This window comes from Desulfolutivibrio sp., assembly GCF_036584575.1.
Lineage (GTDB): Bacteria > Desulfobacterota > Desulfovibrionia > Desulfovibrionales > Desulfovibrionaceae > Desulfolutivibrio.
The window spans coordinates 1-52948 of the sequence record NZ_JAZHDB010000162.1 but is presented as its reverse complement, the minus strand read 5'-3'; the positions used below and the strand labels follow the sequence as shown (position 1 = coordinate 52948).

Below are 52948 nucleotides of genomic sequence, written 5' to 3'. Positions count from 1 at the left end.
GCAGCGCGATGCGGCCCGGGGAAACGCGTTTTCGGGGATGGCGACCCACGTCCCGGGGCAGGACGAGGGACTGGCGGAAACGCCGGGCGGCAGCGCGAAGCGTTGCTGGCGTCCGGCGGTCTCCGGCGGCCCCGAGGCCGGTACAACGCCCAGGCCTCTTGCCTCTTTTGCTCCCCGACGCTGGCCCGAAACCGACAGACCGGACGAGGGACTGGCCAAAAAACCGGACGACAGCACGAAGCAGTGCTGTCGTCCGGTTTTTTCGGGGGTGAGATATCCGAAATACGAGGCTTTTTCCCCTTCGCCCGCTTCGCCGGGATCAAAAAAATGTCCTGAGCCGGGCGAGGATTGTCCACAAAAAGCTGGAATGACCGGTGGTTTCTGGGTTGAGGCAAAGCAGAGGACTTGACAGGATAGTTAGGTATGCTTACAAACACCCCATGGATGCGCAACAAAATCAGTTTGAATACATGCTGGAAGCACTAATGCAATTTGTTGACGCTGTAAACGAAAGACACGCTGGTGGAGTGTTTTTCGGATCGAAACAGCGTCTCTATCCTGCTGAGATTCATACAATTGTGGCCATTGGAAACAATCCAGGGATAGGTTTGACCAAACTTGCTGAAAAATTAAGTATAGCTAAACCAACTCTATCTGATCGTATACGAAAGCTTGTTGATAAAGGATTTGTGGTAAAGGATAAAAATTCTACAGACCAAAAAGCAATGATGCTACGGCTTACGGAAGAAGGCAAAAAAGCTGAAAAGCATCATGAAATGCACCATCTTAAGATGTACGAGGTATTTAGGAAATATTTTGGTGATGATACGGCTGTAAAAATCAACCTGTTTACAAACACATTCAAGGAACTCGCAAAATTTGAAGAGGAAACGGCTAAAAAGGAATAATTTTTTAGTTTTTTGTTAGCATCACTAACAACCATGGAGAATCACATGCACATCGCGATAGTGTTTTTCTCGGCAACAAACAACACGAGGACAATGGCCGAAATAATAAAAGATCGATTTATAGATTTAAACGCGAAGATTGATCTATATGATGTGACCACAGAGGAGGCTAGGACAACTAATCTGGATATATCCACATACGATGCCGCTGTTTTCGGTTTTCCAGTTCATTCTCTTCGCGCCCCAAAATTGATTCGTCAATGGCTTGGGACATTGAATGGAAATGGCATGAAATGTAGTATGTTTTTCACTTACGGTGGGTTTATGGTCCACCCCTCCCATTTCTCCACAGCGGAAATACTTAAAAAGAGGAATTTTACCGTCGTATCTTCAGCGGAATTTCCAGGTAAGCATACCTACAATCTGGCAGGTTGGAACGCCTTCCCGGATCGCCCAGACAAGCGCGAATTTGAACTTGCGAAAATATACGTCGAAGCTACTTATCGTCGTTTTACTGGAGAAGATACAAATATTCTATCAAGACTTGATCAAAATATTTTTAGTGAGGAGCAGCTCGATAATTTCGAAAAATTACGTTACAAAATAATAACCACACTCCCGACAAGATCAGGACAAGATTGTTGCATGTGCGGGATGTGCGAAAAATTATGCCCAACACAAGCAATGGATTATATTCTTGGAGTAGCAAATCCCGAGCTCTGCATCGCATGTCTTCGCTGTGTTGCTATTTGCCCTGAAGAGGCTCTAAAAACAAACGATACTCGCCCATCATGGAATAGGAAACTCTCAATGAGTAATACTTCTGAAATAAAATTGAACAGTCAGAATGGCAAAATATACCTTTGAGAATACATATGAACCAAGCATTTCTAAATTTTCATATTGGAGATTTTCAATGTTGTCTTATTTCTGATGGTATGCATTCTGTACAGTGAGAGTATTCACCTGACATTGCCGCCCCCGGCGGTCCCAAGTCCGGTACGCGGCCTCCCTCCTCCCTTCGCAGGAAACCGACAAAACCACTCCCGCCATTGCCTTTCCCGCGCTTTTCCCCATATACTGCCCAACCATCACAACGCCCTTCCCCAGTCGTTTCGGGCAAACCGACCCAACGAGAATCCCATGGACGACCGAAACGACGACACCCTCCACCTGGCCCAGGCCAAGGCCCGCATCCACGAACTTGAGGCCGAAAACGCAACCCTGCGCGAAAGCTCTGATCGCTACGCCACGCTGCTCAACGAGGCCCCCCTGCCCATCATGGTGCATGCCGACTACCGCATCGTGTTCATCAATCCGGCGGCCGTGCGGGCCTTCGGCGGCGACTCTCCGGAGCAGTTCCTTAACCGCTACGTCCTGGACATCCTTCCGAAAGAACGCCGCGAGCTGGCCCGGCAGCGCATCGAAAATCTCTACGCCAAAAAAGGCCATTTCCCCATGATCTCCGTCCAGTATTACCGTCTGGACGGCAGTCCCTTCGAAGCGGAGATCATGGCCACCATGGCCGACTGGAAGGGCCGCCCGGCGGGACAGGCGATCTTTCGGGACGTGACCGAGGAGCGTCGCACCCGTGACGAACTACGGCACAGCGAGGAGAAGTACCGCCTGCTGGCGGAAAATGCCGCGGATGTCATCTGGACGGTGAACGCCGAAGGACAGTTCACCTACATCAGCCCATCGATTCAAAAACTGCGCGGCCTGACCTCCGAGGAGGCCATGGCCGAGACGATCCCCCAGACCATGACCCCGGCCTCCTACGCCGAGGTGCTCCGCCAGTCCGAGGCCCACGCCCGCAAAGGCGGCCGGGACGACCTGCACCTGGAGGTCGAGCAATACCACAAAGACGGCTCCACGGTCTGGGTGGAGATGGTCATCCGGCCCCTATTCGACGTTGGCGGAGGCAAGGCCGGATTCGTCGGCGTCTCCCGCGACGTCACCCGCCGCCGGGCCGCCCAGGAGGCCCTACGCCAAAGCGAGGAACGCTTCCGGGCCTTTTTCGACAACGTGGAGGACATGATCTATTATCAAGGACTTGACGGCAGCCTGGCCATGCTCAACCGGGCCAGTTCCTTCATCACCGGCTATCCCGCCGCAGACTTCGAGAAAGACCCCCAATTATGGCGGCGCATCATCCACCCCGACGACGTACGCGACGCCGACGATTTTTTTTGCCGCTATCCCGACGGCGTGCCGTATTACGAAGTCACCTACCGGCTGCGCGCCAAGGACGGCCAGACCAAGTGGATCGAATCGCGCATGTACGGAGCCAAAGACACGTCGGGGAAATACGTCGGCTATCACTGCATCGACCGGGACGTCACCGAGCGCACGGCCTTGGAGCGTTCCCTCGTCGAGGCCCGGGACCGGGCCGAGGAGGCCAGCCGGGCCAAAAACGCCTTCCTGGCCACCATGAGCCATGAGATCAGAACGCCCCTAAACGGCATCATGGGCATGCTCCAACTTGCCGAGTTCACGGAACTTTCCGCCGAGCAGGAAGACTACCTCGCCGGCGCCCTCACCTCCTGCCGCAACCTCATGCACGTCTTAAACGACATCCTGGACATCGCGCGCATCGAGGCCGGGGCCCTGGGGCTTGTAACGGAGGACTTCCCCCTGGCGGCGGTGGTTGATCCGGTCATGGAACTGGCGGCGGGCGAGGCCCGGCGCAAGGGACTGGCCCTGACGGCGACGGTCGCCCCGGATGTCCCGGACACCCTGCGCGGCGATCCCGGGCGGCTTCGCCAGGTGCTCTTCAACCTGGTGGGCAACGCCTTGAAATACACCGAGGCGGGCGCCGTGCATATGGAGATCTCCCATTTGCCGTCTTGTCCGCTCCCCGGCGGGGTGTGCCTGTATGTGGCCATCGCCGACACCGGCATCGGCATCCCCGAAGACATGTTGGCGCACATTTTCGAGCCCTTTACCCAGTTGGAGACGGTGTTTTGCCGCAAGCACGGCGGATCGGGGCTTGGCCTGTCCATCGTGCGTCGTCTGCTTTCCCTCATGGGGGCCGCCTGCGCGGTGGAATCCCGGGAAGGACAGGGGACCGTCTTTTATCTGTCCATACCGCTCATGCGAAGCCCGGCGGGCCTTTCCCAGGGCGCCCCGGCGCTGTGCCCGGAGACGTTTCATGCCCGAATCCTGGTGGCCGAGGATGACCCCGTGAACCTGTTCACCACCCTCCGTTTTCTGGAAAAGCTCGGGCATGCGCCGCGCGGGGCCGCAGACGGCCAGGAGGCCCTGGCTCTGTTGCGCTCGGAACCCTTCGACTGCGTGCTCATGGACATCCAGATGCCGGGACGCAACGGCCTGGAGACCACCCGGGACATCCGGTCCTCCACGTCCGGGGAGTTCGATCCGGCTATCCCCATCGTGGCCCTGACCGCCCACGCCATGTCCGGCGACCGGGAGACGTTTTTGGCGGCCGGGATGGACGCCTACCTGTCCAAACCCGTGGACGTGGAGGCCTTGCGGCACACTCTGGACGCCGTCCTTTGCCGCCGCGTAAAGGGCTTCGTGAAAGCGTCGCCGACCCTTGCCGACGACAAGCCGTCCGAGGGTTGATGGTTTCCCCCGAATGGATCACTATGGTCCTCGCCATGGCCAGAAATCCCCTGCATTCCCACGTCGTTTTCCGACGCGACCCGGATCTGCCCGGGTTCGAGGTCCGCTATTCCCGATACGGCGGCTACGCCTTCCGCAAGCACACCCATGCCGCCTATTGCGTGGGGGTGGTGGAGTCCGGGGAAAGCGCCTTCTACCTGGACGGGCGCGTCCTGCGCACCAAGCCCGGGGACGTGGTGTGCATCAATCCCGGCGAGGTCCACGCCTGCAACCCCGATCCCGGATCGGCCATGATCTACCGCATGGCCTACATCTCCCCCCTGTGGATCACCCGGGTGGGGGCCGAACTCTTCGGCCCCGAGGCCGGGGCGTTCCGATTCGCCTGCCCCGTGCTTGAGGACCGCGACATGGCCGGGGCCTTCGAGGCCCTGTTCGCCGCCGCGGCCCGGCGGGAGCCGACGGCCGCCGACGTTCTGGAGAAGGAAAGCCTCCTGGTGTCGGCCCTGGGGGCGCTCATGAGCCGGTTTTCGGAGGTCTCGCCGCCCGGCGACACCGGGGAGAACCAGGCGGCCAAGGCCGTGCGGGATCTGCTCGACGCCGACCCGGCGGGCGGACACAGCCTGGAGGATCTGGCCCGGGCCTCCGGGCGCGGCCGGTTCCACACCCTGCGGCTGTTCCGCGAGGCCTATGGCCTGCCGCCCCACGCCTACCGCACCCAACTCCGGGTGGAGCTGGCCAAGACCCTGCTCGCCCGGGGCGCATCCATCGCCGACACGGCCCAGGAGACGGGCTTTGTCGATCAAAGCCACTTCACCCGGGTCTTTCGGGAACACACCGGGGCCACGCCCAACCAATACCAGACCGGCTGAGGCCGCGCCCCCCATACGCAAAAAACGCCTCCGCCACCGCAATATCCTGCCATACGCCTCCCCCGTCCCGGGCTACACCCCGGGCACGACGTGTTTCGGCCGACACCCCGGCGTCACCCGCCCGCACCCTGCGGCCACGGGTTCCGGGGCATGATCCAAATCGCGCCTACTGCCTGAAAAGGAGGATTGCGTGACAAATCGCACGGCATCCGCATTGCCGACGGTGTGCCTGGCCGGGGCCGTCATCCTCTGGGGATCGAGCTTCGTGGCCGCCAAACAGGCCCTGACCGCCTTTTCGCCCCTGGCCCTGGTCTTTGTGCGCATGGCCCTGGCGGCGGCCGTTTTCGCCTGCGCCGGGCCGTTTATGAGGCCCAGCCGCCCGGCCCGCGGTGACTGGAAATGGCTGGCCCTTTTGTGCCTGTTCCAGCCCTGCCTGTATTTCATCTTCGAGAGCCACGCCCTGACCCTGACCACGGCCTCCCAGGCCGGGGTCATCTCGTCGCTGGTGCCGCTTCTGGTCACGGTGGGGGCCAGGGTGTTTTTCGCCGAGCCGCTCTCGCCGCGCATGGTGGCGGGGCTCGTCCTTTGCCTGGCCGGGGTGGCCGGGTTGTCCCTGGGGGCTGGCCATGAGGCCGAGGCCCCCGACCCGGTAGCGGGCAATGTCCTGGAACTTACGGCCATGGCCTGCGCCGCCGGATACATGCTGGTGGTCAAGCATTTATGCGCCCGCCACGACACCTGGCGGCTCACGGCCCTGCAATGCTACGCCGGAGCGATCTTTTTTCTTCCGGCGGCCCTGGCCGCTCCCGCCGACATGTGGCGCGCGGCCGACGCCTCGGCCTGGGCCTCGGCGGCCTATCTGGGCCTTGGGGTGACCGTCGGGGCCTTTGGGCTCTACAACATGGCCATGGCCCGCATTCCGGCCGGACGGGCCTCCATGGCCATCAACCTGGTGCCTCCGGCCGCCCTGGCCGCCGGGGTGTTGTGCCGGGGCGACATCCTCACCCCGGGACAAATGCTGGCCTGCGCGGTTATCGCCGCCGGGGTGCTCCTGGGACGGGCGGGAGGCGCCTCCAAAGCCCGTTTCCGCAAAAAAGCCCGCCCGGCGCAGGGCGCTTCCGGCGCAGAGCATGTCCCTTGAAAAACACACCCCCGGTTCTTCACTGACATCATTTTATCTCGAATCATCCGGCTTCCGGCTTGTATTCTCCATACCTGCACCGCCGCATTTCAACCAGATATGACAAGCTCGCCTTCACATACCTTTCGTTCCTTCATGTGGCGGCGATTTCAATCTGGTTAAGATAAATGTCGACACGGCCCAGTCATGCCCCATCAATTTTATTTCACGAACGCAACACGAGGTGGTCGATTCGCCTCCGCCTGTGAAACAGAAAAGGCAAAAAAAAATATCAGCCACCAATATCATTTGACAAAAAATACTTCGCATGAAATAATAAAAAAATTGTTTAGCTACACTTGCAAATTAATATGTCATATTTGAGGCACTCTATGATAAGTGAATATGACGCTTTCAATGCTACTGGCAAGGCGATTGTAATTGGCAAGTCTGTTACGAAAGCTGTTCACGAATTCATGTGGCCATGTGATGAAAATTTTACAGCTCGTCTTAAATCAATTTTAGCTGAGGTTGAATCAGAGACTCCTTTACCAAGGCACATCACCGCAGAGTGCTTAGGGCTTTTGGTGCGCGACCTAATTACATTCCATAAAGAACAACCTAGGCAGCAATATCAATCTTTAATTAAGGATATAGTTTCATTGTTCGAAAAGTTTACAGATAATTCACTTTCATTGTTCAATAGCGGCATCCCAGTCTACCTAAATAACATTAAAGAAATATGGATATGCTGTGAACCATGCCTTGAACTTTTAAAATCAAATCATTTATTTTACAATCAGCTCATAAGAATTATCTCTACCGATATTGAAAAAATCACTTTTCATTTAAAATCAAAAATATACTATGAAGCGTTGGTAAAATCTCTTGAAAACGAACCCATTATAGCAAGCCCCGCAGACACAATCAACTTTAACTTAATTGAAGAGTTAACAACGAGACCAGTTTATATTTATTTCCAAAAAAACGGGGGCATCTTTGGCGTTGCAGGAAAGTCGCATCCAAATGGAACTTTTAGCGACGGAAAGATAGTACTTGACGTTGACATCCCAAAAGATTGGTTTAGCTTTTTGAATAGAGAATCTCTACACTCTTATATACACGAAATTAAATCAAAATCAAAAGGATAAGACATGAATGATTCTCTTTTATATCTAGTTGCAGTATCCTTGATCGCGTTTGCTCTCCCTGTCTTTGCCGACAAGCTTGGACGGGAATATCTAATTGGGCTGTTACCGATTTATTTACTAACAGGCAATGTACTCGCAGAAAGTTTTATTACATTCGGGCCAATAATAACAAGCTACGCAATCCCCATTTATGCTTCAACATTCCTAATCACAGACATCCTTTCAGAACGTTACGGACGAGAGGAATCAAAGCGCGCAGTTTGGCTTGGTTTTATCGGACAAATATTTTTTGTAATTATGCTGTCGCTCATTCTTTACGCGCCGATAATGCCGGAAAAAAAGCAAGCATTGGAGGCTGCGCTTGGCTTCATGCAACGTTTAATATTGGGGTCTTCTGCTGCTTATATAATTAGTCAGTTTGTCGATGTATGGATTTTTCACGAGATTAAAAACAGAACTGGCAATAAATCGAAATGGCTTAGAAATAACGTTAGTACGGCATTATCACAACTCATAGACACTGCAATCTTTTTAGGCATAGCTTTTTATGGACATCCTCCTTTTGAAACTTTTTCATCATGGTTCCTTTTTGTTATTACAACGTGGATAGTAAAAGTGATTGTTGCTATTATCGATACCCCCTTCTTCTACCTCGCCACTCGAAATGAAAGGAACAAATAGTGAAGGAGAAAGGATTATTCCTTGTAAGCTGTCTTTCAGATAAAAAACACATCGAGAATGGCTTACCGAATGAAATTTTATCTTCGCTTACAATTTTATTTGGCTCTATATATAATATAACAAAACCAAGTTTCAGCACTCTAATGCCCGAAGCATATCGAAATGAGTCTGGTAGTGATCTTGGTTCAACAATTGCCATCTTTAAAATGAAGAAGGACATATCGTATCTTTGTCAAGCAAAATCACTTCTTGTAGAAACTGAAAGAAGATTTTCTTTTGACAATTTTCGTAGATATAACTTAAATCCTGGTATATTTCATAAAGGTTTTTTATTTATGGCTTCTCACAAAAATGGTCCAAGACGAGCACAGCTTTGTAAAGACGTATGGATTGAACCACAACTTAGAATAACAAACAATACAGTCTACCCACTGCCATGGAGCTTTGAAGAGTTTCTTTGTGTACATGTAATCAAAGATATAGATCGCGCTATAAACGATAACTCAGCACACTGGGAATAATCTCCCTTTCTAAAACACACCCCGGTTCTTCACTGACATCATTTTATCTCGAATCATCCGGCTTCCGGCTTGTATTCTCCATACCTGCAGCGCGCACAAGCATTGTCTCAAATTTGAAATATTCAAAAATACAAACCCATGAAAAAATGCTTTCGTAACCTCACCGCTCTTTCGGAATTCCTGAAATTACGCAACATGAGCACGAACGCGTTCCCAGACGAGGCAATTCCCTCTTTACATGTAATGGCATCCCTACTACATGGTGAAGAGTGAGCCGTGCATTCCCGATTCCCGGCCTGCTGCCTGCCGCAACCACACGTTCCCGAGGAGGATGGGCCATGATCGCAGACGAATGGTCGTGCCAGATCCAACGATACTGGAAAAAGGGCAGCCTCCGCCCGCATTCGGGACAGCACGTTGACGGCACGCCGCCCAAAGGCCGATGGCCCCGGCGCATGTTCCTGGCCCTTTTCCTGATCCTTGCGGCCGGGTCGGCCCAGGCCGCCGGTCTGGTCGTGGACCACACGTCCGTCGGCATATTCCCAAGCATTCCCCAAAGCGCCTTCACCGCCGCCCGGCAACAAACCGTGGCCTGGTACACCCACACCTCCCACGGCAGCCAGCTCTACCAGGGGCTGACCATGCTTTCGGAGGACGGATACGCCATCCCGCCGGGTTTTACCGACAACTACGACACCGACCTGGGCAACGCCGAGTGGGACACCCTGACCCGCACCTGGCTGACCGCCCACCCCACGACCACCCTGGTCATGTGGTCCTGGTGCGGGCAGCTCTCCTGGATGTCCAGCACCGAGGTGGACGCCTACCTGGCCAAGATGCAGGCCCTGGAGACCGAATATCCCGGGGTGGTCTTCGTGTACATGACCGGGCATCTGGACGGTTCCGGGCCGTCGGGAACCCTGTATCAGAACAATGACCGCATCCGGAATTTTTGCCGCACCGGCGCCAAGGTGCTGTACGATTTCGCGGACATCGAGAGCTACAACCCGGATGGCGCGTATTTCCCGGACGGGACGGACGCCTGCGAATGGTGCGAAACGTGGTGCGCAGGCCACACCTGCCCCGCCAACTGCACCACAAGCTACGGCGACTGCGCCCACTCCCACTGCTTCAACTGCTACCGCAAGGGACAGGCCACTTGGTATCTGCTGGCCCGGCTGGCCGGATGGAACCCGGCCGGGAGCGTTCCGGTGAACGCCATGCTGCTTTTGTCGGAATGATGGCATGACGGTCGCGAGCGGTGACGCCATCCCGGGCCGTGTGGCTGACGCCACCGAAATAACGGAGGGAAACCGCCATGAGACCCACGTCCATGCACGTCCGGACCAAGCTCCTCATTTTGCTCGTCTTCCTGCTTGTCGCCTGCTTCCCGACTGCGACGCGGTGCGACGACGGCATCATGTTTCCCATCGTCGTCCATAAGCAAAGCACACCAAAAACAACCTACCTCAGCATCCCGTATACGGCCTTCATCGGCCCCCTGAACGCCACCGGCGCCCTTCTCATGACCGGGGCCTGCTGGAGCGACAACAGTTCCATCCTCATCTACCTCGGGGCTCCGGTCATGCTCCCCCATGGGGCCGTCATCAAGGAGCTTCGGGTCGACTATTATCAATACTATCCCACCGACGAGGGAACCTTCAACCTGTTCCGGGTGGACAGCGCCTCCCAGCACACCACTATGGCCTCGCTCAAATGCGGCAGCGCAGGCGGCGGCCGGGTGGCCACCACGGCCATCACCGCCCCTGTGGTGGACAACGCCGACTATTCCTACGTGATCCAGGCCTGGGGATTCCGTTGCGACCGCACGATGGCCATCCGCTCCGTACGCATCACCTATGAAACCCTATAAGGCCGTGCCCGAGGCATAGCCCATGATCCAGGAGCCTGCTCCGCCGAAAAGGCTGCCGGACACCAACATCGCGGGGTGCGTTCCCCTGCACGCGGCATAGGCGGCAGCGCCGCGTCTGTCCCCGGCATGCCCACAATCGTCTCGCACACCTCCCCCCGGCAGCTTTGAGGCTTCCCCTTCACGCCCTCTCGCGGTAAGCTGCCCTCTCTTGCGGCCTCACCAGGTGTGACGCCCGCACCCATGTCCCCGGGGGATCGCGCCACGTCGCGTTTCGCCGCACGGAAAAACCGTCCATGCGCAACAAATTTCTCGGCACCGGGGTGCCCGGCTACAACCCCCTGCGAAAACTCGCGGTCATCCTCTCGGGCCTGCGTTTCGCCATCGTTTACGACCTGTCCGTGGCCTACAAGGTCGTCCTGTCGCTTGGGGTGCTTGTCGCTGCGTTTCTTTTGCGGGCCTGGATGGATTTTTTGCTCATCTTCGTGGCCACGGGGCTGATGCTCATCGCCGAGATCTTCAACAGCACCATCGAGGCCGTCTGCGACTATCTGCAGACCGCCGAGGACCGCAAGATCGGGGCCATCAAGGACATGGCCGCCGCTGCGGCCGGAATCGCCATTTTTCTGTGGATCGTGGTCCTGGGGTACGAAGTCGTGGAGATGATCCTCCATCTGCGCCACAAGCCCCTGTGGATCGTCATCCCCTAACCGGGCCGGGCGACGCCCCGCCCCAAAAACCTGCCAAGAGGACGCCCATGAGTCTCGCCACGACTTCCCGCCTGACCAGCCTGTTTGTGTTGCTCATGATTTTTGCGCTCGCCGGATGCCAGTCCTCCTCCATGCGCGCCGCACCGGCCGCCGGAACGGGATTCGTCCCCATGTCCGAACTTGCGCCCAACCCCGATCTGCCGTTCAACAAGGCCTGGTTCAAGGCCGGAGTGGATTTTTCCTCCTACCACAGCGTCTACGTCCCCGGGGTCAACACCCACTACATGCTGCAGGGCTCCTCCTGGTGGCAATCCAAAATCCACGGCGACCAGATGCAGCAGGACGCCCAGACCGTGGCCGCCTACATGCGCCAGCACCTGATCGACGCCATCAAAAACGATCCGAAAAAACGCTTCCAGGTGGCGGACGCCGCCGGTCCCGGCGTTCTGGTCCTGGACGTGGCCCTGACGGAACTTGTGCCCAGCGACCCGGTCGTCGCGGCCCTGACCATGGCCGCGCCCTACGGATCGGGGATTGCGGTGGAGGCGGCGGCGCGCAAGGCCGGCGACGTGGCCACCGTGGCCTTCGAGGCCCGTCTGATCGACGGCGGCACGGGCGACACCATCGCCATGTTCGCCGACCGGGAAACGGCCAAGGCCGCCTACATCGATTTCAACGCCCTGACCTGGTACAGCGAGGCCCACGTGATCATCGGCGAATGGTCCACCCAGTTCGTGGCGGTCCTGGAGCGCCAGCCCGGGGAAGTGGTCAAGCCCGCCCCGTCCTTCTCCATCCTGGCCTGGTAGGCGCAGCGCCCCGGCCTCGGCCGCCCTGCCCCGGCCCCTGTGTCCCGGCCACGGGATCTGCGTGTCCGGGGTGTGCGGCGATCGCGGCGCCACGCGTCTGCTCCGTCACGCCTCGTGGCGCATTTGGCCAGGGAGCAACGCAACGCCCCCGCCCGGCAGCGGCGACCGGACGGGGGCGTTCGTATTCCTGGCGGCGTCGGCGCCGCCCGGGGTCAGTCCCCGGGCCGGAAGGTGACGAGCAGATCCTCGCCCAGGCGTTCCGTGGCGATGGTGCGCAGGCGCAAGGCCTGCTCCATGGTCTCGGCCCGGCGACCGGAAAAAAGCGGCACGGCCAATTCATCCCCCAAGATCTTGGGGGCGAAAAACAGCAGAAATTCATCGGCCAGGCCCGCCGCCAGCAGGGACAGCCCCAGCCTGCCGCCGCCCTCGCACAGCACGGTATGGCATCCGGCCTCGGCGCGAAGAATCGCCAGGGCCGCCGGAAGCGACAGTCTGCCGGGTTCGCCCACGGCCATGACCCGCACGCCCGTCTCGCGCAGGCCTACGGCGATGTCGGAGGCAGCGACGGCGGAGTCCGTGAGAAAAATCGTCTGTTCCGGACGCTGGCGCAAAAGCGTCACCTCCGCCCCGGGCTCGGGAAGCCGACTGGTCAACACCACGGCCAGGGGATTTTTGGCCCAGTCCGGGGCCGGGGAGAGGCGAGGGTCCAGGCCCGGGTCGTCGGCCCGGAAGGTCTCGCCGCCCACCAGCACGGCGTCGCAGCGGGCCCGCAGTTCATGCACCCGGCGTCTGGCGGCCTGGCCGGTGATCCACTGGGAATGCCCGGTGCGGCAGGCGATGCGGCCGTCCAGGGTGGCGGCCAGTTTGAGCTGCACAAAGGGCCGGGTGGTCGTCTTCCAGACCAAAAAATCCGCTATCATGTCCCGGCATTCGCGCTCCAGCACCCCCACGGCCACGGCCACGCCGCGCTCGCGCAAAAACGCCGCCCCATTCCCGGCCACGTCGGGGTTGGGGTCGGGGCAGCCCACGTAGAGGCGTTTGATTCCGGCCTCCAAAAGGGCCCTGGTGCAGGGCGGGGTCTTGCCATGGTGGTTGCAGGGTTCAAGCGTCACGTACATGGCGCAGGCCGCCGGATCGACGCCCTTTTGCCGGGCGTCGTCCAGGCAGGCCACCTCGGCATGCGGGCCGCCGCACCGCTCATGCCGCCCGGCGGCCACCACCTGGTCATCCTTCACCAGGACCGCGCCCACGGCCGGGTTGGGGGCCGTCAGTCCCCGCGACTTCGCGGCCTGGGCCAGGGCCTCGCGCATGAAGCGCGCGTCACGATCCGAAAGTACCGGTGAGCAGTTCAAAGCCGATCCCCGCTTCCGCCACCATGGCCTCGGAGAGTTCGTCCGGATAGGCCTGGGAGAAGAAGATGTGTTTGACCTTGCAGTTGATCAACATTTTGGCGCAGATGAGGCAGGGCTGGGTGGTGCAGTAGATGTCCGCGCCCTCGATGCTGATGCCGTGGACGGCGGCCTGGATGATGACGTTTTGTTCGGCGTGCAGGCCGCGGCACAGTTCATGGCGCTGCCCGGAGGGGATGCCGAGCTTTTCCCGCAGGCAGCCCACGTCCAGGCAGTGGGCAATGCCCGAGGGCACGCCGTTGTAGCCCGTGGCCAGGATGCGTTTGTCGCGCACGGCCACGGCCCCGACCTTGCGGCGCAGGCAGGTGCTGCGCTCGGCCACCAGGTGGGCGATGCGCATGAAGTAGTCGGGCCAGGGGAGTCGGTTGTCCATTCGTATGGCCTTTGGCGGCAGGCGTCATGCCGGTTTCGTGGCAGGCGTCATGCCGGTTACGTGGTGGTTGCGCAGGGTCAGCCCTTTGACCTGCCGCGAGGCGTTTTCGCCGTCCGGGACGCATGGTGCGACCGAACGGGCGACGGCTCGCCCGGGTTGGCGGCGGCGCCAGACTTGGCGGATTTTCGGGCCATGTCAAGCCCCACTCCGACGAGTCCGTGTCCGGGGCCCCCGGCAACGCGCCTGTACGGCTTGGCGTCACCCCTTCCGCTCTCTTCTGCGAAACGCACGCCATGTGCATTTTGGCATGGGAAAAGGATATCCCCGGCACTTCATGCCCAACCGTTTCGTCAGACCTGACGGCACGGCCCCGGATGCGGACGGACGACGCATTGGGCAAAGTATATTGCATGATCCCGTGGCATGCTGTAGAGAAACAGTGATAAAGCAGGCTTACGGGGCGGCGCTGCGGACTGTCTTGGCGCGTGCGGCAAAACCACTCCATATCCCGGGCGGCGTACCATGGATTTTTAGAACAGATCACCTGCCTGATAGAAGCCGCAAAAAAATCCCGTCCGGGAATCCCCACATGGAGGGAACCGTTTTTTCCGGCTTCGCCTGAGGCGCGACCGGGTGAAGACGCAGACATTATGGACACGATCGTTCGCAAAAAAATACGCTTTTTCTACTACACCGCCGCCCTCGTGACCATGGCCGTGGTGGCCCTGGCCGTCTCCGTCCCGTATTTCATCGACTCCCGGAAAAACTACGACCTGCTCATTTCCGAGATAGAAAACTCCATCATCTTCTGGCACCAAGCAACGCTGAAACAAAGCGTCACCCGTACGATAAGCGAAATCGAGACGATACGTTCGCTCACCCGGGCCGAGTTTCAGGCCCTGTGCGACGCCCAGGCCCGGGCCTTCTCCCGTCTGGACGCACAGGACGTCAAAGCCCTGGCCGCGCCCCGACATGAAGGCTCGCCCCACCCGCCAGGCACGCCCTTGACCCTGGCCGACGCCGGAGTGGTGATCAGCGAACTGGCCACAGGGCGGGTGGTCTGGACCAACGGTCGCCAGGACGCCGATGCCTTCGCGCAGGACGGACCCGGCGAGGGGACCGCCTATCCCGTGACGGCCACGGCCCCCCTGCCCCAGGGGATGGCCGTTACCCTGTTTTTTCGGGCCGCGTCCCTGGACGCCCTGGCCAAGGCACGGGCCAAGGCCCTTATCCGCGCCGTGCGCTTCGACCAGGGCAGGTACATCTGGGTCAACGAGATCAAAAACTACGCCGGCGGCGACAATTACGCCGTCCGCGCCGTGAATCCGAACCTTCCGGAGACGGAGGGCAACCCTCTTTCCACCAATACGCCGGACATCCATGGCAATCTTCCGTACAAGGAGGAACTGGAGGGAATAAACAGGGACGGCGAGCTGTATTTCAAATACTACTTCAAAAAAGTGGACAGCATGGAAATCGCCCAGAAGATGTCGTACGCCAAGCTGTACAAGCCTTTCGACTGGATCGTGGCCACCGGCGTGTACATGGACGACATCGAGACCGTCATCCTGAAAAGAAAACAGGCCCTGACAGACGCCTATGCGGCGCAGGTCAGAAGCTTCATCATCCTCATGGCGGCCGTCTTCGTGGTGTGCGCGACGCTGTTTTACGCGTTCGAGCGCCGGGTACATGCCATGGTCATCTCCTTCGTCTCCAGACTGCATGAAAACGAGCAGGAGCTGGTCAAAAAAAACGACCGGCTCACCGCAGCCTATACCCAGCTCGAACATGTGGCCTATCACGATTTCCTGACCGGGCTCCTCAACCGGCACGCCATGTCCGACAGGATCGGGGAGGAATTCTCCAGAAGCGCCCGCAGCGGGGCGCCCTTCTGCCTGATCCTGGCCGACATCGACGAGTTCAAGCGCATAAACGACACCCTGGGCCACGACGTTGGCGACCAGGTGCTGGCCAAGGCCGCAAACCGCCTACGCAAAAATCTCCGGCATGAGGACGTGGCGGCCAGATGGGGCGGTGAGGAGTTTTTGATCCTGGCCACCGCCTGCACCCTGGAAAAGGGCGTCATCCTGGCCGAAAAACTGCGAGAGGTCGTCGAGGGAAGGCCCATCCGCGTCGGCGAGGCCGCCCTGCACGTCACCATGACCTTTGGCGTGGCGGCCTACGCGCCGGGCAAGACCTTCGATGAACTGCTCAAGGACGTGGACCTGCGCCTGTACGACGGCAAACGCGGCGGCAGGAACCGGGTGGTTTCGGACGCCTGAGCCTAGCCCCCCGGACCTCCCCCCATCGGCCAAAACAAAGGGGCCATGACCCGCCCGGCTCTATTGCCAGGTACGGATCATGGCCCCGAAAGAGCCGGAAAGCGCCCTCGCTAGCAGGCGAACAGCGGAAACTGACGGGCGAAGGCCTCGATCTCGATGCGAATCTCGTCCAGGCGCGTCTCATTGGCCCGGGCCTTGATGGCCGCGTCGATCCAGGCCACGATGCGCTCCATATCGGCCTCGCCCATGCCCCGGGTGGTCAGGGCCGGGGAGCCCAGGCGGATGCCCGAGGTCACGAACGGCGAGCGGGTCTCAAAGGGCACCGTGTTCTTGTTCACCGTGATCCCGGCCTTGTCCAGGGCGATCTCCGCTTCCTTGCCGGTCACGTCGGTGTTGGTCAGGTCGATGAGCATGAGGTGGTTGTCCGTGCCGCCGGACACCAGCTCGTAGCCCAGGCTCATGAGCCCCGTGGCCAAGACCTGGGCGTTTTTCACCACCTGCCCCTGGTATTTTTTGAACTCCGGACGCAGCGCCTCGCCGAAGGCCACGGCCTTGGCCGCGATGACGTGCATCAGCGGGCCGCCCTGGATGCCCGGGAAGATCTGGGAGTTGAGCGTCTTGCCGAACTCCTCCGAGGACAGGATGAGCCCGCCCCGGGGGCCGCGCAAGGTCTTGTGGGTGGTGGAGGTGGTGAAATGGGCATGCCCGATGGGCGAGGGATGGTGCCCCGTGGCCACCAGCCCCGCGATGTGGGCCATGTCCACCATGAGCTTGGCCCCAATTTCGTCGGCGATGGCCCGGAAACGCGGGAAATCGATGATCCGGGGATAGGCCGAGGCCCCGGCGATGATCATTTTCGGGCGATGCTCCCGGGCCAGCCGGGCCACTTCCTCGTAGTCGATGGTCCCGGTCTCTTTTTTCACATGGTAAAACACGACCTTGTACAGGCGTCCCGAGAAATTGACCGGGGAGCCGTGGGTCAGGTGTCCGCCGTGGGACAGGTCCATGCCCATGATGACGTCGCCCGGGGTCAGCGCCCCGAAGCACACGGCCATGTTGGCCTGGGAGCCGGAATGGGGCTGCACGTTGGCGTACTGCGCCCCGAAAAGGGCCTTGACCCGGTCCCGGGCCAGATCCTCGGCCACGTCCACATATTCGCAGCCGCCGTAATAGCGTTTGCCCGGATAGCCCTCGGCATACTTGTGGGTCATGACGCTGCCCTGGGCCTGGCGTACGGCCGCGGACACGAAGTTCTCCGAGGCGATCATTTCCAGCTTGCCGGTCTGGCGCTCAATCTCCAGGGCAACCGCCCTGCCGATTTCCGGATCTGAGATATACAGTTCGTCCATGTTCCTGTGATCCTTGCTTGAAGGTCGCGTCCCTTTCATCCGGTCGGCCGAATCGTCAGGACAATCTCGTGGCGCAAAAGCCCTGCGCGAAAACCCGTGTCTCTTTTTGCGGGCTGTGTCGCTAGTCCGTGAATTTCTTAAACACGATGCAGGCGTTGGCCCCGCCAAACCCGAAGGAATTGCACAACACCGAGGAGACCTCGGCCTTGCGGGCCACACCCGGGCAATAATCCAGGTCGCAGGCGGGATCGGGGTTTTCCAGGTTGATGGTGGGCGGGATGATGCCCTCCATGATGGTCTTGACGCTCATGACCGCCTCGATGCCACCGGCCGCGCCCAACGTATGCCCGACCATGGACTTGTTGGAGGTGATGGGCACCTTGTAGGCCGCAGAGCCGAAGACGGTCTTGATGGCCGTGGTCTCGCACAGGTCGTTGAGATAGGTGGACGTGCCGTGGGCGTTGATGTGGCCCACCTCTTCCGGGGCCAGACCCGCCTCGCGCAGGGCGGCGCTCATGGCCTGGGCCATGCCCTCGCCGGATTCCGGGGGCGCGGTCATGTGGAAGGCGTCCAGGGAGGCCCCGAAGCCGCCCACCTCGGCCAGGATGGTGGCCCCGCGGGCCTTGGCATGCTCCAGGGATTCCAGGACCAAAAGGCCGCAGCCCTCGCCGTTGACGAAACCGTCGCGCTCCTTGTCGAAGGGGCGCGAGGCCCTGGTGGGGTCGTCGTTGCGGGTGGACAGGGCCTTTAGGGCGTTGAACCCAGCGATGCCCAGGGGGGTGATGGTGGATTCGGCCCCGCCGCAGATCATGACGTCGGCCCGGCCCAAAAGGATGTCGGTATAGGCGTAGCCGATGCCGTGCACACCGGAGGCGCAGGCCGAGGTGGTGCACAGGCCAGGCCCCTTGGCCCCGGTGAAGATGGAGATCTGCCCGGCGGCCATGTTGGCGATGATCATAGGGATAAAAAAGGGCGACACCCGGCCCGGCCCCTGCTCCAGGAGCTTGGAATGGAACATCTCCAGGTCTTCCAGGCCGCCCAGGCCACAGCCCACGATGACCCCCACCCGGGAGGCCTCGGCGTCGGGAACCTTGTAGGCGGCGTTCTCCAGGGCCATGAGCCCGCAGGCCACGGCGAACTTGGTGAAGTAGGCCATGCGTCTGGCCTGTTTATGAGGGATGTACGCCTTTTCGTCGAAGTTTTTCACTTCGCAGGCGAAGGTGGTGTCGAAGCCGGTGGTGTCGAACCTGGTGATGGGGCCTGCGCCCGAGACGCCGGCCACAAGGTTCGTCCAGCTTTCGGTCAGGTCATTCCCGATGGGGGTGATGGCCGCAAGGCCGGTGACGACTACCCGTTTGCCGATCATAGAAACCCCTTCCCTCCGTCCGGCCGATGCGGGGTGTCACCTGCTCCGGCCGGGAAAAAATGGTGGAACCTGGTCGTCGGTGAAGAAAAGCCGGAACGCCCCGAACGCTGACGAACGGGGCGTCCCGAAGAAAACGCGGGGTTGCGGGTCACCCCCTCGCGGCTGGCGCCGCGCCCCCTGGATGCGCCACGGGCGATCCGGGAACGAAGGCCGCGACTGCATTGCTTTTCTTAAAAAACATGATCCTGTGTTACGGACGGGACACTAGGCCTGTTTCTTTTTTTCGATAAAATTGACGGCGTCTTTCACCATCAGGATCTGCTGGGCGTCCTCATCGGAAATCTCCACGCCGAATTCCTCTTCCATGGCCATGATCAGTTCGGTCAGGTCCAGGGAATCCGCGCCCAGATCCTCAACGAACTTGGCGTCGGAGACGACCTCCTTCTCATCCACGCCCAACTGATCGACAATAATTTCCTTCACTTTTTCAGCGACAGACATGCTTTCCCTCCAAGATAGAGCGATGTTTTTTTACAGATACATTCCGCCGTTGACCGCCAGCACCTGCCCGGTGACGTAGGCTGCGGCGTCCGAGGCCAAAAAGGCCACGGCGTCAGCCACCTCGCCAGCAGTACCGGCACGCTTTAAGGGGATGCGGTCAGCGTAGGAGGTCTTGACCGCGTCGGGCAGGACGGCGGTCATATCCGTTTCGATAAACCCCGGGGCCACGGCGTTGACCGTGATGCCGCGCGGGGCGAGCTCCAGGGCGGCAGACTTGGTCAGGCCGATGAGTCCGGCCTTGGCCGCCACGTAATTGGCCTGGCTCGCGTTGCCGGACTGGGCGACCACCGAGACGATATTCACGATGCGCCCGCTTCTGCGCTTCATCATGATCTTGGCCGCCTCGCGCAGGCAGGCGAACGCCCCGAAAAGGTTCACCCGAACCACATTTTCAAAGTCCTCATCGCGCATGCGCACGATGAACCCATCCTTGGTGATGCCTGCGTTGTTGACTAAAACGTGCAGGTCCACCTTGTCCTTGATCTGATCCGCAAAAAATCCGCTCACCGCCGCCATGTCGCCCACATCCAGGAACAGGGCGTCGGCCCGCCCTCCGGCGGCGGCGATCTCGTCGCACACGGCCTGGGCCTTCTCGGGCTTGCTCACATAGGTCAAAAGGACATGCAGGCCGCCTGCCGCCAGCTTTTTGGCCACGGCCGCGCCAATGCCCCGGGAGCCTCCCGTGACAAGGGCCGCTTTGGTCATCTCGCTCATGGATGCTTCCGTCTCAAGCTCACCGGAGGGACGCACAGCCCCCCTGGAGGTTTTCCCGGCCGCCCCCTGACCGGCCTCGGTGCAGGAGGCTGGTCGCGGACACTGCGGGACACTCTGAAAGAGTTTTTCCTATCGTACTTGCGGCCAAACGGCAAACACGATTTCAAGGCTCTGCCGCCGCCCGGGGGCGCCGCGCCACGGGGTGCGCCAGCGAAATCCGGACATCCGGATTTCCAGGCTGATCCTGTGAAAGAGTTCTTTCTCTCTTACTTAGCAGCGGTGGTTCCCGGGGAGGCGCCGCTAGAACTCCAACAGGGCCGCGCCCCAGGTGAACCCGCCGCCGAAGGCCGACAACAGCACCTTGTCCCCGGGCTTGATCTTCCCGGTCTGGAAGGATTCGGCCAGCCCCATGGCCACCGAGGAGGCCGAGGTGTTGCCGTAGCGGGCCACCGTGGCGCATACCTTCTCAATCGGCAGGCCGAGTTTTTTGGCCACGGCCTCCATGATGCGCCAGTTGGCCTGATGCGGGATGAAATAGTCGATGTCCGCGCCGGTGAGGCCGTTGGCGGCCAGCACGTCCTCGCACACCGAGACCATGTTGCGCACGGCGTGCTTGAAGACCTCCTGCCCGCTCATCTGCACGAAAAAGTCGTCGCCCACCACGTCGCCCAGGCGCATGGGACTTCCCGAGCCGCCGCCCTTGACCGTGAGCAGATGCCCAAGCGAACCGTCGCTCAAAAGCCGCACGTCCTTTATGGCCGCATCGCCAGGGCGTTTTTCCGCCTCCCCGGAGGTGATCACCACCGCTCCCGCGCCGTCGCCAAAAAGCACGCAGGTCCGCCGGTCGGCCCAGTTGGTGCGCGAGGTCAACACGTCGCAGGCGCACACCAAAACCTTGGCCGCCGGGGTCATGCAGATCACGGCCCGGGCCATGTCCAGGCCAAACAAAAAACCGGAACAGGCGGCGTTTAAGTCCATGGCCGCCTTGCCGCGCACCCCGAGCTTTTCCTCAAGGATGCAGGCCGCCGGGGGGCAATAGGCGTCGGGGGTCAGGGTGCAGAGAAAAAGATGGGTGAGCTCCTCGGGGGCCATGCCCGCCGCGGCCAGGGCCGCTTTGGAGGCCTCCAGGGACAGATCGCTGGTGGCCTGGCCCGGGGCGGCCACCCGCCGCTCCTTGATGCCGGTGCGGGAGGTGATCCACTCGTCAGAGGTCTCCACCGTGCGTTCCAGTTCGGCGTTGGTCAAAACCCGCTCGGGGACGTAATACCCAAGACCACGAATAAGGGGATATGTTTTCATGTGATGCAGGGAACGTGTTAGGGCGTCTGGTCCGGAGCGGCCGCCTCTTCCGTCCCGGCAGGCCCGATGGCCACGGCGGGTTCGGAGTGGCGTGATTTCTTCCGGGCCACCGTCAGGTTGATGTTGGCGGCGATGTCCTTGACCAGATGTTCGTTGGCGTTGCCGTCGACGAACCGGGCGGCCATGTTCACGGCGTTGGCGATGGCCTTGCTGTTGGAGGCCCCGTGGCACACCAGGCAGATGCCCTCCAGGCCCAAAAACGGCGCGCCGCCGTATTCGGCATAGTCCACGAGCCGGGAAAAGCGCTTCAGCGAGCTTAGGGCCAGCATGGTGCCGATCTTGCCGAAAAAGCCGCGCCGCAGTTCGCCCTTGAGCAGACGCCCCAGGGACGAGGCCAGGCCCTCGGACTGCTTGAGCACCACGTTGCCCACAAAGCCGTCGCACACCACCACGTCCACGTCGCCGGTAAACAGGTCGCGCCCTTCGACATTGCCCATGAAGTTTAAGGAACTCATGCGCATCAGTTCGAAGGCCTCCTTGACCTGGAGGTTGCCCTTGCCCTGTTCCTCGCCGATGGACAAAAGCGCCACCCGGGGATTGGGGATGCCGAGCATGGAGCGGGCCAGCACGTCGGCCATGATGCCGAACTGGAGCAGGTGGAACGGCTTGCAGTCCACGTTGGCCCCGACATCAATGAGCACGAAGTGGGACTTTTCCGTGGGCATGAAGGTGGCCAGGGCAGGGCGTTCCACGCCCGGCACCCGGCCGATGGTGAACATGGCGCTGGCCAGGGTGGCCCCGGAATTTCCGGCGCTGATGACCCCGTCGGCCTCTTTGTCGCGCACGAGGTTCACGGCCACCTGAATGGAGGAGTCCTTCTTTTTGCGAAGGGCCTCGGAGGGTTTCTCCTCCATCTCCACCGTCTGGGGGGCGTGAACGATCTCCACGCCCTGGCCCTTGACCCCAAGCGCGTCCAGCTCCGCCTCGATGCGGGGCTGATCGCCGACCAGGACGACGTCGATCTTCTTGGTCTTGGCGGCATGCAAGGCGCCGGGGATGACCACGTGGGGACCGAAGTCCCCGCCCATGGCATCCACGGCGATTCGCGGCCTTCTATTCGGCATCTTCCTGCCTGAGCATCTGACGGCCCCGGTAGGAACCGCAGCTCGGGCAGACGCGGTGCGGCAAGGTCGGCTCACCGCATTGGCAAAGGATCACGGTGGGGATGGCCACCTTATCGTGGGCGCGACGCATGCCCTTGCGGGACTTGGAAATTTTTCTATTAGGTACCGCCATCTTCTTTCAACCTCGACGTATGTTTTTCTCGTCACCGCAGCGTCCAAAAGGGGCGCGCGGACACCCGCACTAATTCGTCGGCTTCGTGACGCGAAGCCCGCGCAGGGGCGCAAGCCGCAGATCTCCGTCCGATTCGCCGCAGGAGCAGGAACCGTCCCCGATCTTGCGTCCGCATCCGGGGCACAGCCCCAGGCAGTCTTCGGAGCACAGGGGTTTGACCGGCAAGGCCAAAACGAATTGCTCCCAGAGAATTCCGCCGACATCCAACTCCAGCACTTTTCCCCGGCGACGCAAAAGCGAAGTCTCCAGGGACAACTCACCTTGCAAGGGCAGTTCTTCGTACAATTCGAAGGGACTGTCCAGGACTACCACGGCATCCTCGGCGCACCGGTCGCACGGGGTGATCGCCTGGCCCGTAAGCCTTCCCCGCACGAGCACGCCGGTTTTCTGCGGCGTGACGTTCACTTCCGCCACGGGAGCGGCCCCCGGGGCGAACCGGTACGGCAGGCCGTACTCACGTATCGGCTCCACCCAGACGGCCGGGTCAGAAAAGGAAAAGTCCCGGCCTGTGGCCGGGATGTCGGTGATATCCAGCCAAAGTTCGGTCATGGTTCCCCCGCGCAAGGAAATCGTTGCTATCCGCGAACGCGGTCCTTGTCAAGAAAAAGCTTGCGAAACCCGCCATGGGCGTGTATCAGGCGAAGTTCTTCACGCGTCATACTGTGCCCGGCTCGGCAAGGCGGGTGTGGAGTTTCAAAAAACGCTTTCCGCAAAGGCGGATACGATATCCGGAGGGAACCCATGGCCAAGATGTGCGACAAGTGCGGCAAAAAGCCCCAGAGCGGCAACAACGTCAGCCACGCCAACAACAAAAGCAAGCGCCGTTTCAAGCCCAACCTGTTTTCGGTTCGGGCCCAGCTGCCTTCGGGCGAGGTGACGACGATCACCGTGTGCACCCGCTGCCTGCGTTCGGGCGAGGTGGTCAAGCCCAAGGCCAAAAACGCCATCTAGCTTCCGTTAAAATCCCCGTTTTTTTACGCTCCCCTGCCCGGCCGCGCGCCCGGCGGGGGAGCCTTTCTTGCGCCGCGCTCAGCATGCGTCCGGCGCCTCGTCCCACACCTCCCCCACCACGCCGCACACGGCCCGGATCACCGGGTCCGCCTCCCGCGTCCGGCGGTACAGAAACGACAGGGCCAGGCTCATGGGCTCGCGCTCCCACACGCAGACATCCCCGGCCGCGCAGGCGTCCAGGGCATCGTCGCGGCGAAGAAGCGTCAAGCCGCAGCCCGCCGCCACCAACGCCCGCAGGGTGGAGTCGTTGTCGCCCACGATGACCTTGTTAAGCGAAAATCCCTTGTGGGCGAAGGTCTCCTCCAGAAGGAACTGGAACGGACAGCGGGCCGGAAACCACACCCAGGGCATTCCCGACAACTCCCCCCAGTCCGCCTCTTCGATGCGTCCCCGCCAGGAGGCCGGCCCCACGATGGCCATATCCACCCGGCACAGCGGCAAACCCGCCATCTCGGCCCCCGGATCATTCCCGGTCACGTAGGCGAAGGCCGCGTCGAGTTCGCCGGTCACAAGCCCGTCCAGGGCGTCGGCCGTGCTGTACTGCATGAGGTGCAGTTCGATGCGCGGATGGTCCGCACGCATGCGGGCCAGAAATTCCGGCATGCGCAGCCGACCCGGCTCGTTGTTGAGCCCGATGCGGACCACGCCCACGGCCTCGGCACGAAACGACCCGGCCGCCGACAACAATTCCCCGGCCGCCTCCAGGGTCCGTCTGGCCCGCTCGACCAGTTCCCGCCCGGCGTCCGTCAGGCGCATGCCCCTGGCCGTGCGGGCGAAAAGCTCCAGCCCCAGCTCTTCCTCCAGGGCCTTGATCTGGGCGCTCACCGCAGGCCCGCTGGCGTTGATGCGCTGGGCCGCCCGGGTCAGGTTCCCGGTCTCGGCCACGGTCACGAAGGTTCGCAGTTGGTACAGTTCCATTTCGTCTGATCCCGTTGCCCGAAGCGTTCCGTTTTTCTGAACGCCGCGTTTCGAACATGCGATTGGATTTGTCCGCCGTTTCCGTCCTACCACATATCCGTCCACCCGCTCCCATGGCACACCCGCCGTCCGTCGTAAAGCTGCAAACGGGCGGTACAACGCAGGAGAAACCGGCATGTTCACCACGAAACAACTCGCCGCCATCGCCATCCTGGCCGTCTGCCTGCTGGCCCTTTTGGCCGGAAAACCCGAGGGCGACGCATCCATCGCCCCGCCCCGGCCGACGGCGCGCCACAGCCCTGGCCCGGACCAGGGGCAAAGCCCCGGACCGAAGCCGGACCAGGCCGAAAACATCTTCGCGGCCCGCTATGCGGCCTATTTTGAAAAGGGGATCTACCCGGGGCTGCCCGTGACCATGTGCGAGGCCAAGCTTTTGGAATGCCGGGGCCTGGACTACGTCGCCTGCCGGGAAAGCTGCCGTCAGGCCTGCGGCCTGAAATGAGGCCCCGGGGGGCGCGTCATGCGGACACGCACTCCCGGGCGGTCAGGAAGGTCACCTGGGGCCATTCCTCGATGGCCTTCTCAAGGCGCCATTCGTTGGCGAAGGACATGGCCGGGAGGCCGTCGGAATCGGTGAGCATGACGCTTGCGTTCTCGCGGCGCATGCGGTCCAGGACCGCCGACTCGCCCGTAAGCCAGCGCACGGCGGCGATGTTCACCGGCTCCACGACGATATGCACGTCGTATTCCGCCCGCAGCCGCTCGGTGATCACGTCGAACTGCAACACCCCCACCGCCCCGAGGATGTGTTCGCGCCCGGTCACGGGCCGGAAAAGCTGGATGGCCCCTTCCTCGGTGAGCTGGGCCAGGCCCTTTTCCATCTGCTTGGCCTTGAAGGGATTTTTGAGGATCACCCGGCGGAAGTGCTCGGGCGCGAAATGGGGGATGCCCAGATAGCGCAGGGGTTCCCGGCCGCACAGGGTGTCGCCGATGCGTAGCGTGCCGTGGTTGGGGATGCCGATGATGTCCCCAGGCCAGGCCTCGTCGGCGTGGGCCCGGTCCTGGGCCATGAAGATGGTGGCGTTGTGGACCAGCATGTCCTTGCCCGTGCGCTGGTGCGAAACCCGCGTCCCCCGGGTGAAGCAGCCGGAATTGACGCGCAAAAAGGCCATCCGGTCCCGGTGGGCCGGGTCCATGTTGGCCTGGATCTTGAAAACCACCCCGGAGAAGGGCTCCTCCAGGGGCGAGACCTCCCGGGTTTCGGTCTGCCGGGGCCGGGGGGCCGGGGCGTGGCGCAAAAAGGCGTCCAGAAGCTCACGCACCCCGAAGTTGTTCACGGCGCTGCCGAAAAAGACCGGGGTCTGCTTGCCCGCCAGATACCGCCCATGGTCGAAGGGATAGCCCGCGCCTTCAAGCAGTTCGATGTCGTGGCGTAGGCCGTCCGCGGCCTGGGCCCCCACCTGGCGGTCCAGTTCCGGATCGGTAAGGCCCCGCACCAGCACGGATTCCCGGGGCCTGGCCCCCTTGTCCTCCCCGGTCTGGAAAAAGCGCAGCATCTTTTGCGGGATGTCGTAGACGCCCTGGAACAGCTTGCCCATGCCGATGGGCCAGGTCATGGCCGCGCATTCGATGCCGAGACTGCCTTCAATGTCGTCGAAGAGCTCAAACGGCGACCGCCCGTCCCGGTCCAGCTTGTTGATGAACGTCATGATCGGGGTGTCGCGCATGCGGCAGACGTCCATGAGCTTTCGGGTCTGGGTCTCCACGCCCTTGACGCTGTCGATGACCATGAGCGCCGAGTCCACGGCCGTCAGCACCCGGTAGGTGTCTTCGGAAAAGTCCTGGTGGCCCGGGGTGTCCAGGAGGTTGACGGCGAATCCGTCGTAGTCGAACTGCATGACCGAGGAGGTCACGGAGATGCCGCGCTCCTTTTCAATGGCCATCCAGTCGGAGGTGGCGTGGCGGGAGGCCTTTTTGGCCTTGACCGCCCCGGCCATGCGGATGGCCCCGCCGAAAAGGAGCAGCTTCTCGGTCAGCGTGGTCTTGCCCGCGTCGGGATGGCTGATAATGGCGAACGTGCGGCGGCGTTCCACCTCGCGTTTGAGGCGGGTCATGAAGGCGATGTCGGACATGGTGGTCTCGTCGTGCCGGATGGCCGGACTTGGTTGTCGTTGGCGGGCCGAAGCCGGGTGGGTATCCGCCTTTACCCCGTGCCGTCAACGCATGACGGCGGGGGAAGCGTCCCTCCCCCGCCGCCGTTTACGACCAAGCCGTCTTCGGCTGGTCCGCCGTTATCAGTTCTGCGCCCAGCGGATAAGCCCCAGGGAATGGGAATCCAGAAGCAGGGGGTGGTGCGGCAGGATGCGCACCGTGAATCCGAAACGCCCGGCCTCGGCCGGGGTGATCTCGCCCGTGAACAGATGCCAGCCGTCGCCGACGGTGGACGTGGGCTTCATGACCGTGGTCTCGCGCTGGGCGAACTTGCCCTCGTAGTTGAGGCGGCCGGAATAGATCTGCACCTCCACGTCCTGGGGGCGAATGCCGTTTAAGTGGACCTCGGCGGTCACGGTCACGGGATCGCCCACATGCAGTTGCTCCGGATCCCCGGCCTGGATGTTGCGGATGTCCAGGTTGCTCCACTTGGTCATCATGTCCATGCGCCAGGAGGCCAGATCCTTGGCGGCGGCGTAGTCGTTTTTCACCAGCAGGTTGTAGTTGTCCAGGGCCGGGACGTAGGCGATGCGGGCATAGTCCTCCACCATGCGGTGGGAGTTGTAGACGGGCGCCAGGGAGCTTATGGACTCCTTCATCTTGCGGATCCAGTTGCGGGGCAGGTTGCCGTGGCCGCGCTCGTAGAAGGTGGGGATGACCTCGTTTTCGATGATGTTGTAGGTGGTCTGGCTCTCCACGAAGTCCTGATAGGCTGCGTCCTCGTATTCCTCGCCCTGGCCGATGGCCCAGCCCACGCTGTTGTCCGGCCGCCAGGCCTCGGCCCACCAGCCGTCCAGGGTGCTCAAATTGAGGACGCCGTTGCACATGGCCTTCATGCCGCTGGTGCCGCAGGCCTCGAGCGGACGGCGCGGGGTGTTGAGCCACACGTCGCAGCCCTGCACCAGGTAGCTGGCCACCTCCATGTCGTAGTCCTCAAGAAAAACCATGCTGTAGCGGCATTCGGACGAGGTGCATAGCTGCACCAGTTCCTGGATGATCTTTTTCCCCTCGTTGTCGTGGGGGTGGGCCTTGCCCGCGAACACGAACTGCACGGGCCGGGGGGAGTCGCTGATGATTTTGATCAGGCGCTCCTTGTCCTGGAGCAGCATGTTGGCCCGCTTGTAGGTGGCGAAACGCCGGGCGAAGCCGATGGTCAGGGCCTGGGGATCGAGAACTTCCTCGGACATCAGGAGTTCCTTGCGCTTGGCCCCCCGGGCCAGGAGCTGCTCGCGCAGCTTGACCCGCACATAGCCCACCAGGCGTTCGCGCAGGCGTTCGTGGGTGCGCCACAACTCGGCGTCGGAGATGGCCTGGGCCTGGGAAAAGACCCGGGGGCAATCCGGATCCTCGCGCCAGTTGGCCCCCAGATAGCGGTCGTAGAGGGCGCCGATGTCCTGAGCCACCCAGGTGGGCACATGCACCCCGTTGGTGATGGCCCCGATGGGCACGTCCTCCACGGGATACTGGCTCCACACCCGGTTCCACATCTTGCGCGAGACCACCCCGTGCAGTTGGCTGACCCCGTTGTTGAAGCGGGAGAGCTTCAGCGCCAGAACCGGCATGCAGAAGTGCTCGGCGTCGTTGCGCGGGTCTTCGCGGCCAAGGGCTAAAAAGACCTTGAAGGCCAGTCCGAGCTTTTTGGCGTAGTCCTCGAAATAGGGCTGCATGAGTTCGGGCGGAAAGCGGTCGTTTCCGGCCGGGACCGGGGTGTGGGTGGTGAACACGCTGCTCGAGGCGGCCAGTTCCAGGGCGGCCTCGAAGGACAGGCCGTTTTGGCGCATGAAGTTGCCGATGCGCTCAAGTCCGGCAAAGGCCGAATGGCCCTCGTTCATGTGGATGACCCGGGGGGAGAGCCCCAGGGCCGCAAGCGCCCGGATGCCGCCGATGCCCAGGAGGTATTCCTGGCGCACGCGCATCTCCAGGTCGCCGCCGTAGAGGCGGGCCGTGATCTGGCGCGAGGCGGGCTGGTTCTCGGGCACGTTGGAGTCCAGGAGATACAGCGACACCCGGCCCACCTGGGCCTTCCAGATCTGGGCGGACACCTTCTCGCCGCGCAGGTCCACGGAGATCAGGATGCGGCCGCCGGAGGCGTCCTTGCACAGCGTCACCGGCAATTGCTCGAAGTCGTAGATGGGATAGCGTTCCTGCTGCCAGCCGTCCGGGGTCAGGTATTGGCGGAAATAGCCCTGCTGGTAGCACAGGCCGATGCCAGCCAGGGGGACGTTTAAGTCGCTGGCGGACTTGAGATGATCCCCGGCCAGGATGCCCAGGCCCCCGGAATAGACCGGCAGGCACAGGGAGATGCCGTATTCCAGGCTGAAATAGGCCACCACGGGTTCGCCGGTCTTGTCCGGAAAGGGGATGGAGGTGGCTTTCCTGGCCAGATAGGCGGCCAGGCGCTGGCGCAGATCACCCAGGCGCTCCAGGAAAAAATCGTCCTCGGCCAGGCTCTCCAGGGTTTTCTGGGGCAGGCGGTTCAGGAAGGCGATGGGATTGCCATAGCATTCCCGCCACAGTTTGTGATCCACCTGGGCAAAAAGCGACACGATTTCGGTGTTCCAGGAAAACCAATAATTGTAGGCCAGCTCCCACAGCGGCTTGAGCTTGGGCGGCAGTTTGGGTACGACGCTATAGACGCGAAGAGGCTGCATATCCTTTCCTCCGGAATCGTGGCGTTGGAAAATGCGTGGGGGAATCCGCCTTCCGCGCGGCGAGACGCGGCAAAACCACGGTCCCGTTGTCGTTCTAGCCGCAAGGCGCAACAAAACGCAAGCCCGGAAAAACGGCCCGGAAAACCGTGCTGTGGCCGGGTTTTTCGGGGAGGTAACACGGAGCGCGCCGCGTAACACGAAGATTCGATGGCGTTTTGCTTCTCCAAAAAAACACATCTCCCCCGGAAAAACGGGGTTGACGGACACCAGGGTTTGGGGTAGACAACGCCTCTTCTTTTGCGGAGGGAAAATTCATGTACGCGATCATCGAGACCGGCGGAAAGCAATATCGGGTTCAGGAAGGCAACAAGATCCAGGTGGAGAAACTTCCGGTGGAAACCGGGAATGAACTGACCCTGGACAAGGTGCTCATGGTGGGCGGCGAGACCGGAGTCAAGATCGGCGCGCCCTATGTCGAAGGCGCGGCCGTGACCTGCGTGGTCAGCGGCCAGGCCCGGGGCCCCAAGATTGTGGTCTTCCACAAGTGGCGGCGCAACGACTCCCACAAGAAAACCGGCCACCGCCAGGACTACACCACCCTGGAAGTGAAATCCATTCGGGCCTAACGCCCGGCAGCAAGGAGGCCCATCATGGCTCATAAAAAAGCAGGCGGAAGCTCCAGAAACGGACGCGACAGCGCCGGGCAGCGGCGTGGCGTGAAGCGCTTCGGCGGGCAGCAGGTGCTGGCCGGCAACATCCTGGTGCGCCAGCTCGGCACCAAGTTCCATCCCGGCGAGAACGTCGGCATGGGCCGCGACTACACCCTGTTCGCGCTCATCGACGGCGTGGTCAAGTTTGAAAAGTACACCCGCCGCAACAAAGTCAAGACCCGGGTAGCCGTCCTCCCGGCCTAACGTCCTTTCATGGCGCGGTTTTTTCGGGAGCGGGCTTTTGCCCGTTCCCTTTTTTTTGGTCTTGCCTCCGGGACCGCTCCCGGGTACACCAGCATAACACATTAAATTGGCACGGGTTTTGAATAGTTTTTGCCCAAACGGCCGCCCAGGGCGGCCAGGGACGCGGTGAGGCATGGCGGAACAGGGACACAAGGCCCCGATCATCATCAAAAAGATCAAAAAGTCCGAGGCGGGGGCGCACGGCGGCCAGTGGAAGGTGGCCTACGCCGACTTCGTCACGGCCATGATGGCCTTTTTCCTGCTGATGTGGCTTTTAAACATGACGCCCAAGGAGAAGCAGGAAGAGGTCGCCACCTATTTTCGCGAGTTCAGCCTGTTTGAGGCCCCAGGCCCCGGGGCCATCCCCCTGGAGACCGGGGGCCTTGGTCCGCCCGCCGTGGTCAGCAGTTCGTCGGAGCGTCCCGACGGCCCGGCGGCGGAGGTGGGCGGCGGCACGGGCGTGGGGCCCGAGGCCGGAGGGCCTTCCGCCGAGCAAAAGCGCGTGGCCGAGATGGTCCAGGCCCAGTTGCGCCAAACCCTGCCGGAACTGGCCGACCAGGTCAGCGTGGTGGCCGAGGACGGCAAGGTGCGCATCGAGATCATGGACAAGCTGGACCGGCCCATTTTCGAGCGCGGCCGGGCCGTCCTGACCCCCGACGCCCAGCGCATCCTGGCCACGCTCACCGGGGTGCTCAAAAAAGACGACCTGCGGGTGATCGTGGAGGGCCACACCGACGCCGCCCCCTACGGCACCGAGGCCTACACCAACTGGGAGCTGTCCACGGATCGGGCCCAGGCCGCCAGACGCCTCATGCTCAAGGACGGCTTTCCGCAAAAAAACATCGTCATGGTGGCCGGGTTCGCCGCCACCATGCCCTATGTCCCGTCCGACCCCCTGGACGCCAGGAACCGCCGCATCAGCCTTTTGCTTTTCCAGGAGCCCGAGCCCGGCCAGGCGGACGAGGACGGCACTGCCCAGGGCCAAGCCGGAAACGGCCAACAAACCGAGGCCGCGCCAGCGCCAGACGCGCCGCCGCCTATGCCCTCGGCCAACGATCTTCTTGAACGGGAAATCGACAAAATATATGATAAGGCCACCGAAAAACAGTTCTGATGCGACAGGCGCGTCGACACGGCCCCTGTTCCGCATCCACCTCGACCATCCGGCGGAACCATGTTCGTCATAATCGGCGTCGTCATCGTCCTTGGGGCCGTGGGCCTGGGCTTTTTCTTTGAGAAAGGCAACTTCTCCCTGCTTTTTTCAGCCGCCCCGGCGGAAATGCTGATCATCTTCGGCGGGGCCTTCGGCTCCCTGGTCATCAGTTCCCCGAAAGAGGTGCTGGGACAGGTCTTCAAGAGCTTATTCGCCATCCTCGGGTCCATGAAGACCAGCAAGGGCTACTATCTGGAGATGCTCACGGTGCTCTCCATGCTGTTCATGAAGATCCGCCGCGAGGGGCTGGTGGCCATCGAAAAGGACATCGAGCATCCCACGGAAAGCCCCATTTTCAGCGCGTTCGCCAAAAACAAGAACAACGCCGCCGTAGTCTGCTTCGTGTGCGACACCATGCGCATCTTCTCCACGGTGAACATCGAACAGCACGAATTCGACAACATCATGGACTCCGACATCGAGGCCTCGGCCCACGAGGCCCTGATCGCGGCCCACACCATGAACAAGACCGCCGACGCCCTGCCGGGCCTGGGCATCGTGGCCGCGGTGCTCGGCGTGGTCATCACCATGGGCAAGCTCAACGAGCCGCCCGAGGTGCTCGGGCACTCCATCGGCGCGGCCCTGGTGGGCACCATGCTCGGCGTGCTCGGCTGCTACGGATTCTTAGGCCCCATGGCCGCGAACATGGAGCACCGGGCCAAGGAAGTGGAGGCCACGCTGTTGGTGGTCAAGGCGGCGCTGGGGGCGTTTGTCGGCGGCAATCCGCCGCCCGTGGCCCTGGAGGCCGGACGCCGGGCCATCCCCACCGGCCACCGTCCCACCTTCGAGGAGCTGGAAGAGGCCATCAAGGCGTCCAAGGGCAAATAATGCCCCCGCTTAGGGATTCCCAAGGGGGCGCGGCCCCCTTGGGCCGCCGGAGGCCTTCCCCGCTCCCGCTACGGCGCGGGCGTCGCCAGCACCCGGTCGATGCGCCGCCCGTCCATGTCCACGATCTCGAACCGCCATCCGGCGTGAACCACGGCCTGCCCCATGGCCGGGGCCGAGTGCAGCCGGGCCAGGATGAATCCGGCCAGGGTGCGGTGGGCCTCCTCCGGGGCGGCCAGGCCAAGCCCCACACGGTCGAAGGCCTCGTCCACGGGCAAAAGCCCGTCCAAAAGCCAGGAGCCGTCCTCACGGCGCACGGCCGCCGGTTCCTCGGCCTCGTCCGGGGAGACGATGTCCCCCACCACGGCCTCCAGGATGTCCCCCAGGGTGGCGATGCCCTGCACGTCCCCGTATTCGTCCACCACCACGGCAAACCGCATGCCCGGCCGGGTCCGGAACCGCTCCAGAAGGGTCAGCACCCGGGTGCTCTCCAGGACGTAGACCGGATCGTGGGCCAGCTTCGCCAGGTCCGGCGTCTCCCCGGCGGCCATGGCGGCCAGAAACTCCTTGGCCCGCACCACCCCCATGATGGCGCTGATGTCCTCCCGGGCCACGGGATAGCGCGAATAGGGATTGTCCATGACCACGCGCAGGTTGTGCTCCAGGGAGGCCTGGGCGTCGAGCCAGCGCACCTTCAGGCGGTGGGTCATGCACAGCCCCACCCGGCGATCCCCCAGCCGGATGATGCGCTCCACCATGCGCCGCTCCCCCTGCTCCAGCACCCCGGTCCTGGCCGCTTCCGACAGAAGGCCGCGCAGATCCTCCTCGGTCATCTCCCGCCCCGGGGCGCCCGATACGCCGAAAAGCCGTAGCAGCAGGTCCGTGGAGCCGCCCAGAAGGCGCACCACCGGCGTGCTCGCGGCCATGAGCCAGGACATGGCCGGGGCGCAGGCCACGGCCAAAAGCTCCGGGTGGGCGAAGGCCAGCCGCTTGGGCACAAGCTCCCCCACCACGATGGACAGGTAGGTCAGGCCTGCCACCACGATCCCCAGCGAAAGGCCTGCGGCATATCCGGACAGGGCCGGGATGCCCGCAAAATATCCGGACAGGGGTTCGGCCAGGGTGGCCCCGCCGAAGGCCCCGGTGAACACCCCCACCAGGGTGATGCCCACCTGCACCGTGGGGAAAAAGGCCTCGGGCCGGTCGAGCAGGGCCAGGGCCTTGGCCGCCCCCCGGCGCCCGGCTTTGGCCATGGCCAAAAGCCGCAGCCGGTTGGCGGACACCAGGGCCATCTCCGCCAGGGCGAAAAATCCGTTGAGCAGGATGCACAGCAAAACCACGCCGATTTGAGCGGCAAGCCTATCCATGCGCGACCTCTCGGGGTGTCATGTCGTGGCCAAAGGACGGGGCCGGACGCGGCCCCGGGATTACAGCGAAGCGGGAAGGAAAAGGGCCATGCAGGCCACGCAGGGAGTTCCGGCGGCGATGCGGGCCGCCGTGGTCTGGTCGGTCAGATATTTGGCGGAATACCCCGTGGCGGAATACGCCTCGATGTCGGTCTCCACCAGGGCCACGGCCCCGTCGCCCTGCACGACGAAGACCAGGGTCACGAACACCCGGGCGGCGGGCCTGACCTCGGCCCCCACGGCGGGGCACTGGGCCGCCCCCCGGGCCACGTCGTATTCGGCCGCGAAGCGGACCATGGTCTGCTTTTGCTCGTTCACATAGGTTTCCCAGACCGGATTGGAAAAATAGGCGTAGGCGGCCAGGGCCTGCCCCACGCTGATCCCCGAGTCCGGAATGATGCGTGCGGCCCGCACCAGGCTTGCGGGGTCGTCGCCGTTGCCGCCGCAGGCCGCCACAAGGGCCAACACCGCAACGAGGACCGGCCGGAACTTGGCGGATACGGCCCGGGGAAGCCCCGCGCACCGGGCGCCCCGGCAGACGGGAAAACCGTCGCGGTTCACAGGACCTCCCGTTTTTCCACCCGGTTGCGGCCGTTGGTCTTGGCCTGGTACAAGGCGCCGTCCGAGGCCAGCAGCAGGGCCTTGCCCCCCTGGTCCACCCGGGGGGTCACGCTGGCCGCCCCGATGCTCACCGTGATATGGTCGGCCGCCGTGGAACTGGCGTGCTCGATGTCCAGGCTGCGCACGTTCTCGCGGATCTCCTCGGCAATGGCCAGGGCCCCGGTCTCGTCCGTGGCGGGCAGGATGACCACGAATTCCTCGCCGCCGAAGCGGGCCACAAAATCCCCCGGCCGTTTGAGCACCGTGCAGATGGCCTCGGCCACGGCCTTCAGGCAGCAGTCGCCCCGCAGGTGTCCGTAGGTGTCGTTGAAGGCCTTGAAAAAATCGATATCGATCATGAGCAGGGCCAAGGGCATGTTGTCCCGCCGGGCCCGCAACCATTCCTTGTCGTAGACTTCCTCAAAACGCCGCCGATTGCTCACGGAGGTCAGGCCGTCCTGGTTGGAGAGTTGCTCCAGCCGTTCGGTCAGGGCCTCAAGCTCGCGCTCCCTGGCCTTGCGGCGGTCGATCTCCTCCTTGAGCCGCAACACCGAGCGCACCCGGGCGCACAACTCCAGACGATTGACGGGCTTGCTGATGTAGTCGTTGGCCCCGGCCTCAAGAGCCCGTTCCAGGCTGGCCACCTCGTCGCGCACCGTGACCATGATCACCGGCACGTCGCGGAACCGTTCATCGGCCTTGAGCCGCTTGGTGGCCTCAATGCCGTCCATTTCGGGCATGACGATGTCCATGAGGATCAGATCCACATCGGAGTCGCCGTTTCTGCCCACGCCCTCCTCCAGGATCCGCAGGGCGGAAACGGCGTCGTGCGCCTCGACGATATCCTCGTATCCCGCCCCGCGCAGGATTCCGCCCAGGAGCATGGTCTGAGACCGGGAGTCGTCCACCACGAGTATTTTCATATCATAGCTCGCTTACGGCATGCGCCGCGATCTCCTTGATCTGACCGCAGACTGGATATTCGACGGGAATCCGTCAACCGTTGTTGCACACTACGCGCAATATCAGAAAAAAGAAACTCTCACCGCGCAAGGATTCATGCGGCAGGCATCATCAGGGGAGAAAGAGGGAACTGGAGCGGCGCATGGAGCGTCAGGCCTTCCGGCGAACGGAGGCCCCCTGCACCGTCCGCCCCATCCTTCGCTTGAATCTTGAACGGGTTACGGCATGCGGCACAGGGGATCAGCCTCCCGCTGCATCAATGCCTTTTCCGTCCAGGAGGCCTTTGAGGCGTTGCAGGGTCGGCCCATCGGTGAAATCGAACCGCAGGGGGGTCAGGGTGATGTACCCCTGGGTCAGAAGATCCCGGTCCGTGCCCGGAGACACGCTTTTGCCCGGGATGACCCCGTCGAGCCAATAATAGGTGCGGCCGCGCGGGTCTGTCCGCTCGTCGAACCAGTCCTTGTAGGTGGCCTGGGTCTGGGGGCACAGCCGAAGCTCCAGGGACTCGGACATGGGGCGGCGGGGAAAATTCAGGTTGAGCACGCAGCCGCGCGGCACCTCGGCCCAGGGCACGGCGGCGGCGAATCCGGCGGCGTAGGCCCCCTGGCCCGACAAATCGACCGGCGCGTAGTCGTCCACGGACACGGCCAGGGCCGGGTAGCCCGCCAAAGCCCCTTCCGTGGCCGCAGACACGGTGCCGGAATAGAGGATGTCCACGCCCACGTTGGCCCCGCTGTTGATGCCGGACATGACCAGTTCCGGGGGCTCGGACAAAAGCGCGGACAGGGCCAGTTTCACGCAGTCGGCCGGGGTGCCCGACACCCCAAGTCCGAAAAAGCCGTTCTCGCGAAACTCCTTCACCCGAAGCGGCGAGGCCAGGGTCACGGCGTGCCCCACGGCCGACTGCTCGGTGATGGGGGCCACCACATGCACCTCGTGCCCGGCCTCGCAAAGGCCCCGGTACAAAGCCCGGATGCCCACGGCCTGGATGCCGTCGTCATTGGTCAAAAGTATCTTCATCGCCTGTCTCGTATTCCTTTCCCGTGGCGTTTTGGCGACGGCCCGCCACCGGGCGCCCCGACTCGCGCCAAAGCCCTCGCACGGCGACGCCCGGATTGACAAGCGTCCGGCATCAAGGCACGCTTTCGGGGTTAAAAAACGCCGATACGGCCCCATGCCCCATGGATTGACCATACCGTGAGCGGAAAAAACACCTTCGTCAAGGATCTCGTCCCGGGCCGCCCCGTGGACGATCTGTTCGTCATCGCCGACGCCAAGTCCGGCCAGGCCAAAAACGGGCCGTTTTGGACCCTGACCCTGGAAGACGCCTCCGGGGCCGTGGAGGCCCGCATCTGGAGCCCGGCCAGCCAGACGTATCAGGACATCCGCCCCGGCGCCCTGGTGCGGGTGACGGGCATGGCCGGAAGCTACCGGGACAAGACCCAGATCTCCGTGGACCGCCTGGAATTTCTGCCCGACGAGGAACTGGCCCCCCTGCTGCCGCTTTTTACGGCCTCAAGCGCCGTGCCTCCGGAGGAGCTGCTGGCGGAACTGGAGGCCCTGTGCCGGGACGCCATCCGCCACGCCCCCTGGCGGCGGTTTTGCCGCAAGGTGCTCACCGACCCCGAGGTGCGCTCCCGGCTTCTGGCCGCGCCCGGGGCCAAGAGCGTGCATCACGCCTACGTGGGGGGCCTTTTGGAGCACACCCTGTCCGTGTGCGGCCTGGTCCGGGCCATCGGAGGCCGCTACCCGGCCCTGGACATGGACACGCTATTGCCCGCCGCCGCGTTCCACGACCTGGGCAAGGCCTGGGAGTTGTCGTCGGGGTTTCCCCGGGACTACACCGACCCCGGGCGGCTTCTGGGGCACATCGTGCTGGGCATGGAGATCCTGGAGCCCTTTTTCCGCAAGGCCAAAGACCTTGACCCGGAACTCATCCTGCACTTCAAGCACATCATGGTCAGCCACCACGGGGAATACGCCTTCGGCTCCCCCAAAAGGCCCAAGACCCCCGAGGCTTTCGTTTTGCACTTCGCCGACAACATCGACGCCAAGCTCAACCAAACCCTGGGGATCTTTGCCGACGACGAGCCCGAGGCCGCCTGGTCCCCCTACGTACGCACCCTGGAACGCTACCTCTACAATCCCCGCCGGGCCCCGCGCCAGGATGAGGCGAAAAAACCCGAAGACAAAGGGGCCACCCAGTGTTTGTTACCTTTGAAGGCATAGAGGGCACCGGCAAGACCACCCAGATCGGGCTTCTGGCCGAGGAGCTGACCCGCCAGGGACAGGGCGTGGTCGTCACCCGCGAGCCCGGCGGCAGCCATATCGGCCGGGAACTGCGGCGCATCCTGTTGAGCCTTGAGACCAAAAACCTGTGCGACCGGGCGGAACTTTTCCTGTATCTGGCGGACCGGGCCCAGCATGTGGCCGAGGTGGTGCGTCCGGCCCTGGAGGCGGGCATGGCGGTGCTGTGCGACCGTTTCACCGACTCCACCGTGGCCTACCAGGGCTACGGCCGGGGCCTTTCGCCGGAGCTTTTGCACCAGCTCAACGACACGGCCACCGGGGGGCTGGCCCCGGATTTGACCATCGTGCTCGACATCGACCCGGAAATCGGCCTGCGCCGGGCGCTTTCCCGCAACCTGGAAACGGGCGCCCAGGTGAGCGAGGGACGCTTCGAGGCCGAGAGCCTGGCCTTCCATGCCCGGGTGCGCCAGGGCTATCTGGCCCTGGCCGCTGCGGATCGCGGCCGGATTCGGGTTGTCGCCGCCGACGCCGCGCCCCGGGAGGTCTTCGCCTCGGTGCGCGCCGCCTACCAGGAGGCCGCCGCCCGGCACGGCTGACCCTTCGCCTCACGACGCGCCGCCTGACCCGGGGTCGGCCCGGGTAAGCGCGGATCATCCCTCCAACCGCAACCGACATGGAGGTTTCGCATGATCCGTCTCATCCGCATCATCCTCACGTCCTTCGTGGCCCTGACCCTGTGCTGCGGCATCTGCCTGACCAGCCCCGGGTCCGCCGCCGCAGCAGCCGCCAGCCCCTACGACATCGCCGCGGGCAGCACGCTGGCCGCCGTCATCGCGCGTGGCAAACTGGTGGTGGGCATGGAGCTCAAATTCTGGCCCTTCGAATACGTGACCGAAAAAGGCGACCCCGTGGGCTTCGACGTGGACATCGCCCGGCAGATCGCCAAGGAACTCGGGGTGGAGCTGGACATCAAGGACATGGAGTGGACCGGACTCATCCCGGCCCTTCAGGCCGGAAAAATCGACCTGATCATCTCCGGCGTCACCGGCACCCTGGAGCGAGCCAAGACCATCACCTTCTCCCGGCCCTATTTCACCACCGGCCTGTGCGCCCTGACGAGCACCAAAAAAGCCCCGAACCTGGCCTCCGTGGCCGCCCTGGACGATCCCAACCGGATCATCGCCGTCAAGACCGGCACCACCGCCGACCTGGTGGCCGCCAAACGCTTTCCCAAGGCCCACATCAACCGCTTCAAGGAAGAAACCGCCTGCGTCCAGGAGGTGGTCAGCGGCCGGGCCGACGCCTTTTTCTACGATCAAATCTCCATCGCCAAGCACCACAAGCAAAACCCCGAAGCCACCAAGGCCCTTTTGACCCCCTTCACCTACGAGCCGTTTTGCATCGCCATGCAAAAAGGCGACTTCGACCTGTGGCAATGGCTGGACATGTTCCTGGAGATCTCCAAGTCCAACGGAACCCTGGACGACCTGCGCCGGAAACACTTCGGCGAGTTGTTGCAGTAGGAGACGGCGCGTAGAGGGCTGCCGCCCCGGGCAGGGCGGCGGCCCCGATGACGTTGTGGGTCGGATCAGATCGAATCGCGGCGCTGAAAGTGACCGGCGACGGTATGCAGGACGGCGGCGAGCTCCTCGGCCTTGGCAGGGGGAACCTTGCGCTTGCTTTTCTCGTATTCGCTGATGTGGCTTTGCGGCACGCCGATTTTCTCCGCCAGTCGGCTCTGCGTCAAACCGGCCCGCAACCGCGCCCCCCGCAGCCGTCATCCCCGGCCGCAGCATGAGAACGTGAAAATTTTCACGGATCGCCGCATCCCCTCTCGACGGGACGTCCGACATCGGATAGGGTCGCCCGCCTGGTGAGCGTCGCCATCCATGCCATACCCCGGAATGGCCATATCGCACCTGGCCGCCGCCTCGGACCCCGCCATGCGTCCCTCTCGTTCATAACCTGAAAACGAACCACAAAACGTCTCACCCCCATCACATGCGAAGAGAGCTCCTCCTGCCGCTCATTGGAACGGCCCTGTTTTTTACGTTTGAATATGTCTGCTACGCCGCCGGCCGGGCCTTTGCCGGGCTGTCGCACCCGTTTGCCCCGCTTCTGGCCGCCAATATCGCAGGCGTGCTGGCCGCCTCGCTGATACGCGTTCCCGATCCGGCCGCCCCGGCCCGAGACCCCGCCCACGACTCCGCTGACGCCCGGCGGACCCTGCGCCGCATCGCCCTCGGCCTCATCGCCGCCTCGGGCCTGGGCGGGACGCTGTGCATCCTGTCCCCGGGGAGCGGGGACACGGCGAGCATCCTGTTCACGGCCTCGGCCCTTTTTGCCGGGGTTCCCCTGCCGTTTCTCTTCCGGACGCTTTTTGCCAACGCCCCGGCCCAAAACCTGGGCCTGTCCCTGGGATCATGCCTGGCGGCGGCAGAGATGGTCTGGATATTCCTGCACGTGGACCAGGCCAACCCGCTGGACAGCTCCACCCTGCACACCTTCCTCGGCGTGGTGCAGATCCTGACGGGGATCGTGACGGCGGCGGCCCTCATGGGGCGGCGCGCCGACGCGCAACGGCCGCCACGCCGCCTCCTGCCGCCCTGCCCCAAGCGTCTGGCCATGCAGACCCTGGGTTATCTGGCGGTCATCGCCAGCGTTTTTTTCCTCCTGGACTCCATCATCGATCTCATCTTTTATCGCTATGACAGCGCCACGCAGCCCATACCCCGGGGGATCAGCCTCTACGTCTGGATGGCCTATCCGATCCTGGGACGCCTCCTGGACCGCTACGGGGCCGGCGCCGGTTTCTTCCTGGCCTGTCTGGGACTTTGCATCGTCTCCCCGGCCCTGACGGTCCTGTCCCAGAGCACGCCCATGTACTGGCTCGTCTTCGGCCTGGATATCATCGGCAGGCACGGGGCCTTCCTGTTTCTCACCCTGGTGTTCGCCCGCCACGCCGACCGGATGCGGCTGCCGGGTCTGGTCGTCTGCACCCCCTATCTGCTCCAGCATGCGGCCTATCTGGTCATGTGGCTTTTTTTCAACGCCTTCCACCCGGGTTCGGGCTTCATCCTCCTCATCTCCTCGTTCCTGTGCGCCTCCTTCGGCCTTCTGTCCTCACGGGTCCGCTACGCCCTGTCCCTGGCCGGGCATGCTCCGGCCTTGGCGCTCCCTCTGCCCGTGACCCCGCCCCGGATGATGATGGCACAGCCCCATGCGACGGAACCGCCCACAAAAGCGGAGCTTCTGCCCAGGGAAACGGCGCCCGCCCGCGAGGCCACGGCCGCGACGCAAGAGCCGGGAGATGTGCCGTGCAACGGGAAAAAGGCCGGATTTGTTCAGAAATATGGGCTTTCCAGCCGGGAGACGGAGGTGCTGGCGAACATTCTGGGGGGGATGAGCACAGCGGCCATGGCCGAGGCCCTGCATATCTCGGAGAGCACCGTCAAAACCCACGTCAAAAACATCCTGCGCAAGACCGACACCGCCAGCCGCAACGTGCTCATGGCCCTGTACATGGGCGAAGAATAGGCCACGGTACGCCGACGCTGCCGGGCGCTCGAAGGAAGGCGGCAGCCGTCCCGCCGTCCGGGAACGCGTCGCGTGGACGCGGATGCAGCGCCATGCAAGATGGAAAAACGGGCGCACCTCGCCCGGGACGATCACTCCTCGGGAAGGAGGGGGCGCCCGTCGATACAGCACACCCGCGCCAGATCGGGACGCAGGACGCGCAGCTTCCGGCTATACGGCACGGAGCGGGCGCCGAAACCGCAATACAGGAGCACTTTGCCTCCCTGGGGGATTTCGCCCAGCCGCTGATCCATCTCGAAGACCGGGATGTGTACCGCACCGGGAAGATGGCTGACCTCGAACTCGCGTTTGGTGCGCAGATCGACAATGAAAAGGTCCGGTGCGGCCAGACGGTAGCGTTCGGCCTCTTCCGGCGTAAACCGGCAGTCCTCGTCAGCCCGGGCGGGCGCCCCCCACAGCCAGACTACGGCACAAAATAACGCCAGGAGCATTCGCACGCCGCGCCCCCGGACCATCCCGGCCCGCCAGATTCCCGCAGCTTCAATACCATGCTCAATTCCCATGCTCCACCTCGCGACACGTCTCGCCGTCGACGGCAGCCCCCCGATCCCACAGGGGATCGGCCTGGACCACGCCGGAGGCGTCGTGAAATGACGCAGCCGCAGCTCCATGCGCCAGCCCTGCCGCACGGCGGTTCGGCCCGGAAAGACATCCCGGCCTGGCCGAGTCCTCTGCGACAGCCCCGAAAACGCTAGTCCGCATCCTCCTTTCTGTCAAGATAGCTGTATCTTTCAAGGCTGTTACGGCACGGCTCATCCTTTCGGCGGAGGCGCTTTTCTCTAAAAAATCATCCTTTTGGCGGATTGTTCCCCGTTCGCTTTCCATGATTGCGTCCCGTGCACCAGCCAACGGATGGCCATTGGGCGAGGGGCGGCATGGGCCGAGTTGCACCTGGGAGGAAAACCTAACCGGAACGGAGTATATTCATGCTGAAGAACAGATTTTTCACGATGATGATCCTGGCGGCGGCGTTGACCATGCTGCTGGCCGGAACAGCCATGGCCAAAGAGATCGTGGTCATGAACGGCACGGGGTTCGAGATCCACGCCCTGGCCCTGTCGCCCAGCGAATCGGGCAACTGGGGCCCGGACCTTTTGGGAGACGACATCCTCAAACCCGGCGAGGGGCTGAAGATCAACATCTCCGGCGAGGCCAACAACTGGGATCTGGGCGCCCAAGACGGCGACGGCGGCCAGGTGACCTTCCAGAATCTGGACTTCCGCAAGGCCAGCCAGATCACCCTGCACGCCGACGGCACCGGCACCTTGCAGTAACGCCCCCCGCAGGATGGAAAACGCCCGGTCTGGTTGAACCCAGGCCGGGCGATTCCCCTTGTGTGTGATCGGTCCCGCGTCAGCCGTCTCTGCCTGTCGGCGTCCCGAACCTCGGCAACACCCGCCCGGCCCGCTGGCAATAGCCATCCCAGGCCTGGGCGAACCGGCGGCGCAACATGGCCTCCTCGCGCGGCACGCGGATGATCCACATGGCGGCAAAAGCCGGAAGGACCAGGAACCCGGCGATCCAGTTCTGGATCAGAAGCGGCTGGGCCAGGGCCGACAGCCAGATCGCGGCGTACATGGGATGGCGGATGCGCCGGTAGATGCCGTGGGTCACCAGGGTGTGATCCTGGCGCATCTCCAGGCCCGGGCTCCAGTTCCGGCCGAGATCGGCGTGCGCCCGCCAGAAAATGATCAGAAACGGGATCTGCAAAAACGCCCCGGCCGCCACGGCGCCTCCGGGCAACGCATAGTCCGCGAAGGCGAAGCACCCCGTGGCCAGATGCGCCAAGGGCAAAAGCATCATCGTGGCGAACATGGCGAAAAGGAGGATCACTTCGTCTGGGCCCTTGTGGGCCTCGACGATGGCGTTTCTCCGGTTGCGGATGCTGTACGGCAGCCGGATGACGAACATGGCCATAAATCCCGCCAACCAGACCAGCGTCCCCGGGCCGTTCTCCCGCCAGCGTGCCGCCGCCAGAACCAAAAGCAGAAACCCGGCGGCCACCATCACCCACAAAAAGCCACTTCGGGTCAGGGATCGATGCGTTTTGTCCATGACATCCTCCATGCTTGCGACGTATTTTGGGGATACTTTCATAATTGAAAATGATTTGCAATATCAAACTGACAACATGTCCCTCCCTCAAGCCTTTGGGAAATAATCGGCCCCCCGCCCGAACCGGAGGCTCCCGGCCGGGATCACGCATGGTCCGGAATGCCTTCTGGTTGGGCATGGCGGACGCGACGCGGCACAGGACGCGGCGTCAGGCTGGCTCGCCCGGCATCCAGTCCACGATCTCCGCCCGGGGATGCGCCTCGCGCCAGGCGGCAAAGTCCGTCGCGTCGCGCACCCCGCCCTCAATGACGGCCCGGTAGATCTCGATGCCGATGACCCCGGCCTCAGGCGGAATCACGTCCTTGAGACGCAGGATGGCCAGCCGCGTCTCGGGGGTCAGGGCCCGTTCGATGCGCTCGGCCACGGTCTCGAAATAGCCCGCATACCGGGAACCGGGAGGCAGGTGGATCATGTCGATCTGCCAGGATTCGCCCTGGATGTCGGTAAACCAGGCATGCCATTCCAGGCAGGTGTCGTCGGCCTGAAGCAGGTTGGCGTAGGTGGCGCGGGTGAGCCTGGGGTGTTCGGCCATCCTGGCCACGGCGGCGAAGCTTGCGGCGATGTCGAAGGGGTCGCTGTAGATGTGGACGTCGATGTCACGCCTGTGCAGCAACAGGCCGGTTCGCACCGAGCCCACCAGATTAACCGTGGCACCCACGGACTCCCAGGCCGGGAACAGGCCGCAGTCCTCGATCACGGCCCTGGCTTTTTGCTGGTTGGCCGCAGAGATGGCCAGAAGGTCGCGGATCATATCCTCCTCCTTTGCGCGCCGCACCGGACGCACGCGCTGCAAAAAACGCCCGGCCTGGGTTCGACCAGACCGGGCGTTCCATGGCATGGGACGCAGCCTAGAAATTGAAGTTCAGCCGCTCCCTGAGTTCCGCCATGTTGCGCTCGGCCACGGCCTTGGCCCGGGCGTTGCCCGAGGCCAGGATATCCCGCACCATGTCCGGGTTTTTGTCCAGTTCCACCCGCTTGGCGTGGATCGGGGTGAGAAACGCCGTCAGGTTCTCCACCAAAAGCTTCTTGCAGTCCCCGCAGCCCCAGGTGGCGTTGACGCAGCCGTCCACAATCTCCGGCAGCCGGGCCTTGTCCGTCAGAAGCTCATGGTACGGATAGAGGTTGCACTCCTTGGGGTCGCCCGGGTCTTTGAGGCGGGCCCTTTTGGCGCAGGTCAGCATGCCCATGACCTTCTTTTTCATGGACGCCGGATCTTCCCCCAGGGCGATGGCGTTGCCGTAGCTCTTGCTCATCTTGCGGCCGTCCAGGCCCGGCAGCTTGGGGGACGGGGTCAGAACCGCCGCCGGTTCCGGGAAAAACTCGCCGTACAGGTAGTTGAAGCGCCGGGCGATCTCCCGGGTCAGTTCCAGGTGCGGCAACTGGTCCTGGCCCACGGGCACCGCGCCGGGCTTGTAGAGCAGGATGTCCGAGGCCATGAGCACCGGATAGCCGAGGAAGCCGTAGGTGCTCAAATCCTTGGCCGCAAGCTCCTTGACCATGTCCTTGTAGGTGGGACAGCGCTCAAGCCAGGACACGGGCGTGATCATGGACAGGAACAGGTTGAGCTCCACATGCTCGGGCACCTGGGACTGCTGGAACAGCACGCACTTCTCGGGATCGAGCCCCCCGGCCACCCAGTCCTTGACCAGTTCCGGCACAAATCCCTTGATCCGCGACGGATCGGCGTATTCCGTGGTCAGGGCGTGCCAGTCGGCCACGAAGAAAAAACAGTCGTGGTCGCGCTCAAGGGCCACCCAGTTGGCCAGGACGCCGAAATAGTGCCCCAGATGAAGCGGCCCGGTGGGCCGCATGCCGGATACGATGCGGGTGTTCGTCGTCTCGCCCATGCTTTCCCGTCCAAAGTGGTTTTACGGTGCCGCGCGCCCTTACAGGATCAGGCCGCGCATGAAGATGATGGCCGGGAACAGGAGCTTGCCCAATAACCCGGTCACCGCCAGAAGGATGACCACAAAAAAGCCGTACCGCTCGTAGCGCAGATAGGCATACGCGGCCCGGGGCGGCAAAAGCCCGGCCACGATGCGGCTGCCGTCCAGGGGCGGAATGGGCAACAGGTTGAAAAGCCCGATGGCCAGATTCACCGTCACCCCGGCCAGACACATATAGGCCAGGGGCTCCCAGATCATGGCCCCCAGGCTTCCGGCCTCGGAGGCCACGGCCAGCCCGCCCGTCACCCGAAAGAGCACGGAAAAAACCACGGCCAAGACAAAATTCATGACCGGGCCGGCCACCGAAACCAGGATCATCCCCCGGGCCGGATCCTTGAAATAGCGGGGGTCCACGGGAACCGGCTTGGCCCAGCCGATCATCCGGGTCAACAGGAAGGCCAGAACGCCCATGGGGTCCAGGTGTTTTATGGGATTGAGCGTCAACCGCCCCGCAGCCTTGGCCGTGGGGTCGCCCAACAGGTAGGCCACATAGCCGTGGGCCACCTCATGAAAGGTGACGGCCACCAGAAGCGGCACGGCCAGAAGCGCGATCTCGCGCACATAGGAGGCGATATCAAAGGACATGGGCATGGCGGCTAGCACGAACCATCCGGGCGGGCAAGCAAAACCCTCCGCAAACAAAACGGCGCGCCGGGGGATGCTCCGGCGCGCCGCCACCAAGCCTGGTGAAAAATCTAAGCCGAGGCCCGGGCCTTCTCCAGGGCCAAGGCCACCTTGCCCTTCAGTTCACCCAGATCCACGGACTTGACCACATAGTAGTCGGCCGCGATGGACTTCAGATCATGCTGGAAGCTGTCGTAGGCCGTGCTCAGGATCACCGGCAGGGCCTGATCCTGGCCGCGAATCTCCTGGAGCAGATCGAGTCCCGAGCGGTTGGGCCCGAGCTTGATGTCCAAAACCACCACCTCGGGCTTGACCCGGGCCAAGAGCTCCAGGATGTCTTCCTCGCCGTCCGAAGTCACCACCTGGTAGCCTTCGCCTTCAAGCTCTTCCTGGTACAGCATCCGTATATGCTTTTCGTCGTCCACAACCAATATCTTACCGCCCATGGCATGCTCCTTGCGGTTTTAGTCACACACATCTCACGTTCATGTTATGGGGCAAAAAATCCGGCCGGTCAACACCGTTTTCTCCTTGCGCTTCCAGGCCTCCCGACGCTACCACGACCCCATGATCACCGTGCACATGGAGCCAAAACGCTCGACACTCGAATTTCCCCGCATCAACACCGTGCTCCAGCTTCTGGGCAAGCTGGGCCTTCGGACCAACGACGCCCTGATCATCCGGGGCGGCGAGCTGCTCACCCCGGATCGCCGCCTGCATTACGGCGATACCATTACCGTCCGTCTGGTCATGTCGCGCGGGTGACGCCGTAGAGACAGAAGGGTCAAGATCGCCGGGATGCGGGAGCCGGAGCCGCCTGGCGGGTCACGGCGGCCGGGGTTGACGCAGGCCTCTCCAGGCATTATTTGAGCTACAATGTAGCCCAAATAAGGAAGTGCTCTCATGGCTGAAAACGCAGTGGTCCGGGCCCGAATCGACGGGCGCATCAAAGAGGAGGCCGCGACGGTCCTGGCCTCCATGGGGCTTACCGTGTCCGACGCCTTCCGGCTCTTGCTGACCCGGGTGGCTCGGGAAAAGACCCTGCCCTTCGAACCGCTGGCCCCCAACGCGGAGACCATTGAGGCCATGCGCGAGGCGCGGCGGGGCAAACTCGCCTCATTCGCCACAGTGGACGATCTCATGGCGGATCTGGATGCGGACGATTGAGCGAACCTCACGGTTCAAGCGCGACTTCAAACGCCAGACCACGGGGCCATATCGCGGCACGCTTCATGACGACCTGCGCACCGTCCTGACCCTTTTGGCCGCCGACCTGCCCTTGCCCATAAAATACCGGGATCATGCCCTCGCAGGGGAATGGAAGGACCACCGGGACTGCCATATCCGCCCCGATTTGGTGCTCATCTACCGAACGCCCGACGCGGGAACGCTGCAACTGGTCCGTCTGGGCTCCCACAGCGAGCTTGGCCTCTGATCGCCTGATCCCTCACCCTCCAAGGAGCACGCCCATGAAATGCCGCCGCTGCGGCGAGGTGGCCCAGGTGGCCCTGCCCAGCCACCATACGGGTTTTTGCCCCACATGCTTTCTGGACTTCTTCCGGGCCCAGGTGGCCCGCGCCATCCGCCGCCACCGCATGTTCGGCCCGGACGAGCGGGTGCTGGTGGCCGTGTCCGGGGGCAAGGATTCCCTGGCCCTTATGCATGTGCTGGGGGAGATGGGCTATCAGGTGGAGGCCATGCACATCGACCTGGGGATTACGGGGTCTTCAGAGCCGATCCGGGCCTTCGTGGAAGACTTCTGCCGCACCCGGGGCCATGTCCTGCATGTGGTGGAGACGGCCACGGACGGCCTGGCCATCCCGGACGTGAAACGCACCGTGCGCCGCCCCATCTGTTCCGTGTGCGGCAAGATCAAGCGCCACTGGTTCAATCGTTTCGCCTTCGAACACGGCTTTGCGGCCATGGCCACGGGGCACAACCTGGACGACGAGGTGGCGCGGCTTTTCGCCAACACCCTGCGCTGGGACGCGGCCTACCTGGGCGGCCAGGGACCGACGCTTCCCGGCGAGGGCCTGTTCGTGCGCAAGGTCAAGCCCCTGTGCCGCCTGACGGAATTCGAAACCGCCGCCTACTGTTTTTTCTCCGGCATCACCCACTGGCACGAGGCCTGCCCCTACAGCGGCGGGGCCAGCTTCACCAGCCACAAACGCCTTTTGGCCGACCTGGAACAGACCAGCCCCGGGACGAAAATGGCCTTCTACGAAAACTTCCTGCACACCGGCCGACCGGCCTTCGCCGCTGCGGGCAAGGCGGGCTACGGCGAGCTTCAGGCCTGCGCCGAGTGCGGTTATCCGTCCTCCGGGGAAATCTGCGGGGTGTGCCGGGTGCGGCGCATGGTGGCCGGGGCCGACGCCACTTGACCATGCTTGTTGGCAGGCATATTGTTGGTATACCATATTATGCGGCCGGGAGGGCAGCCCCGCCAAACCAGCCTCCTGCCGCGCGAGGTGACCATGGACCAAAATCAACCCGGCCTTGACGACGTCTACGTCTACGATCCGGAACAAGCCCCGGGATTTCTCATCAGCCGCACGGCCATGCGCATGCGCCTGAACCTGCGCCGGCTCTTTCTGGAGAACGGCCTGGACGTGACCCCCGAGCAGTGGGGGGTGCTTCTGTGCCTGTGGCGGGAGGAAGGCCTGACCCAGAGCGGGCTGGCGGATCGCACCGTCAAGGACCGCACCACCATCACCCGCATCCTGGATCTGTTGGAGAAAAAGGGGCTGGCCCAGCGGCGCAAGGACGCCAGCGACCGGCGCACCTTCCGCATCCATCTGACCGAGGCCGGGCGGCAGGCCCGCAAGGAGCTGTTTCCGCTGGTGCAGGGCTTTGCGGGTAAGATCTACGCGGATCTGCACGAGGCTGATCTTTCCGCGCTCCAGAGCATCATGGCGAAAATCAACAACAGGCTCGACGAGCTTGAATCGGACGTGGCGCCCGCATGATCAAGAAACTGCCCGGGACTGCCCGAGGAAATGCATTGATCGTCTCGCAAAGCAAAAGGGCCGCGAAAGCGGCCCTTTTGCGGGAATATGGCGCAAGGCCCTAATACACGACCCTTTTGACGCCTTCGATGGCCCCGATGCGCTCACAGACCTCGGGCGTGGGCTTTTGATGCACCACGTAGACGGTCTGCACATGCTCGTTGAGCTTTCTGGAGTTGTTCTCGCGGATGTTCACCCCCATCTCGCCAAAGGCCATGCCGAACTTGCCGAACATGCCCGGCTTGTCCTCGTGGGTGATGAAGATGGTGTAGATCTCCCGACCCTCTTCCTCCACGGTCTGCCCGGCGTTCACCGACTGGTTGAAATCCCCCAGGCGCAGATACTTGGCCACCACCTCGGCGATCTCCAGGCCCGTGCGGCGCATGGCGTTGCGGGTGGAGGCCCCCAGGTGGGCGCTGAACAACACGTTGTCCAGTTCCATGAGCTTGTTGACGAAGGGCTCGCCTTCGCGCTTGGGCTCCTTGCGGTAGGTGTCCAGGGCCGCCCCGGCGATCTCCCCGCTTTTTAAGGCGTCGTACAGGGCGTCCTCGTCCACGTTCACGCCCCGGGAGGCGTTGATGAGGAAGGCCGTATTCTTCATGAGCTTGAGTTCCCGCGCCCCGATCAGCGTCTCCCGGCCGCCGGTGTGCAGGGACAGGAAATCCGCAGCCTTGAACACATCGTCCACGGTGTCCAGATATTCCACGTCGGAATCCAACTTGCGGTACACGTCGTAGCCCACCACCTTCATGCCCAGGGCCTTGCCCTTGGCCGCCAGGGCCTGGCCGATGCGGCCGCAGCCGATGACGCCCAGGGTCTTGCCCATGAGCTCCACGCCCTGGAAACGCTTCTTGTGCCAGGTTCCGGCCTTGAGGGTGGCATGGGCGAAGGGCACCTTGCGGGCCACGCCGAGCATCAGCCCCAGGGCGTGTTCCGCCGTGGCGTTGGTGTTGCCGTTGGGCGCGAATTTGACGATGACCCCGTTTTCCCGGGCGGCCACCAGATCGATGTTGTCCGTGCCCACGCCGCCCCGGCCCACGACCTTGAGCTTGCCGCCGTTTCTGGTCCCGGCCTCGATGACCTCCCGGGTGACCTTGGTGGCGCTGCGCACCAACAGGGCGTCGAAATCCTTGATGTCGCCGATGAGGTCGTCGATGTCGCGCTTGACCGTGTCGACCTCGAAGCCCTCTTTGTGCAGATATTGAATCCCTTCTTCCACCAGACCGTCGTTGGCCAATATCTTCATGGATGCTCCCATCGTCGGTTGAAAGTGCCTGCGCCACCCGGACGAAAGGCCCTGCGTCCGGTCACCCCCCCATTGAACGTCCTTTCGGCGGCCCGCGTTTCGCCGCCCGCCGGTCTCTCCCCCCGGGACAGGGCGGGATGGACGCGGCGAAAAAACGGGCGTCGCCTTCCAGGGACGCCCGTTTCCCAAACCCTCTATGCCGTGGGCAGGGACGATTTCAGATCCGCAAGATAGGTTTCAAGCATCGCGGGCGTGATGTCGCCCATGTGCCCGATGCGGAAAATCGGCTGTTTGCCGTCCTTCTCAAGCTGCTCGTTGAGCTTGCCGTAGCCCGGATCGTACAGGTAGCCCTTGGCCCGCATGACTTCCTTGACGGCCTTTAGATCCTTGACGGAGATCCCCTTGGGCGCGCGCACCGTGGTCAGGGTGGCCGAACCATGCCCCTTTTGGGCGAAAAGCTCATAGCCGGGCAGTCCGGACACGAAATCGGCCACCATGCCGCGCATGGTCTCGTGGCGGGCGAACCGGTTTTCGATGCCCTCTTCATTGACGATGTAGTCGAGCTGCACGAACATCTGGTTGGCCAGGGTGCAGTTGGGGGTGGTCAGGGTCTGGAACTTCCCGGCCCGGCCGAGCTGGCCCAGGATGTCCGAGGAATGGCCCCGGTTCGCCACCTTACCGGCCTTGTCCACGGCCTCGGCGGTGACGAAGGCGATGCCGAACCCGGCCGGAAGCCCCAGGGACTTCTGGGTGGAGGTGCTGTACATGGCGCAGCCGCTCTCCGCGATGGGGCAGGCCGCGCCGCCGAAGATGCTCACCCCGTCCACCAGGGCCAGGGCTCCGCTTTTGCGGATGATCTTGCAGGCGGCCACGATGTCGTTGGTCACGCCGGTGGAGGTCTCGTTGTGGGTGATGGTCACCACGGCGGGCTTGTGCTCACTGATGCCCGCCTCCAAAACGGCAAGATCCATGGCCCGACCCGGCTCGAACTTGAGTTGCACGGCCTTTTTGCCGTTGACCACGGCCATCTTGTGGTACAGGTCGCCAAACGCCCCCACGGAGGCGTTGAGCACGGTCTCGCCATCGGCCGCCAGGGATCGGATGGAGGCCTCCATGGCCGTGGAGCCGCTGCCGTTGAAGATGATGACCTGATGGTCGTCGCCCACCCCGGCCAGCTTTTTCAAGTTGGTCATGATGGGCTGGAAGCGCAGGTTGTTTTCCGTGTCGCGGTGCCCGAATTCCGGCAGAAGACCGGCCTGGCGGACCTGCGGCCGGATGAACGTGGGACCGGTGATGAAAAGGGTCAATTCGGCAAAGGAGGTATCCTTCATGTCCATGGCTCCCGGGGTTTGAAATGTGGTGGCGCACCCTATTCCAAAAATCTGGCCCAATCAATTGCCCAGACGCGCGGCGTTTTCCGTTTCACTCCTGACGGCTCAGGTCTCCCCCGCCCTCGCCGCCCCTGTCCCGTCCATGTCGGCAACCCCCCATTGCGCCACACTTTTTTTTGCAAACCAGGAAAGTCGAGTAACCGCATATATAATCTTGCATGTTTTGTGCGCCCAGGCTATCTGACGGAAGTGGAGTATGCATGAAGGCTGAACATCCGCCCGGCGCCGCCGCGCCATCCCCGTTGGTCGACTTGTTGCGCCGGGAAAACGTCGAACTCAAGATTCGACTGCGCGAATGCATTGACGATCCCGCCCAACCCCTGGAAGTCGCCCGGAGCGAATTTCTGGCCAACATCAGCCACGAATTGCGCACCCCCTTAAACGGCATCCTGGGCATGCTGCAAATCATGGCCACCACCGAGATGACCGCCGAGCAGCGCGACTGCGTGGAAACGGCCCTGGATTCCAGCCGTACCCTGCTGTGGGTCTTAAACGACATCCTGGAATTCACCCGGGTGCGCTGCGCAGGCCTCGAATTCACCGCCAAGGCCTTCTCCCCCGGCGAGATCGCCGAATCCGTGCTCCAGGCCTTCCGCCACCGGGCCACCCACAAGGGACTCACGCTGACCTGCACGGTGGACGAAAGCGTCCCGGGTTGCCTGATCGGCGACGGGGCCAGGCTACGTCAGATCCTGTTCCATCTCATGGGCAATGCGGTCAAATTCACCGACAAGGGGAACGTGCGCCTGGAGGTGCAGGCCTTGCCCTTTGGCCGCACCGGGGAGCAGATCACCCTGCTTTTCATGGTGTCGGACACGGGCATCGGCATCCCGGACGACAAGCTGGCCGGGGTGTTCGTGCCGTTTATCCAGGCCGACGGCTCCTCGTCGCGCCGCCACCAGGGGCTGGGGCTGGGACTGGCCGTGGTGCGGCGGATCGTGGAATGCATGGGCGGTTCGGCGGCCCTGGAAAGCACGCCCGGCCAGGGGACCACGGCGTATGTGGGAATGCCCTTCGGCCTCCCCGTGGCCTGCCCCTACCCGGGATCGGCGGACACGTTACGAAGCGACGCCGTGCCGACCTCCGATGCGGC

Annotated in this window: 58 protein-coding genes; 31 read left to right on the top strand and 27 right to left on the bottom strand. The window is 62.8% G+C overall.

All coding sequences use genetic code 11. The features are described 5' to 3' along the window. From V3572_RS12070 to V3572_RS12005, 13 genes are all read left to right on the top strand, one after another. On the top strand, positions 1–409 hold a 409-nt coding region (locus V3572_RS12070), incomplete at its 5' end, for a hypothetical protein (protein ID WP_332111249.1). 31 nt (positions 410–440) lie between these two features. Further along, complete coding sequence (locus V3572_RS12065) at positions 441–908, top strand: MarR family transcriptional regulator (protein ID WP_332111247.1); 468 nt, start codon at positions 441–443, stop codon at positions 906–908. Positions 909–953: 45 nt separating this feature from the next. Beyond that, a complete protein-coding gene (locus tag V3572_RS12060; RefSeq protein ID WP_332111246.1) occupies positions 954–1775 on the top strand; it encodes an EFR1 family ferrodoxin in 822 nt (273 codons plus the stop codon). Between the two features lie 276 nt (positions 1776–2051). Beyond that, positions 2052–4493: a PAS domain S-box protein gene (locus tag V3572_RS12055; RefSeq protein ID WP_332111245.1), complete on the top strand. Its 2442-nt coding sequence runs from the start codon at positions 2052–2054 to the stop codon at positions 4491–4493. A 35-nt stretch (positions 4494–4528) separates the two neighbouring features. Further along, positions 4529–5362, top strand: coding sequence for an AraC family transcriptional regulator (locus V3572_RS12050; protein ID WP_332111243.1), 834 nt, complete (start codon positions 4529–4531; stop codon positions 5360–5362). A 190-nt stretch (positions 5363–5552) separates the two neighbouring features. Further along, the gene (locus tag V3572_RS12045; RefSeq protein ID WP_332111242.1) at positions 5553–6503 is read left to right on the top strand and encodes a DMT family transporter; all 951 of its coding nucleotides are present in this window, start codon (positions 5553–5555) and stop codon (positions 6501–6503) included. 371 nt (positions 6504–6874) lie between these two features. After that, positions 6875–7633 carry a hypothetical protein gene (locus V3572_RS12035; protein ID WP_332111241.1) on the top strand — a complete coding sequence of 253 codons (759 nt, stop codon included), beginning with the start codon at positions 6875–6877 and terminating at the stop codon, positions 7631–7633. 3 nt (positions 7634–7636) lie between these two features. Then, entirely contained in the window at positions 7637–8314 is a 678-nt protein-coding gene (locus tag V3572_RS12030) for a queuosine precursor transporter (RefSeq protein ID WP_332111240.1), read from the top strand. Next, positions 8314–8835 (top strand): DUF4416 family protein, encoded by a 522-nt coding sequence (locus V3572_RS12025; protein WP_332111239.1) that lies wholly within the window; start codon positions 8314–8316, stop codon positions 8833–8835. Before V3572_RS12030 ends, V3572_RS12025 begins: the two co-directional genes overlap by 1 nt. Before the next feature lie 338 nt (positions 8836–9173). Continuing rightward, a complete protein-coding gene (locus V3572_RS12020) occupies positions 9174–10076 on the top strand; it encodes a hypothetical protein (protein WP_332111238.1) in 903 nt (300 codons plus the stop codon). Between the two features lie 77 nt (positions 10077–10153). After that, positions 10154–10708: a hypothetical protein gene (locus tag V3572_RS12015; RefSeq protein ID WP_332111237.1), complete on the top strand. Its 555-nt coding sequence runs from the start codon at positions 10154–10156 to the stop codon at positions 10706–10708. Between the two features lie 293 nt (positions 10709–11001). Next, positions 11002–11415 carry a diacylglycerol kinase gene (locus V3572_RS12010; RefSeq protein ID WP_332111236.1) on the top strand — a complete coding sequence of 138 codons (414 nt, stop codon included), beginning with the start codon at positions 11002–11004 and terminating at the stop codon, positions 11413–11415. Between the two features lie 47 nt (positions 11416–11462). After that, positions 11463–12221, top strand: coding sequence for a DUF3313 domain-containing protein (locus V3572_RS12005; protein ID WP_332111235.1), 759 nt, complete (start codon positions 11463–11465; stop codon positions 12219–12221). Between the two features lie 212 nt (positions 12222–12433). Here the strand turns inward: V3572_RS12005 and ribD are convergent, their stop codons facing one another. Further along, the gene (gene ribD / locus V3572_RS12000; protein WP_332111234.1) at positions 12434–13531 is read right to left on the bottom strand and encodes a bifunctional diaminohydroxyphosphoribosylaminopyrimidine deaminase/5-amino-6-(5-phosphoribosylamino)uracil reductase RibD; all 1098 of its coding nucleotides are present in this window, start codon (positions 13529–13531) and stop codon (positions 12434–12436) included. Between the two features lie 10 nt (positions 13532–13541). Further along, on the bottom strand, positions 13542–14003 hold the full coding sequence (locus V3572_RS11995; RefSeq protein ID WP_332111233.1) for a deoxycytidylate deaminase: 462 nt from the start codon (positions 14001–14003) through the stop codon (positions 13542–13544). Between the two features lie 650 nt (positions 14004–14653). Between V3572_RS11995 and V3572_RS11990 the strand changes: the two genes are divergently transcribed. Next, positions 14654–16285 carry a sensor domain-containing diguanylate cyclase gene (locus tag V3572_RS11990; protein WP_332111232.1) on the top strand — a complete coding sequence of 544 codons (1632 nt, stop codon included), beginning with the start codon at positions 14654–14656 and terminating at the stop codon, positions 16283–16285. Between the two features lie 110 nt (positions 16286–16395). Here V3572_RS11990 and glyA read toward each other — a convergent pair whose 3' ends face one another. From glyA to V3572_RS11950, 8 genes are all read right to left on the bottom strand, one after another. Next, positions 16396–17634, bottom strand: coding sequence for a serine hydroxymethyltransferase (gene glyA, locus V3572_RS11985; protein ID WP_332111231.1), 1239 nt, complete (start codon positions 17632–17634; stop codon positions 16396–16398). 121 nt (positions 17635–17755) lie between these two features. Then, positions 17756–19000 (bottom strand): beta-ketoacyl-ACP synthase II, encoded by a 1245-nt coding sequence (gene fabF, locus V3572_RS11980; RefSeq protein WP_332111230.1) that lies wholly within the window; start codon positions 18998–19000, stop codon positions 17756–17758. Between the two features lie 264 nt (positions 19001–19264). Next, positions 19265–19501: an acyl carrier protein gene (locus tag V3572_RS11975; RefSeq protein WP_332111228.1), complete on the bottom strand. Its 237-nt coding sequence runs from the start codon at positions 19499–19501 to the stop codon at positions 19265–19267. 30 nt (positions 19502–19531) lie between these two features. Beyond that, a complete protein-coding gene (gene fabG, locus V3572_RS11970) occupies positions 19532–20275 on the bottom strand; it encodes a 3-oxoacyl-[acyl-carrier-protein] reductase (RefSeq protein WP_332111227.1) in 744 nt (247 codons plus the stop codon). Positions 20276–20575: 300 nt separating this feature from the next. After that, positions 20576–21574 (bottom strand): beta-ketoacyl-ACP synthase III, encoded by a 999-nt coding sequence (locus V3572_RS11965; RefSeq protein WP_332111226.1) that lies wholly within the window; start codon positions 21572–21574, stop codon positions 20576–20578. A 17-nt stretch (positions 21575–21591) separates the two neighbouring features. Beyond that, positions 21592–22698 carry a phosphate acyltransferase PlsX gene (gene plsX / locus V3572_RS11960; RefSeq protein ID WP_332111225.1) on the bottom strand — a complete coding sequence of 369 codons (1107 nt, stop codon included), beginning with the start codon at positions 22696–22698 and terminating at the stop codon, positions 21592–21594. Next, complete coding sequence (gene rpmF, locus V3572_RS11955) at positions 22688–22870, bottom strand: 50S ribosomal protein L32 (RefSeq protein ID WP_332111224.1); 183 nt, start codon at positions 22868–22870, stop codon at positions 22688–22690. Before rpmF ends, plsX begins: the two co-directional genes overlap by 11 nt. A 69-nt stretch (positions 22871–22939) precedes the next feature. Next, a complete protein-coding gene (locus tag V3572_RS11950) occupies positions 22940–23479 on the bottom strand; it encodes a YceD family protein (protein WP_332111223.1) in 540 nt (179 codons plus the stop codon). Positions 23480–23671: 192 nt separating this feature from the next. Here V3572_RS11950 and rpmB point away from each other — a divergent pair, with 192 nt between their 5' ends. Beyond that, positions 23672–23881 carry a 50S ribosomal protein L28 gene (rpmB, locus tag V3572_RS11945; protein WP_332111222.1) on the top strand — a complete coding sequence of 70 codons (210 nt, stop codon included), beginning with the start codon at positions 23672–23674 and terminating at the stop codon, positions 23879–23881. Between the two features lie 78 nt (positions 23882–23959). Here rpmB and V3572_RS11940 read toward each other — a convergent pair whose 3' ends face one another. Further along, positions 23960–24859, bottom strand: a complete 900-nt coding sequence (locus tag V3572_RS11940) for a LysR family transcriptional regulator (RefSeq protein WP_332111221.1) — start codon at positions 24857–24859, stop codon at positions 23960–23962. A gap of 175 nt (positions 24860–25034) precedes the next feature. Between V3572_RS11940 and V3572_RS11935 the strand changes: the two genes are divergently transcribed. Continuing rightward, positions 25035–25361: a hypothetical protein gene (locus tag V3572_RS11935; protein ID WP_332111220.1), complete on the top strand. Its 327-nt coding sequence runs from the start codon at positions 25035–25037 to the stop codon at positions 25359–25361. A gap of 16 nt (positions 25362–25377) precedes the next feature. Here V3572_RS11935 and V3572_RS11930 read toward each other — a convergent pair whose 3' ends face one another. Further along, positions 25378–26991: a peptide chain release factor 3 gene (locus V3572_RS11930; RefSeq protein ID WP_332111219.1), complete on the bottom strand. Its 1614-nt coding sequence runs from the start codon at positions 26989–26991 to the stop codon at positions 25378–25380. A 162-nt stretch (positions 26992–27153) separates the two neighbouring features. Beyond that, positions 27154–29721, bottom strand: coding sequence for an alpha-glucan family phosphorylase (glgP, locus tag V3572_RS11925; RefSeq protein ID WP_332111217.1), 2568 nt, complete (start codon positions 29719–29721; stop codon positions 27154–27156). A 314-nt stretch (positions 29722–30035) separates the two neighbouring features. Between glgP and rplU the strand changes: the two genes are divergently transcribed. From rplU to motA, 4 genes are all read left to right on the top strand, one after another. Beyond that, positions 30036–30347: a 50S ribosomal protein L21 gene (gene rplU, locus V3572_RS11920; RefSeq protein ID WP_332111216.1), complete on the top strand. Its 312-nt coding sequence runs from the start codon at positions 30036–30038 to the stop codon at positions 30345–30347. A 24-nt stretch (positions 30348–30371) separates the two neighbouring features. Next, positions 30372–30635: a 50S ribosomal protein L27 gene (gene rpmA, locus V3572_RS11915; protein ID WP_163300758.1), complete on the top strand. Its 264-nt coding sequence runs from the start codon at positions 30372–30374 to the stop codon at positions 30633–30635. Between the two features lie 172 nt (positions 30636–30807). Then, positions 30808–31788, top strand: coding sequence for a flagellar motor protein MotB (locus tag V3572_RS11910; RefSeq protein WP_332111215.1), 981 nt, complete (start codon positions 30808–30810; stop codon positions 31786–31788). A gap of 60 nt (positions 31789–31848) precedes the next feature. After that, positions 31849–32715: a flagellar motor stator protein MotA gene (gene motA, locus V3572_RS11905; RefSeq protein WP_332111214.1), complete on the top strand. Its 867-nt coding sequence runs from the start codon at positions 31849–31851 to the stop codon at positions 32713–32715. Positions 32716–32783: 68 nt separating this feature from the next. On the opposite strand, the gene V3572_RS11900 is transcribed toward motA, so the two are convergent. The 4 genes from V3572_RS11900 to surE all read right to left on the bottom strand — a co-directional run bounded on the left by V3572_RS11900 (position 32784) and on the right by surE (position 36701). Then, positions 32784–34079, bottom strand: coding sequence for a hemolysin family protein (locus tag V3572_RS11900; RefSeq protein ID WP_332111213.1), 1296 nt, complete (start codon positions 34077–34079; stop codon positions 32784–32786). 60 nt (positions 34080–34139) lie between these two features. Then, on the bottom strand, positions 34140–34679 hold the full coding sequence (locus V3572_RS11895) for a hypothetical protein (protein ID WP_332111212.1): 540 nt from the start codon (positions 34677–34679) through the stop codon (positions 34140–34142). Next, positions 34676–35641 carry a GGDEF domain-containing response regulator gene (locus V3572_RS11890; protein ID WP_332111210.1) on the bottom strand — a complete coding sequence of 322 codons (966 nt, stop codon included), beginning with the start codon at positions 35639–35641 and terminating at the stop codon, positions 34676–34678. Before V3572_RS11890 ends, V3572_RS11895 begins: the two co-directional genes overlap by 4 nt. A 280-nt stretch (positions 35642–35921) precedes the next feature. After that, positions 35922–36701: a 5'/3'-nucleotidase SurE gene (gene surE / locus V3572_RS11885; RefSeq protein ID WP_332111209.1), complete on the bottom strand. Its 780-nt coding sequence runs from the start codon at positions 36699–36701 to the stop codon at positions 35922–35924. A 177-nt stretch (positions 36702–36878) separates the two neighbouring features. On the opposite strand from surE, the gene V3572_RS11880 reads away from it, so the two are divergent. From V3572_RS11880 to V3572_RS11870, 3 genes are all read left to right on the top strand, one after another. Beyond that, complete coding sequence (locus tag V3572_RS11880; RefSeq protein ID WP_332111208.1) at positions 36879–37910, top strand: 3'-5' exoribonuclease YhaM family protein; 1032 nt, start codon at positions 36879–36881, stop codon at positions 37908–37910. Further along, positions 37886–38527, top strand: coding sequence for a dTMP kinase (gene tmk / locus V3572_RS11875; protein ID WP_332111207.1), 642 nt, complete (start codon positions 37886–37888; stop codon positions 38525–38527). The genes V3572_RS11880 and tmk overlap by 25 nt, the downstream gene beginning before the upstream one ends. A gap of 90 nt (positions 38528–38617) precedes the next feature. Next, complete coding sequence (locus tag V3572_RS11870; protein ID WP_332111206.1) at positions 38618–39454, top strand: transporter substrate-binding domain-containing protein; 837 nt, start codon at positions 38618–38620, stop codon at positions 39452–39454. A 65-nt stretch (positions 39455–39519) separates the two neighbouring features. On the opposite strand, the gene V3572_RS11865 is transcribed toward V3572_RS11870, so the two are convergent. After that, positions 39520–39705, bottom strand: a complete 186-nt coding sequence (locus tag V3572_RS11865) for a helix-turn-helix domain-containing protein (RefSeq protein WP_332111253.1) — start codon at positions 39703–39705, stop codon at positions 39520–39522. A gap of 227 nt (positions 39706–39932) precedes the next feature. Here V3572_RS11865 and V3572_RS11860 point away from each other — a divergent pair, with 227 nt between their 5' ends. Next, the gene (locus V3572_RS11860) at positions 39933–41468 is read left to right on the top strand and encodes a helix-turn-helix transcriptional regulator (RefSeq protein WP_332111205.1); all 1536 of its coding nucleotides are present in this window, start codon (positions 39933–39935) and stop codon (positions 41466–41468) included. Positions 41469–41599: 131 nt separating this feature from the next. On the opposite strand, the gene V3572_RS11855 is transcribed toward V3572_RS11860, so the two are convergent. Beyond that, positions 41600–42031, bottom strand: a complete 432-nt coding sequence (locus tag V3572_RS11855) for a rhodanese-like domain-containing protein (RefSeq protein ID WP_332111204.1) — start codon at positions 42029–42031, stop codon at positions 41600–41602. Further along, the gene (locus V3572_RS11850) at positions 42021–42230 is read right to left on the bottom strand and encodes a hypothetical protein (protein WP_332111203.1); all 210 of its coding nucleotides are present in this window, start codon (positions 42228–42230) and stop codon (positions 42021–42023) included. The genes V3572_RS11855 and V3572_RS11850 overlap by 11 nt, the downstream gene beginning before the upstream one ends. A gap of 224 nt (positions 42231–42454) precedes the next feature. Here V3572_RS11850 and V3572_RS11845 point away from each other — a divergent pair, with 224 nt between their 5' ends. Further along, on the top strand, positions 42455–42802 hold the full coding sequence (locus V3572_RS11845) for a hypothetical protein (protein ID WP_332111202.1): 348 nt from the start codon (positions 42455–42457) through the stop codon (positions 42800–42802). Between the two features lie 79 nt (positions 42803–42881). On the opposite strand, the gene V3572_RS11840 is transcribed toward V3572_RS11845, so the two are convergent. The 5 genes from V3572_RS11840 to V3572_RS11820 all read right to left on the bottom strand — a co-directional run bounded on the left by V3572_RS11840 (position 42882) and on the right by V3572_RS11820 (position 46659). Next, entirely contained in the window at positions 42882–43583 is a 702-nt protein-coding gene (locus V3572_RS11840) for a protein-S-isoprenylcysteine O-methyltransferase (protein WP_332111201.1), read from the bottom strand. Between the two features lie 208 nt (positions 43584–43791). Beyond that, positions 43792–44394: a hypothetical protein gene (locus V3572_RS11835; RefSeq protein ID WP_332111200.1), complete on the bottom strand. Its 603-nt coding sequence runs from the start codon at positions 44392–44394 to the stop codon at positions 43792–43794. Between the two features lie 97 nt (positions 44395–44491). Continuing rightward, positions 44492–45490: a tryptophan--tRNA ligase gene (trpS, locus tag V3572_RS11830; protein ID WP_332111199.1), complete on the bottom strand. Its 999-nt coding sequence runs from the start codon at positions 45488–45490 to the stop codon at positions 44492–44494. A 39-nt stretch (positions 45491–45529) separates the two neighbouring features. Further along, positions 45530–46180: a site-2 protease family protein gene (locus V3572_RS11825; protein ID WP_332111252.1), complete on the bottom strand. Its 651-nt coding sequence runs from the start codon at positions 46178–46180 to the stop codon at positions 45530–45532. A gap of 104 nt (positions 46181–46284) precedes the next feature. Further along, positions 46285–46659: a response regulator gene (locus V3572_RS11820; protein WP_163300741.1), complete on the bottom strand. Its 375-nt coding sequence runs from the start codon at positions 46657–46659 to the stop codon at positions 46285–46287. A gap of 46 nt (positions 46660–46705) precedes the next feature. On the opposite strand from V3572_RS11820, the gene V3572_RS11815 reads away from it, so the two are divergent. The 5 genes from V3572_RS11815 (at position 46706) to V3572_RS11795 (ending at position 49179) form a co-directional block, all read left to right on the top strand. Then, on the top strand, positions 46706–46978 hold the full coding sequence (locus V3572_RS11815; protein WP_442877381.1) for a hypothetical protein: 273 nt from the start codon (positions 46706–46708) through the stop codon (positions 46976–46978). A gap of 138 nt (positions 46979–47116) precedes the next feature. Then, positions 47117–47380, top strand: a complete 264-nt coding sequence (locus tag V3572_RS11810) for a type II toxin-antitoxin system RelB/DinJ family antitoxin (protein WP_332111197.1) — start codon at positions 47117–47119, stop codon at positions 47378–47380. Next, complete coding sequence (locus tag V3572_RS11805; RefSeq protein ID WP_332111196.1) at positions 47367–47648, top strand: type II toxin-antitoxin system YafQ family toxin; 282 nt, start codon at positions 47367–47369, stop codon at positions 47646–47648. The genes V3572_RS11810 and V3572_RS11805 overlap by 14 nt, the downstream gene beginning before the upstream one ends. A 34-nt stretch (positions 47649–47682) precedes the next feature. Next, complete coding sequence (locus V3572_RS11800) at positions 47683–48594, top strand: ATP-binding protein (RefSeq protein ID WP_332111195.1); 912 nt, start codon at positions 47683–47685, stop codon at positions 48592–48594. Between the two features lie 93 nt (positions 48595–48687). Further along, on the top strand, positions 48688–49179 hold the full coding sequence (locus tag V3572_RS11795) for a MarR family winged helix-turn-helix transcriptional regulator (RefSeq protein ID WP_332111194.1): 492 nt from the start codon (positions 48688–48690) through the stop codon (positions 49177–49179). Positions 49180–49279: 100 nt separating this feature from the next. On the opposite strand, the gene V3572_RS11790 is transcribed toward V3572_RS11795, so the two are convergent. Both V3572_RS11790 and V3572_RS11785 read right to left on the bottom strand, forming a co-directional pair. After that, entirely contained in the window at positions 49280–50464 is a 1185-nt protein-coding gene (locus tag V3572_RS11790) for a phosphoglycerate dehydrogenase (RefSeq protein WP_332111193.1), read from the bottom strand. A gap of 194 nt (positions 50465–50658) precedes the next feature. After that, entirely contained in the window at positions 50659–51795 is a 1137-nt protein-coding gene (locus V3572_RS11785) for a pyridoxal-phosphate-dependent aminotransferase family protein (RefSeq protein ID WP_332111192.1), read from the bottom strand. Positions 51796–52055: 260 nt separating this feature from the next. Between V3572_RS11785 and V3572_RS11780 the strand changes: the two genes are divergently transcribed. Beyond that, positions 52056–52948 (top strand): ATP-binding protein (locus V3572_RS11780; protein ID WP_332111191.1); only part of this gene is annotated, 893 nt, incomplete at its 3' end.

What these genes read in the sequence shown, in the direction of transcription:
- V3572_RS12060 (WP_332111246.1), top strand. Translation starts at nt 954, where the DNA reads ATGCACATCGCGATAGTGTTTTTCTCGGCAACAAACAACACGAGGACA.
- V3572_RS11825 (WP_332111252.1), bottom strand. Translation starts at nt 46,180, where the DNA reads ATGCCCATGTCCTTTGATATCGCCTCCTATGTGCGCGAGATCGCGCTT.
- V3572_RS11850 (WP_332111203.1), bottom strand. Translation starts at nt 42,230, where the DNA reads ATGCGGACTAGCGTTTTCGGGGCTGTCGCAGAGGACTCGGCCAGGCCG.
- glgP (WP_332111217.1), bottom strand. Translation starts at nt 29,721, where the DNA reads ATGCAGCCTCTTCGCGTCTATAGCGTCGTACCCAAACTGCCGCCCAAG.
- V3572_RS11950 (WP_332111223.1), bottom strand. Translation starts at nt 23,479, where the DNA reads ATGACCGAACTTTGGCTGGATATCACCGACATCCCGGCCACAGGCCGG.
- V3572_RS12015 (WP_332111237.1), top strand. Translation starts at nt 10,154, where the DNA reads ATGAGACCCACGTCCATGCACGTCCGGACCAAGCTCCTCATTTTGCTC.
- V3572_RS11995 (WP_332111233.1), bottom strand. Translation starts at nt 14,003, where the DNA reads ATGGACAACCGACTCCCCTGGCCCGACTACTTCATGCGCATCGCCCAC.
- V3572_RS12035 (WP_332111241.1), top strand. Translation starts at nt 6,875, where the DNA reads ATGATAAGTGAATATGACGCTTTCAATGCTACTGGCAAGGCGATTGTA.
- V3572_RS12005 (WP_332111235.1), top strand. Translation starts at nt 11,463, where the DNA reads ATGAGTCTCGCCACGACTTCCCGCCTGACCAGCCTGTTTGTGTTGCTC.
- rplU (WP_332111216.1), top strand. Translation starts at nt 30,036, where the DNA reads ATGTACGCGATCATCGAGACCGGCGGAAAGCAATATCGGGTTCAGGAA.
- V3572_RS11800 (WP_332111195.1), top strand. Translation starts at nt 47,683, where the DNA reads ATGAAATGCCGCCGCTGCGGCGAGGTGGCCCAGGTGGCCCTGCCCAGC.
- V3572_RS12030 (WP_332111240.1), top strand. Translation starts at nt 7,637, where the DNA reads ATGAATGATTCTCTTTTATATCTAGTTGCAGTATCCTTGATCGCGTTT.
- V3572_RS11815 (WP_442877381.1), top strand. Translation starts at nt 46,706, where the DNA reads ATGGGGCAAAAAATCCGGCCGGTCAACACCGTTTTCTCCTTGCGCTTC.
- V3572_RS11870 (WP_332111206.1), top strand. Translation starts at nt 38,618, where the DNA reads ATGATCCGTCTCATCCGCATCATCCTCACGTCCTTCGTGGCCCTGACC.
- V3572_RS12050 (WP_332111243.1), top strand. Translation starts at nt 4,529, where the DNA reads ATGGCCAGAAATCCCCTGCATTCCCACGTCGTTTTCCGACGCGACCCG.
- trpS (WP_332111199.1), bottom strand. Translation starts at nt 45,490, where the DNA reads ATGGGCGAGACGACGAACACCCGCATCGTATCCGGCATGCGGCCCACC.
- V3572_RS11785 (WP_332111192.1), bottom strand. Translation starts at nt 51,795, where the DNA reads ATGAAGGATACCTCCTTTGCCGAATTGACCCTTTTCATCACCGGTCCC.
- rpmA (WP_163300758.1), top strand. Translation starts at nt 30,372, where the DNA reads ATGGCTCATAAAAAAGCAGGCGGAAGCTCCAGAAACGGACGCGACAGC.
- V3572_RS11965 (WP_332111226.1), bottom strand. Translation starts at nt 21,574, where the DNA reads ATGAAAACATATCCCCTTATTCGTGGTCTTGGGTATTACGTCCCCGAG.
- V3572_RS12010 (WP_332111236.1), top strand. Translation starts at nt 11,002, where the DNA reads ATGCGCAACAAATTTCTCGGCACCGGGGTGCCCGGCTACAACCCCCTG.
- V3572_RS11935 (WP_332111220.1), top strand. Translation starts at nt 25,035, where the DNA reads ATGTTCACCACGAAACAACTCGCCGCCATCGCCATCCTGGCCGTCTGC.
- V3572_RS11860 (WP_332111205.1), top strand. Translation starts at nt 39,933, where the DNA reads ATGCGAAGAGAGCTCCTCCTGCCGCTCATTGGAACGGCCCTGTTTTTT.
- surE (WP_332111209.1), bottom strand. Translation starts at nt 36,701, where the DNA reads ATGAAGATACTTTTGACCAATGACGACGGCATCCAGGCCGTGGGCATC.
- V3572_RS12065 (WP_332111247.1), top strand. Translation starts at nt 441, where the DNA reads ATGGATGCGCAACAAAATCAGTTTGAATACATGCTGGAAGCACTAATG.
- motA (WP_332111214.1), top strand. Translation starts at nt 31,849, where the DNA reads ATGTTCGTCATAATCGGCGTCGTCATCGTCCTTGGGGCCGTGGGCCTG.
- V3572_RS11990 (WP_332111232.1), top strand. Translation starts at nt 14,654, where the DNA reads ATGGACACGATCGTTCGCAAAAAAATACGCTTTTTCTACTACACCGCC.
- rpmF (WP_332111224.1), bottom strand. Translation starts at nt 22,870, where the DNA reads ATGGCGGTACCTAATAGAAAAATTTCCAAGTCCCGCAAGGGCATGCGT.
- V3572_RS11835 (WP_332111200.1), bottom strand. Translation starts at nt 44,394, where the DNA reads ATGATCCGCGACCTTCTGGCCATCTCTGCGGCCAACCAGCAAAAAGCC.
- fabG (WP_332111227.1), bottom strand. Translation starts at nt 20,275, where the DNA reads ATGAGCGAGATGACCAAAGCGGCCCTTGTCACGGGAGGCTCCCGGGGC.
- fabF (WP_332111230.1), bottom strand. Translation starts at nt 19,000, where the DNA reads ATGATCGGCAAACGGGTAGTCGTCACCGGCCTTGCGGCCATCACCCCC.
- V3572_RS11910 (WP_332111215.1), top strand. Translation starts at nt 30,808, where the DNA reads ATGGCGGAACAGGGACACAAGGCCCCGATCATCATCAAAAAGATCAAA.
- V3572_RS11805 (WP_332111196.1), top strand. Translation starts at nt 47,367, where the DNA reads ATGCGGACGATTGAGCGAACCTCACGGTTCAAGCGCGACTTCAAACGC.
- V3572_RS11900 (WP_332111213.1), bottom strand. Translation starts at nt 34,079, where the DNA reads ATGGATAGGCTTGCCGCTCAAATCGGCGTGGTTTTGCTGTGCATCCTG.
- V3572_RS11790 (WP_332111193.1), bottom strand. Translation starts at nt 50,464, where the DNA reads ATGAAGATATTGGCCAACGACGGTCTGGTGGAAGAAGGGATTCAATAT.
- V3572_RS11810 (WP_332111197.1), top strand. Translation starts at nt 47,117, where the DNA reads ATGGCTGAAAACGCAGTGGTCCGGGCCCGAATCGACGGGCGCATCAAA.
- V3572_RS11975 (WP_332111228.1), bottom strand. Translation starts at nt 19,501, where the DNA reads ATGTCTGTCGCTGAAAAAGTGAAGGAAATTATTGTCGATCAGTTGGGC.
- V3572_RS11930 (WP_332111219.1), bottom strand. Translation starts at nt 26,991, where the DNA reads ATGTCCGACATCGCCTTCATGACCCGCCTCAAACGCGAGGTGGAACGC.
- V3572_RS12055 (WP_332111245.1), top strand. Translation starts at nt 2,052, where the DNA reads ATGGACGACCGAAACGACGACACCCTCCACCTGGCCCAGGCCAAGGCC.
- plsX (WP_332111225.1), bottom strand. Translation starts at nt 22,698, where the DNA reads ATGCCGAATAGAAGGCCGCGAATCGCCGTGGATGCCATGGGCGGGGAC.
- rpmB (WP_332111222.1), top strand. Translation starts at nt 23,672, where the DNA reads ATGGCCAAGATGTGCGACAAGTGCGGCAAAAAGCCCCAGAGCGGCAAC.
- V3572_RS11855 (WP_332111204.1), bottom strand. Translation starts at nt 42,031, where the DNA reads ATGGGAATTGAGCATGGTATTGAAGCTGCGGGAATCTGGCGGGCCGGG.
- V3572_RS11890 (WP_332111210.1), bottom strand. Translation starts at nt 35,641, where the DNA reads ATGAAAATACTCGTGGTGGACGACTCCCGGTCTCAGACCATGCTCCTG.
- ribD (WP_332111234.1), bottom strand. Translation starts at nt 13,531, where the DNA reads ATGCGCGAGGCCCTGGCCCAGGCCGCGAAGTCGCGGGGACTGACGGCC.
- glyA (WP_332111231.1), bottom strand. Translation starts at nt 17,634, where the DNA reads ATGGACGAACTGTATATCTCAGATCCGGAAATCGGCAGGGCGGTTGCC.
- V3572_RS11940 (WP_332111221.1), bottom strand. Translation starts at nt 24,859, where the DNA reads ATGGAACTGTACCAACTGCGAACCTTCGTGACCGTGGCCGAGACCGGG.
- V3572_RS11840 (WP_332111201.1), bottom strand. Translation starts at nt 43,583, where the DNA reads ATGGACAAAACGCATCGATCCCTGACCCGAAGTGGCTTTTTGTGGGTG.
- V3572_RS12020 (WP_332111238.1), top strand. Translation starts at nt 9,174, where the DNA reads ATGATCGCAGACGAATGGTCGTGCCAGATCCAACGATACTGGAAAAAG.
- V3572_RS11795 (WP_332111194.1), top strand. Translation starts at nt 48,688, where the DNA reads ATGGACCAAAATCAACCCGGCCTTGACGACGTCTACGTCTACGATCCG.
- V3572_RS11820 (WP_163300741.1), bottom strand. Translation starts at nt 46,659, where the DNA reads ATGGGCGGTAAGATATTGGTTGTGGACGACGAAAAGCATATACGGATG.
- V3572_RS11845 (WP_332111202.1), top strand. Translation starts at nt 42,455, where the DNA reads ATGCTGAAGAACAGATTTTTCACGATGATGATCCTGGCGGCGGCGTTG.